The sequence below is a fragment of the Streptomyces kronopolitis genome (assembly GCF_050953795.1).
Taxonomy (GTDB): Bacteria; Actinomycetota; Actinomycetes; order Streptomycetales; family Streptomycetaceae; genus Streptomyces; species Streptomyces kronopolitis_A.
Map to the genome: position 1 here is coordinate 5,928,201 of NZ_CP191850.1, position 57,671 is coordinate 5,985,871.

The window sequence follows — 57,671 nt, forward strand, 5'->3', positions numbered from 1 at the left end:
CCGCCCCCTCGCCCCGCTCCGGGGAGATCCGGCCGGGTCCCTCAGTGCACCAGGGGAAGCGTGGCCATCTCCGCGACCGTCCACGTCAGGGGCGCCAGCACGACCACCAGGGCCAGGCCGCGCAGGGCCGCCGCGCGGTGCAGGACGGAGGCCGAGGCCCCCAGCCGGCGGAGTGCGGCCGTGGTGTGGGCGCGGGCCGTGCGGGACTCCAGCGCGGCGGTGAGCGCGCTGGCGGTCACACAGGCGAGGACCACCGCGGCGCCGACCGCGGTGAGCGGTCCGAACGGCCGCGCGGGCGAGGCCTCGTAGACCTTCACGGCGGCGAACGCGGCGGAGGCCACCGCGCACAGCACACCCAGCGGGCGGCCCAGGCGGTGCGACTCCTCCTGGAGCACCCGCCCGGACAGCAGACGCAGCGCGCCCGGCCGCCCGGCACACAGCAGCCGGCCGCACAGATGCACCAGCCCGGGACCGGCCAGCACCAGCCCGAACGCGGACAGCGCCCAGCCGGCCAGCACGGCGGGCGGGCTGCCGATCAGCCGGCCGGGCAGCGGCAGCAGTGCGCCGGTGGCGTGCCGGCCGGGGCCGGCGTACGCCTCGACGGCCAGGCCGGCCGCGGCCATCGCGATGCCCCAGGGCAGACCCGAGGGCGGCGCGGTCCGCAGGCGGGCCGCGCGCTCGCGGGAGCCGTTCTCGTCGCGGGGCCGCAGGGCGACGGCGGTGGCGACCGCGGCGGTCAGCGGCACCGTCGCCAGCAGCAGCAGGGCACCGCCGAGCGGCACCGGGTGGCCGGCGCCGAGCAGATCGGAGTCGATGCCGAGGGAGGCGCCGCCGCCCGCACCGCCCAGGTCGCCGCGCAGCCGCAGGAAGGCCAGCAGCGCGAGCAGGACACCGAGCAGGCAGGTCAGCGCGGTGGAGGCGGTGGCCAGCAGGGTCAGGCGCAGCGGGCCCAGCCCGGCCGCGGCCATCCCGCGCTGGAGACGGGCGGCGGGGTCCGTACGGGCGGTGGAGACCGCGAACTGGGCCGTGGCCGCCAGCGGCGCCGCGCACCACAGCAGGCGCACCAGCGACTCCTCGGCCGCGGACGGGTGGCCGGCGGCGTGGCCCACGGTGGACAGCAGCAGGAACCCGGTGCCGGCCGCGGCGGCGGCCACGGACAGGCGGCGCAGCAGGACGAGGGGGTGCGAGCCGCGGGCTAGACGGAGAGCGAGCACGCTGCCCTGCTTTCCTCATCGGAGGAACCGGAGGTGTCCGGGGCGGCGTTCGACCGGCGGCCGTCGAGCAGCGCCACCGTCCGGTCGGCGAGCGTGGCGACGTCCGGGTCGTGGGTGGCCAGGACCACGGTGATCTGGTGCGAGCGGGCCGCGGTGGTCAGGGTGCGCAGCACCTGGGTGCCGTCGGTGCGGTGCAGCGGGGCGGTCGGCTCGTCGGCGAACAGCACCTGGGGGGTGGTCGCGAGGGCCCGGGCGATGGCGACGCGCTGGCGCTGGGACTGGTCGAGCTTGGCGGGGCGGCGCCCGGCGCACATGCCGACGTCGAGGCGGTCGAGCCATTCGAGGGCGGTGTGCTTGGCCGAGCGGGTGCCGGTGCCGCGGAGCAGGAGCGGGAGGGCGGCGTTCTCCCAGGCGGTCAGCTCGTGCACGAGGTGCGGTTCGGTGTCGATCCAGCCGAACCGGTCCAGCCGCAGCCGCTCGCGGCTGGGGGAGGACAGGGTGTGCACGGGGGAGCTGTTGAACCAGACCTCGCCCTCGGTCGGGACGAGCTGGCCGGAGAGACATTTCAGGAGGGTGGTCTTGCCACTGCCGCGCGGGCCGGTGACGGCGAGGATCTCGCCTTCGCGGACGCCGACGGAGACTCCGGCGAGGGCGGAGGTGCCGCCGTGTGTGTGGTGCAGGCCGCGGGCCCAGAGAACGTCGTTGTCAGGCGGGGCCACCATCTGCGCACCTCTTGTTGTAGGCGTCGAATCGTTCCCCCGACCGGGTGAACGACCATGGAGGGTATCGGTCCCTAGCACGGTAAGTACTGGTGACCCCCGGTATTCGTCGCTTGGCAGCACAACGGCCCAGATTCACTCGTATGGCTTGAAGTGAGCGAATCCGGGCCGTTCTTGGCTGTTCAGTTGACCGCGCGCGCGGTGCGCGGTGCCGCGGGGATCAGAGCGTCAGAGCTTGGTCCAGGCCTCGGTCAGGACCGTGCGCAGGATCTGCTCGATCTCGTCGAACACCGGCTGGTCGGCGATCAGCGGCGGGGCGAGCTGGATGACCGGGTCGCCGCGGTCGTCGGCGCGGCAGTAGAGGCCGTTGTCGTACAGCGCCTTGGAGAGGAAGCCGTACAGGACGCGCTCGGTCTCCTCCTCGTTGAAGGACTCCTTGGTGACCTTGTCCTTGACGAGCTCGATGCCGTAGAAGAAGCCGTTGCCGCGGACGTCGCCGACGATCGGCAGGTCGTGCAGCTTCTCCAGGGTGTTGAGGAAGTTGGCCTCGTTGTCGAGGACGTGCTGGTTGAGGCCCTCGCGCTCGAAGATGTCGAGGTTGGCGACGCCGACGGCCGCGGAGACCGGGTGGCCGCCGAAGGTGTAGCCGTGCAGGAAGGTGTTGTCGCCCTTGTAGAACGGCTCGGCCAGGCGGTCGGAGATGATGCAGGCGCCGATCGGGGAGTAGCCCGAGGTCATGCCCTTGGCGCAGGTGATCATGTCCGGGACGTAGCCGAACTTGTCACAGGCGAACGTGGTGCCCAGGCGGCCGAAGGCGCAGATGACCTCGTCGGAGACGAGCAGCACGTCGTACTGGTCGCAGATCTCGCGGACCCGCCGGAAGTAGCCGGGCGGCGGCGGGAAGCAGCCGCCGGCGTTCTGCACCGGCTCCAGGAAGACCGCGGCGACGGTCTCGGGGCCCTCGAAGAGGATCTGCTGCTCGATCTGGTCGGCGGCCCAGCGGCCGAAGGCCTCGGGGTCGTCGCCGTGGATCGGGGCGCGGTAGATGTTGGTGTTCGGGACCTTGTGCGCGCCGGGGACCAGCGGCTCGAAGGGGGCCTTCAGGCCGGGCAGACCGGTGATCGACAGGGCGCCCTGCGGGGTGCCGTGGTAGGCGACCGCACGGGATATGACCTTGTGCTTCATCGGCTTGCCGACGAGCTTGAAGTACTGCTTGGCCAGCTTCCAGGCGGTCTCGACGGCCTCGCCGCCGCCGGTGGTGAAGAAGACCTTGTTGAGGTCGCCGGGGGCCTCGTGGGCGAGGCGCTCGGCCAGCTCCACGGCCTTGGGGTGGGCGTAGGACCACACGGGGAAGAAGGCCAGCTCCTGCGCCTGCTTGTAGGCGGTCTCGGCGAGCTCGACCCGGCCGTGGCCGGCGTTGACCACGAAGAGGCCGGCGAGGCCGTCGATGTAGCGCTTGCCCTTGTCGTCGTAGATGTTGGTGCCCTCGCCGCGCACGATCGTGGGCACGGGGGCGTTCTCGTACGACGACATGCGGGTGAAGTGCATCCACAGGTGGTCGTAGGCCGTCTTGGAGAGGTCGCCGCTCATCGTTATCTCGTTCCCCAGGTGTAGGTCTGCTTCCGGAGCTTGAGGTACACGAAGCTCTCGGTGGTCCGGACGCCGGGAAGCGTGCGGATCCGCTTGTTGATCATTTCCAGCAGGTGGTCGTCGTCCTCGCAGACGATCTCGATGAGGAGATCGAAGGAGCCCGCGGTCATGACGACGTATTCGACCTCTTCCATGGCCGTCAGCGCGTCCGCCACGGGGTCGAGGTCGCCCTCGACGTTGATGCCGACCATTGCCTGCCGGCGGAAACCGACCGTGAGGGGGTCGGTGACCGCGACGATCTGCATCACGCCTTGGTCGAGCAGCTTCTGCACGCGCTGGCGTACCGCCGCCTCGGACAGGCCCACGGCCTTGCCGATCGCGGCGTACGGACGGCGCCCGTCCTCCTGGAGCTGCTCGATGATCGCCAGGGAGACGGAGTCGATCGACGGAGTGCCGGTTCTGTCAGGACTGTTACGAGTAGGCGCCACGACTTTCACTGTGCACGAGCCTCGTCTGTCTTGCAACCCTCAACCGATGAAATTAGTCGTGTCGCGATCGAAATTTCACTGATTCCGTTGTTCATGAGTGGCGGGTGTGTCGAAAACGTGGGTTCCATGACTAGGCTGGAGCCACATCACCGGATATCTGACTGAAGGGGGCGCACAGTGACCACCGCACTGCGTCGTCTGCGCAACTACATCGACGGGGAGTTCCGGGACGCCGCCGACGGGCGGACCACGGAGGTGGTCAACCCCGCGACGGGCGAGGCGTACGCCACCGCCCCGCTCTCGGGCGCCGCCGACGTGGACGCGGCGATGGCCGCCGCCGAGGCCGCTTTCCCCGCGTGGCGCGACCTGATCCCCGCCGAGCGCCAGAAGGTCCTGCTCAAGATCGCCGACCGCTTCGAGGAGCGCGCCGAGGAGCTGATCGCCGCCGAGTCCGAGAACTGCGGCAAGCCGATCGCGCTCGTCCGCTCCGAGGAAATCCCGCCGATGGTGGACCAGATCCGCTTCTTCGCGGGTGCCGCCCGGATGCTGGAGGGCCGCTCGGCCGGCGAGTACATGGACGGCTTCACCTCCATCATCCGCCGCGAGCCGGTCGGCGTCTGCGCCCAGGTCGCGCCGTGGAACTACCCGATGATGATGGCCGTGTGGAAGTTCGCCCCGGCGCTCGCCGCGGGCAACACCGTCGTCATCAAGCCGTCCGACACCACCCCCGCCTCGACGGTGCTGATCGCCGACATCATCGGCGGCGTGCTGGACGAACTCGGCCACTCCCGCGGCGTGTTCAACGTCATCTGCGGTGACCGCGAGACCGGCCGGCTGATGGTCGAGCACAAGGTCCCGGCGATGGCCTCGATCACCGGCTCGGTGCGGGCCGGCATGCAGGTCGCCGAGTCCGCCTCGAAGGACCTCAAGCGGGTCCACCTGGAGCTGGGCGGCAAGGCCCCGGTCGTCGTCTTCGAGGACACCGACATCCCCAAGGCCGTCGAGGACATCTCCGTCGCCGGTTACTTCAACGCCGGTCAGGACTGTACGGCCGCGACCCGGGTGCTGGTCCACGAGTCCATCCACGACGAGTTCGTCGCCGCGCTGGCCAAGGCCGCCTCGGAGACCAGGACCGGCGCGGTCGACGACGAGGACGTGCTCTACGGCCCGCTGAACAACGCCAACCAGCTGAAGCAGGTCAAGGGCTTCATCGAGCGGCTGCCCGCGCACGCGAAGATCGAGGCGGGCGGCGAACAGGTCGGCGACAAGGGCTACTTCTTCGCCCCGACCGTCGTCTCGGGCCTCAAGCAGGACGACGAGATCGTCCAGCACGAGGTCTTCGGCCCGGTCATCACCGTCCAGTCCTTCTCCGACGAGAAGCAGGCGGTCGAGTGGGCCAACGGCGTCGAGTACGCCCTGGCCTCCTCGGTGTGGACCAAGGACCACGCCCGCGCGATGCGGATGTCCCGGACCCTCGACTTCGGCTGCGTGTGGATCAACACCCACATCCCGCTGGTTGCCGAGATGCCGCACGGCGGATTCAAGAAGTCCGGCTACGGCAAGGACCTCTCGTCCTACGGCTTCGACGACTACACCCGCATCAAGCACGTGATGACCTCGCTGGACTGAACCACCGGACACTTCCGGGGGATTCACGCCGTCCGGCGTCCCGGAACGCTCGACACACCGTCGCGGGCGGAGGCCCGGCAGTGGACGCTCTGTCTCTTGCCGCCTCCGCCCGCGGCGCGTGAGAGTGCTCGCCATGGCTGATCTTTCGCGGCGTGCGCTGCTCCGGGGTGTGGGCGGAATCGGGATGACCGGGGCGCTGGCCGCCGCGGCCGGATGCGGGGTGCCGCCCGCGTACGTCAAGGCGGCGGACCGCACCGGCCCGGACCGCTCGGCGGCGGACCGCCGGCTGGTCTTCGCGAACTGGCCGCTGTACATCGACGTCGACGACCACGACAAGCAGCGCCGCCCCACCCTGGACGCCTTTCAGCGCCGCACCGGGATCTCCGTGACGTACACCGAGGAGATCAACGACAACGACGAGTTCTTCGGCAAGATCGGCCCGGCGCTGATGAACCACCAGAGCACCGGCCGCGATCTGATCGTCATGAGCGACTGGATGTGCGCCCGCCTCGTCCGGCTGGGATGGGTGCAGGAGATGGACCGCGCGGCCCAGCCGCAGGTGGCCGAGCACCTCGATCCGCTGCTGCGCACCCCGCACTTCGACCCCGGCCGCCGGCACTCCGTTCCCTGGCAGTCCGGGATCACCGGCATCGCCTACAACCGCCGCAAGCTCGGCCGGGAGATCAGGCACACCTCGGACCTGTGGAAGGACGACCTGCGCGGCCGGGTCACGCTGCTGTCCGGGCTCGACGAGTCGTTCGCGATGCTGATGCAGGGCGACGGCGTGGACATCACCCGCTGGACGGCCGCCGACTTCCACCGGATGACCGACCGGGTGCGCCGCCTGGTGCGCCGCGGTCACATCCGGCGGTTCACCGGCAACGACTACATCAAGGACCTCGACTCCGGCGATGTGCTCGCCGCGCAGGCCTACTCGGGCGATGTGATCCAGCTGCGGGCCGACAACCCGGACATCGAGTTCGTGGTGCCGCAGGAGGGCGCCGAACTCTGGGCGGAGAGCCTGCTGATCCCCAACCTCGCCGCCCACAAGCGCTCCGCCGAGCGGCTGATCGACTACTACTACGAGCCGGCGGTGGCCGCGGAACTGGCCGCCTGGGTCAACTACGTCTGCCCCGTGCCGGCCGCGCGCGAGGTCCTCGCCTCCTCCAAGGACAAGGACCGGGCCGCCCTCGCCGAGGATCCGCTGATCTTCCCCGACGACTCGATGCGCAAGCGGCTGGCCATCGCCCGCGACATCACGTCCGCCGAGCGCACCGGGTTCGCCAAGGAGTGGAACGGGATCGTGGGGCTGTAGCGGGACGCCGCCGGGGCCTCGCGCGGGGCCGGCCCCGGCGCCGTCCCCGCGGACACGGCCCGCGGGGACGGCGGCCCGGGCGCCGCCGGATCCGCTCTAGGCGCGCCAGGACGCCGTGTACGCGTCGATCTCGGCCGTCAGACGGGACTTGGCGGCGGTGTCCATGAAGGAGGCCTCGACGGCGTTCTTGGCCAGGCCCGCGACACCGGTCGCGTCCAGCCCCAGCAGCCGGGCGGCGACGCCGTATTCGGTGTTGAGGTCGGTGCCGAACATCGGGGGGTCGTCACTGTTGATGGTGACCAGCACGCCCGCGTCGACCATCTCCTCGAGCGGGTGCTCCTCCAGGGTGCGTACCGCGCGGGTGGCGATGTTGGAGGTGGGGCAGACCTCCAGGGGGATGCGGTGCTCGGCGAGATGGGCCAGCAGCGCGGGGTCCTGGGGGGCGCTGGTGCCGTGGCCGATGCGCTCGGCGCCCAGCTCGCGCAGCGCGTCCCAGATCGTGCCGGGGCCGGTGGTCTCGCCGGCGTGCGGCACGGAGTGCAGGCCGACCGCGCGGGCACGGTCGAAGTACGGCTTGAACTGCGGACGCGGCACCCCGATCTCCGGGCCGCCGAGACCGAACGAGACCAGGCCCTCGGGCTGCAGGTCGCAGGCGATCCGGGCGGTCTCCTCCGCGGACTCCAGGCCCGCCTCGCCGGGGATGTCGAAGCACCAGCGCAGCACCACGCCCAGCTCCGACTCGGCCGCCTTGCGGGCGTCCTCGATGGCCTCGACGAACGCGGCGTCGGGGATGCCGCGCCGCGTCGAGCTGAAGGGCGTGACGGTCAGCTCGGCGTAGCGGATCTGCTGCCGGGCCATGTCCCGGGCGACCTCGTACGTCAGCAGCCGCACGTCGTCGGCGTCGCGGATCAGGTCCACGACGGAGAGGTAGACCTCGATGAAGTGCGCGAAGTCGCGGAAGGTGAAGTAGTCCGCCAGCGCGTCCGGGTCGGTGGGGACGGCGGAGTCGGGGTGGCGGGCCGCCAGCTCGGAGACGATCCGCGGGGACGCCGATCCGACGTGGTGGACGTGCAGCTCCGCCTTGGGCAGGCCCGTGATGAAGGCCTCGAGATCGGACAACGGTTCCTCCTGGTCAAAGGGTGCGCCGCGGTGCGCGGAACGGCCCGGCCATGCTATGCGGGACCCGACTGGCATGGCGCCGGAGTGCGCGGACCCGGCCCGGGACCGGCCGGTGTCACGACGGCCGGACCGGCCCGTCCGGCCCGTCCACCTCGTCCCGCAGCCGCTGCCGGGCCGCCATCAGCGCGAAGCCCAGCAGATTCAGGCCTCGCCAGCGCGCGGGGTCGGCGGCCCGCTCGTCGTCGGCGGCCAGGCCGATGCCCCATATCCGGTCCACCGGACTGGCCTCGACCAGCACCCGGTCCCCGGTGTCCAGCAGGTACGCGCGCAGGGCGGGGTCCTGCCCGAATTTGTGCACACTGCCGTCGGTGACCAGGGCGAAGCGGTGGCGCTGCCAGGTCTCCTCGTCGAAGCCGGCGACCGTACGCCCGGCGGCCTTGGCCTCCCGGGGGCGGCGCGCCGCTCGGCCCGGGCATCGCCGAACAGCCGGGCCTTGCCGGCCATCATCCAGTGCTCGGCGGTGGCGTGGTGGACCCCGTCGACGGTGAAGGGGGAGGGCCACCACTGGCTGAAACAGCTCGGGCCGAGGCGGCCGTCGCGCCGCGGGGCGTGGCCCCGGAAGAACAGGTAGGCCGGGGGCTTCCCGGCGGCCGCCGTCCGGCGCGGCGCGTCGAGCGAGCGCGGCCCGTCCGCGGCGTGCCCGGCCGTTTCCCCCGGGGGCGGTGCGTGTGGTCGTGCATCATGCCGGGATTCTGTCGGCAGGCACTGACAACGTGTCGGGGTCGCTACCTCGCAAAGAACAGAATTCGTCGTGTAACCAAAAGGCAACAACGGAATCACTTGTTGAGGTCGCGTTCCTCTGTCAGGATCGGCCATCGATTCCGGAAATAGCTACGCCAGGCAGTGCCGCTGAGCGGCCCCGGCGCCCGGCGGAGGAGAGCACCATGGATCAGCGATTCGATGCCACCGAGCGCTTCGCGGAAGGCGCGCAATTCATCGCGGGACGTCTCCGGAGCGGCAGTTCCGGCCGCACCCAGGACGTCGTGGACCCGGCGACCGGCGAGACGGTGTACTCCTACGAACTCGCCGGTGCGGCGGATGTGGACGCGGCCGTCGACGCCGCCCGGCAGGCCTTCGCGGACTGGGGCGGCGCCACGCCCGGCGAGCGCTCCGACACCCTGCACCGCTTCGCCGCCGCGCTCGCCGAGGACGCCGGTGACCTCGCCCGCGCCGAGTCGCTGAACTGCGGAAAGCCGATCAAGCTCAGCGAGGAGTTCGACGTACCGGGCTCGATCGACAACGCCGCGTTCTTCGCGGGCGCCGCCCGCCACCTGGAGGGCAAGGCGGCCGGGGAGTACAGCCCCGACCACACCTCCGTGATCCGCCGCGAGCCGATCGGCGTCGTCGGCTCCATCGCCCCCTGGAACTACCCGCTCCAGATGGCTGCCTGGAAGGTGCTGCCGGCCATCGCCGCGGGCAACACCATCGTCCTCAAGCCGGCCGAGATCACCCCCTTCACCTCGCTGCTGTTCGCGCAGGCCGCCCAGCGCGCCGGGCTGCCCGACGGCGTGCTCAACATCGTCTCCGGCGCCGGCCGGGACGCCGGTGAGCGGCTCGTGGGCCACCCCTCCGTCGCGATGACCTCCTTCACCGGCTCGACCGCCGTCGGCAAGCGGGTCGCCGAGATCGCCACCGGCACCGTCAAGCGGCTGCACCTCGAACTCGGCGGCAAGGCCCCCTTCGTCGTCTTCGACGACGCCGACCTGGAGGCCGCCGTGCACGGCGCGGTCGCCGGCGCCCTGATCAACACCGGCCAGGACTGCACCGCCGCCACCCGCGCCTATGTCCAGCGCCCCCTCTACGACGCCTTCGTCAAGGGCGTCGCCGACCTGATGGCGACGGTGCGGCTCGGCGACCCCTTCGACCCGTCCACCGATCTGGGCCCGCTGATCTCGCACGCCCAGCGCGACCGGGTGGCGGGCTTCGTCGACCGGGCCCGCGCGTACGCCACCGTCGTCACCGGTGGCGAGGCCCCGGCCGGCGCGAACGGGGAGCTGGCCCGGGGCGCGTACTACCGGCCCACGCTGGTCGCCGGCGCCGCGCAGGACAGCGAGATCGTGCAGTCCGAGCTCTTCGGCCCGGTGCTGGTCGTGCTGCCCTTCGACAGCGACGACGAGGGCATCGCACTCGCCAACGCCACCCCCTACGGGCTGGCCGCCTCCGCCTGGAGCCGGGACGTCTACCGCACCGGCCGCGCCACCCGTGAGATCAACGCGGGCTGCGTCTGGGTCAACGACCACATCCCGATCATCAGCGAGATGCCGCACGGCGGTGCCAAGGCATCCGGCTTCGGCAAGGACATGTCGGCCTACTCCTTCGAGGAGTACACCCAGGTCAAGCACGTGATGTACGACAACACCGCGGTGGCCCGCAAGGACTGGCACCGCACGGTCTTCGGGGACCGCCCGTAAGGGACCTCCCCCCGGGGCCCCCGGGCCCTTCCTGCGGCCAGCGCCGCGCGGCACCGTCACCACCGGCCGAACGCCGGGTCCACCCCTGAAAGGGCACCGCGCATGGAGCACCACGAGCAGCCCGAACCCCTGTCCCCGGCCGAACTCAGCGCCGTGCGCCGCAGCATGACCGACGGCCGGCTGGCCATGACCCGGCGCTCCCTGCTGCGCGCCGGCGGCGGCCTGGCGGCCGCGGTCGGCGGGCTCGGCGCCCTGTCGGCCTGCGGGATCCCGCCCGCGGGCCGCACGGACGCAGGCAAAAGCACGGACCACTCGGCGGCGGAGAAGCGCCTCAACTTCTCCAACTGGACCGAGTACATGGACGTCAGCAAGGACGGCAAGCGCCACCCGACGCTCGACCGCTTCACCGGGCGCACCGGCATCGCCGTCAACTACACCGAGGACATCAACGACAACGACGAGTTCTTCGGCAAGATCCAGGCGCAGCTGGCGGCCGGCCAGGACACCGGCCGCGACCTGATCGTGCTCACCGACTGGATGTGCGCCCGGATGATCTCCTTGGGCTGGATCCAGCAGCTGGACCCGGCCAACCTGCCGCACGCCTACGCCAATCTCTCGGCGCAGTACCGCGACCCGGCCTGGGACCCGGGCCGCGCGCACTCCTATGTCTGGCAGGGCATCCCGGCGATCATCGCGTACAACAAGAAGGCCACCGGCGGGAAGAAGGTCGACTCGATCAGCCAGCTGCTGGAGGACCCGCAGCTCAAGGGCCGGGTCGGCTTCCTCTCCGAGATGCGCGACAGCGTCGGGCTGACCCTGCTGGACATGGGCAAGCGGCCCGAGGACGTCACCGCCGACGACTACGACGCGGCCCTCGCCCGGCTCCAGAAGGGCGTCGACTCCAAGCAGATCCGCCGCTTCACCGGCAACGACTACACCAACGACCTGGACAAGGGCGACCTGGCCGCCTGTGTGGCCTGGGCCGGCGACGTCGTCCAGCTCCAGAACGACAACCCCGACATCGCCTACGCCGTCCCGAAGTCCGGCTACATGGTGTCCACCGACAACCTCATGGTGCCGAACAAGGCCCGCCACAAGCAGAACGCCGAACGGCTCATCGACTACTTCTACGAGCCGAAGGCGGCGGCCCGGCTCGCGGCGTACATCAACTACGCCTGCCCCGTCGACGGGGTGCGCGAGGAACTCGCCAAGATCGACAAGAAGGCGGCGGCCAACCCGCTGATCCTGCCGGACAAGGAGATGGCCGCCCGCTCCCACTCCTTCCGGGCGCTGTCCGCCAAGGAGAACAAGGAGTTCGCCCAGAAGTTCTCCGACCTCACCGGCGCCTGACACCCCGCCTCCGGGCCCGCCCGAGCCCCCTCGCCCTCCGACCCACGGGACGACCGACATGACGAAGACCGAGACCCCCCAGAGCAGCGGAGGCGATGTCCGCCTCCACGGGATCAGCAAGACCTACGGCTCCTTCACCGCCGTCCAACCGCTCGACCTGACCGTCCCCGCGGGCTCCTTCTTCGCGCTGCTGGGCGCCTCGGGCTGCGGCAAGACCACCACCCTGCGCATGATCGCCGGGCTGGAGGAGCCGACCACCGGGACCGTCGAGCTGTCGGGCCGGGACGTCACCGCCCTGCCGCCCTACAAGCGCCAGGTCAACACCGTCTTCCAGAACTACGCCCTCTTCCCGCACCTGGACATCTACGAGAACGTCGCCTTCGGCCTGCGCCGCCGCGGCATCAAGTCCGTCAAGAAGCAGGTCGAGGAGATGCTCGACCTCGTCCAGCTCGGCCCGATGGCCCGCCGCAAGCCGCAGCAGCTCTCCGGCGGCCAGCAGCAGCGGGTCGCGGTCGCCCGGGCGCTGATCAACCACCCGCAGGTGCTGCTCCTCGACGAGCCGTTGGGCGCCCTCGACCTCAAGCTGCGCCGCCAGATGCAGTTGGAGCTCAAGCGCATCCAGACCGAGGTCGGCATCACCTTCGTGCACGTCACCCACGACCAGGAGGAGGCCATGACGATGGCCGACACCGTGGCCGTGATGAACGGCGGCCGGGTCGAGCAGCTCGGCGCCCCCGCCGACCTCTACGAGAACCCGGGCACCACCTTCGTCGCCAACTTCCTGGGCACCTCCAACCTGATCGAGGCCGAGGTCGTCGAGGCCGGCGGCGAGGAACTGCTCCTGCGGGCCGCGGACACCACCCTGCACCTGCCCGCCGCCCGGTGCAGCGCCTCGGCCCGCAAGGGCGAGAAGGTGCTGGCCGGCGTCCGGCCCGAGAAGGTCGCCCTGACCCACGCCGACGACGCCGGCGACATCGCCGCCGACCACAACCGGCTCCCCGGCCGCATCAAGGACGCCAGCTTCATCGGGGTCTCCACCCAGTACGTCGTCGACGTCCCCGGCCTGGGCGAACTCGCCGTCTACGAGCAGAACATCGAGCGCGACGGCCGCCTCGTGCCCGGCGCCGGCATCGTGCTGCACTGGAGCCGGGCGCACACCTTCGGACTGGATGCCACCCAGGACATCCAGGCCGGCGCGGACCTCGACGAGGAGGCCGCGTGACCACCACCGCCACCCCCGCGCCGCCGGCCGGACAGAGCGAGGCCGCGCCGCCGGCCCTGCGCAAGACCCCGGTCCGCAAGCGCCTGGTCCCCTACTGGCTGCTGCTGCCCGGCATCCTGTGGCTGATCGTCTTCTTCGCCGCACCGCTCGTCTACCAGGCGTCGACCTCGATCCAGACCGGCTCCCTCGAAGAGGGCTTCAAGGTCACCTGGCACGTCGCCACCTACTGGGACGCCCTCGGCGAATACTGGCCGCAGTTCCTCCGCTCGATGGGCTACGCCGCCGTCGCCACCGTGCTCTGCCTGACCCTGGGCTACCCGCTGGCCTACCTCATCGCCTTCAAGGCGGGCCGCTGGCGCAACATCGTGATGATCCTGGTCATCGCCCCGTTCTTCACCAGCTTCCTGATCCGCACACTCGCCTGGAAGACGATCCTGGCCGACGGCGGACCGGTCGTCGCGCTGCTGAACTCGCTGCACGTCCTGGACGTCACCAGCTGGCTGGGCGTCACCGAGGGGCACCGGGTGCTGGCCACCCCGCTCGCGGTGGTCTGCGGACTGACCTACAACTTCCTGCCGTTCATGGTCCTGCCGCTCTACACCTCGCTGGAGCGCATCGACCCGCGCCTGCACGAGGCCGCCGGCGACCTCTACGCCCGCCCCTCGACCACCTTCCGCCGGGTGACCTTCCCGCTGTCGATGCCCGGTGTCGTCGCCGGCACCCTGCTGACCTTCATCCCGGCCGCCGGTGACTACATCAACGCCGAACTGCTGGGCTCCACCGACCAGAAGATGATCGGCAACGTCATCCAGTCCCAGTTCCTGCGGGTCCTGGACTACCCGACCGCCGCCGCGCTCTCCTTCATCCTCATGGCGGCCATCCTCGCCATGGTCACGTTCTACATCCGCAAGTCCGGGACGGAGGACCTGGTCTGATGGCCGTCCACGAGACCACGAACGCACCCGGGACCGGCGCCGCCCGCACCCCGAACCGGGGCCTGCGCTGGCTGCGCCGCAACATCGTCGCGATGGCGGGCCTCGCCACGCTGGGCTATCTGATCCTGCCCAACATCGTGGTGATGGTCTTCTCCTTCAACAAGCCCAACGGCCGCTTCAACTACCAGTGGCAGCGCTTCTCCACGGACGCCTGGAGCGACCCGTGCGGCGTCGCCGACCTGTGCGGATCGCTCGGCCTGAGCCTGCAGCTGGCGCTGTGGGCCACCATCGGCGCGACCGTCCTCGGCACCATGATCGCGTTCGCGCTGGCCCGCTACCGCTTCCGCGCCCGGGCCGGCGTCAACACCCTGATCTTCCTGCCGATGGCGATGCCCGAGGTCGTCATGGCCGCGTCGCTGGCGACCCTCTTCCTCAACATGGGCATCCAGTTCGGCTTCTGGACGATCCTGATCGCCCACATCATGTTCTGCCTGAGCTTCGTGGTCACCGCGGTCAAGGCCCGGGTGATGAGCATGGACCCGCGCCTGGAACAGGCCGCCCAGGACCTCTACGCCTCACCCGTCCAGACCTTCCTGCGGGTGACGCTGCCGATCGCCGCCCCCGGCATCGCGGCCGGCGCGCTGCTGTCCTTCGCCCTGTCCTTCGACGACTTCATCATCACCAACTTCAACGCCGGCTCCACCGTGACCTTCCCGATGTTCGTCTGGGGATCGGCACAGCGGGGCACGCCCGTACAGATCAACGTCATCGGCACGGCGATGTTCCTGGTCGCCGTGTTGTGCGTACTCGCCGGCCAACTGGCCGGGAACCGCCGCAAGAGGAGCAAGAGGAGCTGAGAACCATGGCACGAGCTGCCATGCCGCATCCGTCCGGGGCGTCCCCCGTCCATGCGCTCGCGGACGCCGCCCCCACCCCCTTCTGGCTCGACGACCCCGCCCGCCCCGCCGCCCTGCCGGCCCTCGTCGGCGACGAGACCTGCGATCTGCTGGTCGTCGGCGGTGGTTACTCGGGACTGTGGACCGCGCTGATCGCCAAGGAACGCGACCCCGAGCGCGACGTCGTCCTCGTGGAGGGCGCCGAGATCGGCTGGGCCGCCTCCGGGCGCAACGGCGGCTTCTGTGCCGCCTCCCTCACCCACGGCCTGGGCAACGGACTGGCCCGCTGGCCCGGCGAGCTCGCCACGCTCGAAAAGCTCGGCATCCGCAACCTCGACGCCATCGGGGAGGCCGTCGCCCGCTACGGCATCGACTGCGACTTCGAGCGCACCGGCGAGATCGACATCGCCACCGAGCCGCACCAGGTCGCCGAACTCCAGGAGGCCGCCGAGGACGCCGCCGACCTGGGCCTCAACCGGCACACCTTCCTCGACGAGGACGCCCTGCGCGCCGAGGTCGACTCACCGACCTTCCGCGCCGGGCTGTGGGACCGCGACGGCGTCGCCATGCTCCACCCGGCCCGCCTCGCCTGGGGCCTGAAGCAGGCCTGCCTCGACCTCGGCGTCCGCATCCACGAACGCACCCCCGCCACCGCGCTCGCCGGGGACGGCACCGGCATGGCCGTCCGCACCCCCTACGGCCGGGTCTTCGCCCGCCATGTCGCGCTGGGCACCAACGCCTTCCCGTCCCTGGTCAAGCGGGTCCGCCCGTACGTCGTCCCGGTCTACGACCACGCCCTGATGACCGAGCCGCTGACCGGCGAACAGCTCGCCGCGATCGGCTGGAAGAACCGCCAGGGCCTCTCGGACTCCAACAACCACTTCCACTACTTCCGACTCACCGCCGACCACCGCATCCTGTGGGGCGGCTACGACATCGTCTACCGCTACGGCGGCGGCGTACGCGCCGAGTACGACCACCACCCGGCCACCTACGAGAAGCTCGCCCGGCACTTCTTCCGCTGCTTCCCGCAGCTGGAGGGGCTGCGCTTCACCCACTCCTGGGGCGGCGCCATCGACACCTGCTCGCGCTTCTCCGCCTTCTTCGGCACCGCGCACGCCGGCCGGGTCGCCTACGCCACCGGGTACACCGGCCTCGGCGTGGGCGCCACCCGCTTCGGCGCCGAGGTGATGCTCGACCTGCTCGCGGGCGAGCGCACCGAGCGCACGGAGCTGGAGATGGTGCGCAGCAAGCCGCTGCCGTTCCCGCCCGAGCCGCTGCGCTGGGCCGGCATCGGCATCACCCAGTGGTCGATGACCCGCGCCGACACCCGTGCCGGACGCCGCAATCTGTGGCTGAAGGCCATGGACAAGGTGGGCCTGGGCTTCGACAGCTGACGCCGGGACAGGGGGCGGCCGGCCGCGCGCCGTCCGCTCCCTGGTGGGTCTACGGGAGCCCCGCCGGCCGCTCCCGCGGGTCCACCGCGCGGCGTTCGCCCGCCCACCGGTCGCACACCGCGCACCACAGCGCGAGCAGCACCCCCGCCAGGCACCAGCTGCCGAGCACGTCCAGCGGCCAGTGATAGCCGCGGCGGACCAGGCCGGTGCCGACACCCGCGTTGAGCAGCACCAGCCCGGCGGCGAGCGCCGGCCCGACCTGGCGGCGGGCCGGTGTCCGCCGCCCCCCGCGGCACAGCAGCAGCGCGCTCAGGCCGTAGAGCACCGCCGCCGTGGCGGCGTGGCCCGACGGGTAGAAGCCGTCGTGCGCGGCCCCCGCCATCGCCGCCGGGCCCGGCCGGGCGAGCCACAGTTTGAGCGGGACCACGAGTGCCGGCACCGCGGCGGCCGTGAGCCCGGCCGCGAGCGGGGGCAGCCACCAACGCGGGGGAGCGGCGTCGTCGTCCGCCGGCTCCCGGGCCTCGCGCCGGCCCCGCCACAGGGCCCACGCCACGGCCGCCGCCAGCACCGGCAGCGCCACCGCCGTGTTTCCCAGGTCGGCGAAGAACTCCGCGGGCCCGGCGGGAAGACCTCCGGAGGCCACGGCGCGGCCGAGTCGCTCGTCGAGCGCGCGCAGCGGGCCGTGGGCCGCCACCTGCCAGGTGAGCACCGCGAACAGCAGCGCGCCGACCGGGCAGAGCGACAGCGGGCCCGGAGGGCGGGAGCCGGGGCCGGACGGTGCCGCGGGGCCGGACGATCCCGGAGACGTCGGAGACCTGCGCGCACCGGAACGGCGCGGAAAAGAAGTCGGCCGCCTCGGAACAGGGGGGGTGGTTCCGAGGCGGCCGCGGTGACCGGTGTCCCGCGCGCCCCGGGGGGTATGGGGCGGGCGGACATCCGATCGGTGAGGATTCCCGGAGTTCCCTGTGCCAGGGGTTCCGGTGTTGTGCGCGAGGGCACGGCCTGGCCGGAGCTGGGGAAGCGCCAACCGGGCGTCGCCCGCAGTCCCCTGCGAGCGGGGTGTTTCTCTCATCTGCAGAAACCGTACGGCACCGGAACCGCGCCGGACAGCCGCATCACCCGCCCGCCATCGGCCCCGCACATCTTCTTCACGCCGTGCCTCCACCTCCGCACTTTCGCACAGAAATGAGCACAGAAATCAGCACAGAAGTGGTCACGAAGCGGGCGCGCAAGGGGGCGGCCGAGGGGGCGCGGCGCGACGGCGGCGGTCGGCCGATCGGGCGGCCGTACGGTCGGGGGACAAAACGGGACGCGGCCCGGGGCCCGGCATCGTCTGCCGTGCCCCGGGCCGCGCCGGGTTACTGCCGCGGAAGCGGAACCGCCCGCGTGCGGGCCGCCGCTCGGACCCCTGGGTCCGTTCGGTCCGTTCGGTCCGCTCGGACCGCTCAGATCGTGGCGAAGGCGCCTTCGAGGATGTCCAGGCCCTCGCCCAGCAGGTCCTCGCCGATGACCAGCGGCGGCAGGAAGCGCAGCACGTTGCCGTAGGTGCCGGTGGTCAGCACCAGCAGGCCCTCCTGGTGGCAGGCCTTGGCCAGCGCGGCGGTGGCCTCCGGGTTCGGCTCCTTGGAACCGGACTTGACCAGCTCGATCGCGATCATCGCGCCGCGGCCGCGGACCTCGCCGACGATGTCGTACTTCTCCGCGATCGCGTTCAGCCGCGGCTTCATGATCTCGCCGATCCGGCGGGCCTTGGCGTTCAGGTCCTGCTCGCGCATGGTCTCGATCGAGCCCAGCGCCGCGGCGCAGGCCACGGGGTTGCCGCCGTAGGTGCCGCCCAGGCCGCCGGCGTGCGCGGCGTCCATGATCTCGGCGCGGCCGGTCACCGCGGCCAGCGGCAGACCGCCCGCGATGCCCTTGGCGGTGGTGATCAGGTCCGGGACGATCCCCTCGTCCTCGCACGCGAACCACTGACCGGTACGGCAGAAGCCGGACTGGATCTCGTCCGCGACGAAGACGATGCCGTTCTCCTTCGCGAAGGCGGCGATCGCGGGCAGGAAGCCCTTGGCCGGCTCGATGAAGCCGCCCTCACCGAGCACCGGCTCGATGATGATCGCCGCGACGTTCTCCGCGCCGATCTGCTTGGTGATCTGCGAGATGGCCTGGTCCGCGGCCTCCTGCGCACAGTTCTCCGGGCCGGTCAGCCAGCGGTAGGGGTAGGCCACCGGGACGCGGTAGACCTCGGGCGCGAACGGGCCGAAGCCCTGCTTGTACGGCATGTTCTTGGACGTGAGCGCCATGGTGAGGTTCGTACGCCCGTGGTAGCCGTGGTCGAAGACGACGACGGCCTGGCGCTTGGTGTGCACCCGGGCGATCTTGACGGCGTTCTCGACGGCCTCCGCGCCGGAGTTGAACAGCGCCGACTTCTTCGCGTGGTCGCCCGGCGTCAGCTCGGCCAACTGCTCACAGACCTCGATGTACGGCTCGTACGGCGCCACCATCGCGCAGGTGTGGGTGAAGGCCTGGAGCTGCGCGGTGGCCCGGCGGACGACCGCCTCCGCGCTGTTGCCGACCGAGGTCACCGCGATGCCGGAGCCGAAGTCGATCAGCGAGTTCCCGTCCACGTCCTCCAGGACACCGCCGCCCGCCCGCGTGACGAACACGGGCAGCACGGCGCCGACCCCGCCGGCCACCGTGGCCTGCTTGCGCGCCCACAGCTCCTGCGACTTCGGGCCGGGGATCGCGGTGACGACGCGACGCTCCTGGGGGAGGGCGGGGCCTCCGGACAGTTCGGTCATGGCAGTCTCCTGGGGTGGAACGGGGACGTACAAAGGTCTTGTTCTCGCAGGCTAGGGGCGGCCGGGCGGCTCCGGCATGTTCCGTTCGGGAGAAGTGCGCGTGTTGCGTTGTCCGCACCGGACATAGCGGCGGCCCCCGGCCAGTAGATTGAGCGGCGGCGCGCCCGGCAACGGCACACACCGTCCCGGGCATGACAATGGCAGCGCGGCCCGGCGACGCGGCCGCGGGTACCAGGACGCAGCAGGCCACGGCTCAAGGGGGACAAAGGCACCGGATGGACACCGAGGGCACGCACGACGCACAGGACACCCGTTCCGACCAGGTTCCGCGCCCGGCGGCAGGCCCGGATGTGCCACCCCGGCCCACCACGCCCCCGGACTTCGTCCCGCCGCCGGCGGCCATCCCGCAGCCATCCGCCGCCCCGGCGGCCCCCGCGCCCGGCGCCCCGGCCGCGGACCCGCCGCTGCTCGGCTGGCTGCGCGCCCCCCGCCCCTCCGCCGCGCCCGGCGTGTGGACCCTCGGGCACCGGCCCCGGCCCGCGGTGGAACCCGACCGGATCCCCGCGCGCCAGCTGATCGGCGGGGCGGTCATCTCGTTCCTGTGCGGATGGCTGCTGTGGTCGCTGCTGTGGAACCAGTACCTCGGCAGCTACTGGCTCTGGCCGCTGCTGCTGCTGACACCGGACTCCTGGCGGACGGCCGGCGGCGACAAGATGGTCTACGTGGTGGCCACCTACGCCTACTACGGCCTGGTGCTGGCGATTCTGGCCGTCGTCTTCGGCCGGCTCGGCCGCTGGCCCGAACTCGCCCGCCGCTTCCTGGGCCCGGTCCTCGGCCGGCTGCGCACGCGCGCTCCGGCGCCCAGGACACAGCCCGCCGCCGACCGGGCCCAGTGGCCCGAACTGCGGGCGCACGGTGCCGCCGACGCGGCCGACACCCTCGTCGCCGAGGCCCTGGCCGGCCGGATGAACGATGTGGACGTCGCCCGGATCGAGCGCGCCTGGCACTCGGTGCGGTCCGGCAAGAACTCCCTGGCCTCCTTCACCGACACCGTGCTCCGGTCCGGCGCGGCGGCCTGTGCGCACCCCTCGGGCCGGCGCGATCTGCCCCGCCGGACCGCCCACCACGACCTGCTCGCCCGTCAGGTCCGCATCGGCACCGCCGCCGACCACCCCCGCAACCCCTATCAGCACCGCCTCGCCGGCAGCGCCCTGGAGCCCGCCCTGCTGGGGACCTCGCTGCTGGCCGTCGGGCCGGCCGGCAGCGGCAAGACCACCCGGGTCGTCAAACCCGTCGTGGAGTCGATGTGTCTGCAGGCGCTGGCCGGGCAGTGCGCGGTGGTCGCGGTCGGTCCGGCCGGCTCGGACCTCGGCGGGGACGACGCGTTCGACGTGGTGGTCCGGATCGGCCGCCCCGACCCGGAGTGCGATCTCGACCTGTACGGCGGGACCACGGACCCCGACGAGGCGGCCGGCATCCTCGCCGAGGCGCTGGTCGGTGACCTCGCCGAGCAGCTGCCCGGCGGCGACAGCCGGCGCGCCGCGACCGCGCTGGCCCAGCTGCTCGGCCCCTTCGCGGCCGCCCATGACCGCTTCCCCACCGTCCCCGAGCTGCGCGAACTGCTGGACGGCGCGCCCGGGGCGATGGCCGCGCTGCGCACCGCCCTGGCGGACGCGCAGGCCCACACCCTGCTGCGCGAACTCGACGCCCGGGCGCGCCAGTCGGAGCGCCACGGCGACCTCGGCGTACTCCTCGCCGATCGCATCGCTCTCCTGGACCGGCCCGCCTTCGCCGGGTTCTTCGACCCGACCGGCGCCACCCGGCAGGTCTCGCTGCGCGCTCTCGACCATCCGCTGCGGGTCCGTATCGAGCTGCCCGAACGCGGTCACGCGGAAGCCTCCCGCATCCTCGCCCGGCTGGTGCTGGCGCAGTTCACGGAGTGTGCGGTGGCGCGGGCGGACCGGTCGGTGTTCGCCTGTCTGGTGTTGGACGAGGCGGCGCACACCGTGACCGCCGAGGCGCTGCGCGGGCTGCAGCGGCTGCGGTCGGCGAATGCCGGGGCGGTGCTGACGCTGCGTTCGCTGGACGAGGTGCCGGACGCGCTGCGGGGCACGCTGCTCGGGTCGGTGGGCTGCCGGATGGCGTTCGCGGGCGTGACGACCTGGGACGGGGCCCGGTTCGCGGAGGTGTGGGGCAAGGAGTGGGTGGAGACCCGCGATGTGACGGACCGTCAGATCATTGCGGAGGGTGCCGCGATGAAGGCGCTGCACCTGTTCCGCCACCTGGTCACCGGCAAGGCGCCCACCGCCAAGGCCGTCACCGTCCGCACCGTCGAGCGGGAGCGCTGGTCCGCCTCCGATCTGGCCAATTCGCTGCCGCCGGGGCACGCCGTGCTGTCCGTGACGTCGGTGGCCGGGGAGCACGCCCCGCCCGTGCTGGTGGACCTGCGGGCTTAGGGGACCGGCGGAGGGCGGATGCCGGGCCGGGCGGGAGCGAACCCGCCCCGGGGCCGGTGTGCGGGCGGGCTCCCCGGTGGTGGCGGGAATGTCCGGAGCGCGGGTGCCCCGGATTCCTCCGCTGAGGCAGAATCGACACCAGTCGTTCATACAGGGCGGCGAAAAGGAAGGGGACAGCGGCTGGTCCTCCCGGGCCGGCCGGTGACCGGCTGCCGGCCGGTCGTCCCCCGCAGTCGTCGAGGTCACGAAGGTCCCATGCCGCACACGCTCGCATCCCTGGTCAACCACACCGCGCTCAAGCTGACCGTGCTCGCCGGCGAGGAGCAGCTGGACGCGCCGGTGCGCTGGGCGCACGCGAGCGAGCTGATCGACCCGGTGCCCTACATGGAGGGCGGCGAGCTGCTGCTGATCACCGCGCTGAAGCTGGACGCGGAGGACGCCGAGGCGACCCGCAGCTATGTGCGGCGCATCGCCCGGGCCGGGGTGGTCGGGCTGGGCTTCGCGGCCGGGGTGAACTACGAGGGGGTGCCGCAGGCACTGGTCGAGGCGGCGAGGGAGGAGGGGCTGCCGCTGCTCGGGGTGCCCCGCCGGACCCCGTTCATCGCGATCAGCAAGGCGGTCTCGGCCGCCGTCGCCGCCGACCAGTACCGGGCGGTGACCGCGGGCTTCGAGGCGCAGCGGGAGCTGACCCGGGCGGCGCTCGGCACCGAGGGCCCGGCCGAGCTGCTGGCCCGGCTCGCGGCCCATCTGGACGGCTGGGCCGCGCTCTACGACGCCTCGGGCGCGGTGGTGGCCGCTGCCCCCGACTGGGCGGCCCGCCGCGCGGCCCGGCTCGCCGAGGACGTCGGGCGGCTGCGCGAGCGGCCCGCGCCGGCCAGCTCCGTGGTCAGCGACACCGACGGCGACGACCGGGTCGAGCTGCAGTCGCTGGGCACCGGGCGGCGGGCCCGCGGGGTGCTCGCGGTCGGCACCGCCGCGCCGCTCGGCACCGCCGAACGCTTCGCCGTGCACTCCGCGGTCGCGCTGCTCACCCTGACCACCGAGCGTTCCAGGGCGCTGCAGGACGCCGAGGCACGGCTGGGGGCCGCGGTGCTGAAGATGCTGCTGGCGGCGGAGCCGGACCACGCCCGGGCGGTGGCCGGGCGGCTCTACGGCGGGCTGCTGGACGCGCCGTTCCGGGTGGTGGTCGCCGAGCCGGTGCCCGCAGAGGAACAGGCGCCGGGGGCGGCCGGGGGCGCCGCCGTCCCCGGGGGCCTGGACGCGCTGGCCGACGCGATGGACTCCGCGGCCGCCCGGACCGGCGAGGCGCTGCTGGCCGTGCCGGACGGCGGCCGGCTGATCGTGCTGGTCGCGGACGGCGGCGCGGCCGCGGCCGCCTGCGCCGCGCACGCCGCCGAGGCCGAGACCCGGGCCGGTGCGCGGCCGCGGGGGCGCGGCCGCTCCGGGCGGGGAGCGGGCGGCCACGGCGGGACGGTCGCCATCGGGCTGTCCGCGCCGACCGGGCCGATGGCCGCCGCCCACGCCTACCGCCAGGCCGAGCAGGCGCTGTCGGTGGCCCGCCGCCGCGGCCGGGCGCTGGTCGAGCACGAGGACGTGGCGGCCGGCTCCGTGCTGCCGCTGCTCGCCGACGACGCGGTCCGCGCCTTCGCGGACGGGCTGCTGCGGGCGCTGCGCGAACACGACGCGACCGGCCGCGGCGACCTGGTGGCCTCGCTGCGGGCCTGGCTCGCCCGGCACGGCCAGTGGGACGCGGCCGCCGCCGACCTGGGCGTGCACCGCCACACCCTGCGTTACCGGATGCGGCGCGTGGAGGAGATCCTGGGGCGCTCGCTGGACGACGCGGACGTGCGGATGGAGCTCTGGCTGGCGCTGAAGGCGACCTCGTCGCCCGAGACCGGATCCGGCCCGCCGCCCGCCCCGTGACGGCCCGCCCGCCCGCGCGGTGAGCCCTTCGGCCGCGTGAAGGGGACCGCTGGCACGCGCCAGGGACCGCCCTCGTACGTCCCGCCGGCCACGCCCCCGCGCCCGCCCCGTACGCCCCCTCCACCGCGGAGAGACCGGCCCGCCGATTACTACGCTACGGACAAACGCCACGGCGCCGCCGTCCCCCTACCGTGGGTGCTGAGTCAAAACCGCAGAGGCGCTCGCTGAGCCATGCGCACCACCCACCACGTCTGAAGGGCCGGGTTCCACTGTGCCGATCTCCACTGATGCAGCCCCCACCGCCTTCTGGCTCGCCGGCCGCGAGGCCACCGGCGAGGCCACCTTCGATGTCACCTCCCCCTGGGACGGGCGTCTCGTCGGCACCGTGAGCGTCCCCACCGAGGAGCAGGTCGAGGAGGCGGTCGCCGCCTCCGTCGCCGTGCAGGACGAGCTGGCCGCGACCCCCGCGCACGTGCGCGCCGCCGCCCTGGACCATGTGCACCGCCGGCTGGTGGAGCGTACGGAGGAGATCGCCCGGCTGATCTCCGCGGAGAACGGCAAGCCCATGAAGTGGGCGCGCGGCGAGGTCGGCCGGGCCGTCTCGGTGTTCCGCTTCGCCGCCGAGGAGGCCCGCCGCTTCAACGGCGGCGAGGCACAGCGGCTGGACACCGACGCGGGCGGCGCCGGCCGGCTCGCGCTGACCCGCCGCTTCCCGCGCGGCACGGTCCTGGGCATCGCCCCGTTCAACTTCCCGCTGAACCTCTGCGCGCACAAGATCGCCCCGGCCATCGCCGCCGGCGCCCCGATCATCCTCAAGCCGGCCCCCGCCACCCCGCTCTCCGGTCTGATCCTCGGCGAGCTGCTGTCGGAGACCGACCTGCCGGCCGGCTCCTGGTCGATCCTCCCGGTGCCCAACGAGCGGATGACGGCGCTGGTCCAGGACGAGCGGCTGCCGGTCGTCTCCTTCACCGGCTCGGAGAAGGTCGGCTACGCGATCCTGGACTCGGTGCCGCGCAAGCACTGCACCCTGGAGCTGGGCGGCAACGGCGCCGCCGTCGTGCTGCCGGACTACTCCTCCGAGGCGGACCTGGACTGGGCGGCGCAGCGCATCGCCACCTTCTCCAACTACCAGGGCGGCCAGTCCTGCATCTCCGTGCAGCGGGTGATCGCCGACGCCTCCGTCTACGACCGGCTGGTGCCGAAGATCGTGGCGGCCGTCGAGGCGCAGATCACCGGTGACCCCTCCGACGACGCGACCGAGGTCGGCCCGCTGGTGAGCGAGGACGCCGCCAAGCGCGTCGAGTCCTGGGTGGAGGAGGCCGTGGAGCGCGGCGCCAAGCTGCTCGCCGGCGGCAAGCGCGACGGCGCCTCCTACGCGCCGACCGTGCTGGCCGAGGTGCCCGCCGACGCGACGCTGTCCTGCGAGGAGGTCTTCGGGCCGGTGCTCACCGTCACGAAGGCCGACGGCGTCGACGCGGCGTTCGCGGCCGTCAACGACTCCAAGTTCGGCCTCCAGGCGGGCGTGTTCACACACGATGTGCAGACCGCGTTCCGCGCCCACCGGGCGCTGGAGGTCGGCGGCGTGATCATCGGCGATGTGCCGTCCTACCGCGCCGACCAGATGCCCTACGGCGGCGTCAAGCAGTCCGGCGTGGGCCGCGAGGGCGTGCGCTTCGCGATGGACGACTACACCTACGAGCGGGTCATGGTCCTCACCGGACTCGCCCTGTAGTACCCGGCGCGGCGCGCTCCCGGCACCTCGTGCCCGGAGCGCGCCGCGGCCGTTTCCGGGGTCCGCGGCGGTGTCCCGCACCCCCCCCGAAGGGCCGAGAGCCGCGGGCCGTGCCCGACCGGCGGCGCGGCGCAGGCCCCCCATGGCGCGCGGGCGCCCTTGCGCCCGTCATCTCCTCGTACCTCCAGTGGTGCAACCCGTGCGGATCGGGTAACTCTCACAAGTAGCGCTGTCCAGCGGCCGACCGGCCCGCCGGCGCTGAACTCCCGAACCCGCGGCGAGGTGAGCTCCTGATGACCGCTCCATCCATCCGCAACGTTTCCGAGCGCGAAGCACGCCAGGTCGCCGAGGCGGCCCGTGAGCAGGACTGGCGCAAGCCCAGCTTCGCCAAGGAACTGTTCCTGGGGCGCTTTAGGCTCGACCTCATCCATCCGCATCCCACCCCCGCGGTCGACGACGTGCGCCGCGGCGAGAAGTTCCTCGCCACGCTGCGCGAGTTCTGCGAGACGAAGATCGACAGCGCCCGGATCGAGCGCGAGGGAAAGATTCCGGACGAGACCGTCAACGGGCTCAAGGAGCTCGGCGCGCTCGGCATGAAGATCGACGCGAAGTACGGCGGCCTCGGACTGACCCAGGTCTACTACAACCGGGCGCTGTCCCTGGTCGGCACCGCCAGCCCCGCCATCGGCGCGCTGCTCTCGGCGCACCAGTCCATCGGCGTACCGCAGCCGCTGAAGCTGTTCGGCACCAAGGAGCAGAAGGAGACCTTCCTGCCGCGCCTGGCGCGCACGGACATCTCCGCGTTCCTGCTGACCGAGCCCGACGTCGGCTCGGACCCGGCCCGGCTCGCGACCACGGCCGTCCCGGACGGCGACGACTACGTCCTCGACGGCGTGAAGCTGTGGACCACCAACGGCGTGGTCGCCGACCTGCTGGTGGTCATGGCGCGGGTGCCCGCCTCCGAGGGCCACAAGGGCGGCATCACGGCCTTCGTCGTCGAGGCCGATTCGCCCGGCGTCACCGTCGAGCACCGCAACGCCTTCATGGGCCTGCGCGGCCTGGAGAACGGCGTCACCCGCTTCCACCAGGTGCGGGTCCCCGCCTCCCACCGCATCGGCCCCGAGGGCGCCGGCCTGAAGATCGCGCTGACCACCCTCAACACCGGGCGGCTGTCGCTGCCCGCGATGTGCGTCGGCTCCGGCAAGTGGTGCCTGAAGATCGCCCGTGAGTGGTCCGGGGCCCGCGAGCAGTGGGGCCGCCCGGTCGCCGAGCACGAGGCCGTCGGCGCCAAGATCTCCTTCATCGCCGCCACGACCTTCGCCCTGGAGGCGGTCGTCGACCTCTCCTCGCAGATGGCCGACGAGAACCGCAACGACATCCGCATCGAGGCCGCCCTCGCCAAGCTCTACGGCTCCGAGATGGGCTGGCTGATCGCCGACGAGCTCGTCCAGATCCGCGGCGGACGCGGCTTCGAGACCGCCGACTCGCTCGCCGCCCGCGGCGAACGCGCCGTCCCCGCCGAGCAGCTGCTGCGCGACATGCGGATCAACCGGATCTTCGAGGGCTCCACGGAGATCATGCATCTGCTGATCGCCCGCGAGGCGGTGGACGCCCACCTGTCCGTCGCCGGCGACCTCATCGACCCCGACAAGACCCTCGCCGACAAGGGCCGGGCGGCGGCCAAGGCCGGCGGGTTCTACGCCCGCTGGCTGCCCAAGCTCGTCGCCGGACCGGGCCAGCTCCCGCGCACGTACCAGGAGTTCGGGATGCTCGCCGGGCACCTGCGGTACGTCGAGCGGACCTCCCGCAAGCTCGCCCGGTCCACTTTCTACGCGATGTCCCGCTGGCAGGGCCGGATGGAGACCAAGCAGGGCTTCCTCGGCCGGATCGTCGACATCGGCGCGGAGCTGTTCGCGATGAGCGCCGCCTGTGTCCGCGCCGAGTACCTCCGGGAGACCGACGACCACGGCCGCGAGGCGCAGCAGCTGGCCGACGTCTTCTGCCGGCAGGCGCGGATCCGGATCGAGGAGCTGTTCGGCCGGCTGTGGACCAACACCGACGACCTCGACCGCAAGGTCGTCTCCGGGGTCCTCGGCGGCAACTACACCTGGCTGGAGGACGGCATCGTCGACCCCAGCGGCGACGGCCCCTGGATCGGCGACGCCACCCCGGGCCCGAGCATGACGGACAACGTCCGGCGGCCCATCCGCTGACCCTTGCGCGGTGCGCGCTCCGGGGCCGCTGCGGCAGTCGACCGCCGCAGCGGCCCCGTGGCGTGCCGGGTGGCCCCGGGCCCGCGTGATCGCCGGGAGGCGCCCTTGGTGTCGGGGGCACCGCGGCGACCGGCCACAATGGACCCCATGACGGACTCCCTCGCCCATCCGCACCTGCGCTTCGAGCCGGCCGCAGGCGACCCGGACGGCCCCCACGGGCCCCGTTCCCTGGTGATCCTCGGCTCGACCGGTTCGATCGGCACCCAGGCGATCGACATCGTGCTGCGCAACCCGGACCGCTTCCGGGTCACCGCGCTCTCCGCGGCCGGCGGCCGGGTCGAGCTGCTCGCCGAGCAGGCGCACCAGCTGCGGGTGACCGCCGTCGCGGTGGCCCGCGAGGACGCCGTGCCGGCGCTGCGCGCGGCCCTGGCGGACCGCTACGGCGCGGGTGAGCCGCTGCCCGAGATCCTGGCCGGCCCCGACGCGGCCACCGACCTGGCCGCCTCGCCCTGCCACACCGTCCTCAACGGCATCACCGGCTCCATCGGCCTCGCCCCGACCCTGGCGGCCCTGAAGGCCGGCCGGGTGCTGGCCCTCGCCAACAAGGAGTCGCTGATCGTCGGCGGCCCGCTGGTCAAGGCCGTCGCCGCGCCCGGCCAGATCATCCCCGTCGACTCCGAGCACTCCGCGCTCTTCCAGGCGCTGGCCGGCGGCGCGCGCGCCGAGGTCCGCAAGCTCGTGGTCACCGCCTCCGGCGGCCCGTTCCGCGGCCGGACGAAGCGGGAGCTGGCCGGGGTCACCCCCGAGCAGGCGCTGGCCCACCCCACCTGGTCGATGGGCCCGGTCGTCACGATCAACTCCGCGACCCTCGTCAACAAGGGGCTGGAGGTCATCGAGGCACATCTGCTGTTCGACGTCCCCTTCGAGCGCATCGAGGTCGTCGTCCATCCGCAGTCCTACATCCACTCGATGGTGGAGTTCACCGACGGCTCCACGCTCGCCCAGGCCAGCCCGCCCGACATGCGGATGCCGATCGCGCTGGGCATCGGCTGGCCCGAGCGGGTCCCCGACGCCGCACCGGGTGTGGACTGGAGGAACGCCCAGAACTGGGAGTTCTTCCCGCTCGACGGGTCGGCCTTCCCGTCCGTCCCGCTGGCCTGCCACGTCGGCGAGCTGGGCGGCACCGCACCGGCCGTCTTCAACGCGGCGAACGAGGAATGCGTGGAGGCATTCCTCAAGGGCGGGCTGCCGTTCACAGGGATTGTGGATACCGTCGCCGATGTGGTCGCCGCACACGGCACGCCCGCCAGGGGAACTTCCCTGACGGTCGCGGACGTCCTGGAAGCGGAGACCTGGGCGCGCGCCCGCGCCCGCGAACTGGCCGCCCGTGCGGCACGGACACCTTCGGAGGCTCGCGCATGACGACCTGGATGACCATCCTCGGCATAGTCGTCTTCGTCGTCGGCCTGCTGTTCTCCATCGCCTGGCACGAACTCGGCCACCTCTCCACGGCCAAGCTGTTCGGTATCCGCGTGCCGCAGTACATGGTGGGCTTCGGGCCGACGCTCTTCTCCCGCAAGAAGGGCGACACCGAGTACGGCATCAAGGCCGTCCCGCTCGGCGGCTACATCCGAATGATCGGGATGTTCCCGCCCGGGGACGACGGAAAGCTCCAGGCCCGCTCCACCTCGCCGTTCCGCGGCATGATCGAGGACGCCCGCTCGGCGGCCTTCGAGGAGATGCAGCCCGGCGACGAGAAGCGGCTCTTCTACACCCGCAAGCCCTGGAAGCGCGTCATCGTGATGTTCGCCGGGCCGTTCATGAACCTGATCCTGGCGGTCGTGATCTTCATGAGCGTGCTGATGGGCTTCGGCATCAACACCCAGACGACCTCGGTCGGCTCCGTCTCGGACTGCGTCATCTCGGCGGCCGCCAAGACCGACAAGTGCCCGGCCGGCGCCAAGGACTCCCCGGCCAAGGCAGCGGGCCTGCGGGCCGGCGACAAGATCGTCTCGTTCAACGGCCGGGCCGTCCCCGACTGGGCCGCCCTCCAGCAGCAGATCCGCGACACCACCGGGCCCGCCACCCTCGTCGTCGAGCGGCACGGCGCCCGGACGACCCTGCACGCCGATCTGATCGAGAACAAGGTCGCCAAGACCGACGGCCACGGCGGCTATGTGCCCGGCCGGTTCGTCAGCGCCGGATTCCTGGGCTTCACCCCGGCCAGCGGCGTGGTCCCGCAGACCTTCGGCCAGTCCGTCGACCGCATGGGCAACATGGTCGAGCAGGGCGTCTCCTCGCTGATAAACCTCCCCGCCAAGGTCCCGGACCTGTGGAACGCGGCCTTCAACGGCGGCGAGCGCAAGCAGGACTCCCCGATGGGCGTGGTCGGCGCGGCCCGGGTCGGCGGCGAGGTCTTCTCGCTGCACATCCCGCCGGAGCAGCGGGTGGCGACCATGCTCTTCCTGGTCGCCGGCTTCAACCTCTCGCTGTTCCTGTTCAACATGCTGCCGCTGCTGCCGCTGGACGGCGGGCACATCGCCGGGGCCCTGTGGGAGTCGATCCGGCGGGCCTTCGCCAAGATCGTCCGGCGGCCCGACCCCGGCCCCTTCGACGTCGCCAAGCTGATGCCGATCGCCTACGTCGTCGCCGGGATCTTCATCTGCTTCACGCTGCTGGTGCTCGTCGCCGACGTGGTGAACCCGGTGAAGCTCACCTGACGGCGCCGGCGGGCGGGACGGCCGGGCACCTCTGTGGCGTTTGGAGGTGCCCGGCCGTCCCCTTTCGTGGTGCCCCGGGGAGCGGATGTGCCTCCTGCAAGCCCGGTGCCGTAACCTCGAAGGCCGGAGCCCGCCGATGCGGGGCCTTGATCCACACCTTGGGGTTGCTCGCCAGATGACTGCCATTTCACTGGGAATGCCGGACGTACCGACCAAGCTTGCCGACCGCCGGGTCAGCCGCAAGATCCAGGTCGGTACGGTCGCCGTGGGCGGAGACGCACCGGTCTCGGTGCAGTCGATGACGACCACACGCACGTCCGACATCGGCGCGACGCTGCAGCAGATCGCCGAGCTGACGGCCTCCGGCTGCCAGATCGTCCGGGTCGCCTGCCCGACGCAGGACGACGCCGACGCGCTGCCGGTGATCGCCCGGAAGTCCCAGATTCCGGTCATCGCGGACATTCATTTCCAGCCGAAGTACGTCTTCGCCGCGATCGACGCCGGCTGTGCCGCGGTCCGTGTCAACCCCGGCAACATCAAGCAGTTCGACGACAAGGTCAAGGAGATCGCCAAGGCGGCCTCCGACGCCGGCACCCCGATCCGGATCGGCGTCAACGCCGGCTCCCTGGACCGCCGCCTGCTCCAGAAGTACGGCAAGGCCACCCCCGAGGCGCTCGTCGAGTCCGCGCTGTGGGAGGCCTCCCTCTTCGAGGAGCACGGCTTCCGCGACATCAAGATCTCGGTCAAGCACAACGACCCGGTCGTGATGGTCAACGCCTACCGCCAGCTCGCCGCCCAGAGCGACTACCCCCTCCACCTCGGCGTCACCGAGGCCGGCCCCGCCTTCCAGGGCACCATCAAGTCCGCGGTCGCCTTCGGCGCGCTGCTCAGCGAGGGCATCGGCGACACCATCCGCGTCTCGCTGTCCGCGCCGCCCGCCGAAGAGGTCAAGGTCGGCATCTCCATCCTGGAGTCGCTCAACCTCCGCCAGCGCCGGCTGGAGATCGTCTCCTGCCCGTCCTGCGGCCGCGCCCAGGTCGACGTCTACAAGCTCGCCGACGAGGTCACCGCGGGCCTGGAGGGCATGGAGGTGCCGCTGCGCGTCGCCGTCATGGGCTGCGTCGTCAACGGCCCCGGCGAGGCCCGCGAGGCCGACCTCGGGGTCGCCTCCGGCAACGGCAAGGGCCAGATCTTCGTCAAGGGCGAGGTCATCAAGACCGTCCCCGAGTCGAAGATCGTCGAGACCCTCATCGAAGAGGCACTGAAGATCGCCGCGCAGATGGAGGCGGACGGCGTCGCCTCCGGCGCCCCGGTCGTCTCCGCCGCGGGCTGAGCGCCGCCCTCCCGCAGCCGCCGAGCCCCGCCGCCCGCACCGGGCCGCGGGGCTCGCGGCCGCCCGGGACGATCCGTCCCGCCGGGGCCGGGTGCTCCCCGCGGGCGCGAGGTAAAGTGCCAGGACCTGCTATCGCCTGGCCTCCCAGGCCCGTAACGGTGAGGCTGTCCGACGTGCTGACGACCACTGCCATCAAGGTCCTCGAGCCCGGGGAGCTCGACGACGCCCTCGCGGTCCTGGACCGTGATCCGGTCGCCAATGCCTTCGTCGCCGCCCGGGTCCAGATCGCCGGCCTCGACCCCTGGCGGCTCGGCGGCGAGATGTGGGGCTGGTACGTCGGCGGCCGCCTGGAGTCTCTCTGCTACGCCGGCGCCAACCTCGTCCCGGTCTGCGCCACCTCCGAGGCCGTCCGCGGCTTCGCCGAGCGCGCCCGCCGCCAGGGCCGCCGCTGCTCGTCCATCGTCGGCCCCGCGGCCCCCACGACCGAACTGTGGTCGCTCCTGGAGCCGTACTGGGGGCCGGCCCGTGAGATCCGCACCCGCCAGCCGCTGATGGTCACCACCGCGCCGTCCGCCGAGATCGCCCCCGACCCGGACGTCCGGCGGATCCGCAAGAACGAGATGGACCTGATCATGCCCGCCTGCGTGGCCATGTTCACCGAAGAGGTCGGCATCTCCCCGATGGCCGGCGACGGCGGCCTCCTCTACCAGGCCCGGGTCGCCGAACTCGTCGGCGCCGGGCGCTCGTTCGCCCGCATCGAGGACGGCAAGGTCATCTTCAAGGCCGAGATCGGCGCCGCCACCCAGCGGGCCTGCCAGATCCAGGGCGTCTGGGTCGACCCCGCCCACCGCGGCAAGGGCCTGTCCGAGACCGGCATGGCGGCCGTGCTGCGCTACGCCCTGCGTGACGTCGCCCCCGTCGTCAGCCTCTACGTCAACGACTTCAACACCGCCGCCCGCGCCTCCTACCGCCGGGTGGGCTTCGAAGAGGTCGGCGCGTTCATGAGCGTTCTGTTCTGATCGCGGCGTACTGTTCGGGCCCGCCGCCTTGTACGCTCCGGGCATGAATGACGTCGCGGTCGGCCCGCTTGATCTCGCTGCCCGCGTCGATGACGCGCTGGCCGTCCAGGCGCTCGCCTTCGGCCTGAGCGACGAGGAGATCGCCGTCCGCCGGCACATCGTGCTGCGCCACCTCGGCTGCACCGGCGCCCGCGCACTCGGCGCCACCGCACCCGACGGCCGGCTGCTCGGCTTCGTCTACGGCATGCCCAACGACCGCGCCCACTGGTGGTCCACGGTCGTCGAGCCCTACCTGCGCAGCGCGGCCCTCGACCACTGGCTCGACGACTCCTTCACCATCACCGAGCTGCACGTCCACCCCGCCCACCAGCACCGCGGCATCGGCCGCGCCCTGATCACCCGCATCACCGACGAGGCCCGCGAACCCCGCTCCATCCTCTCCGCCATCGACACCGAGAGCCCCGCCCGCCACCTCTACCGCTCCCTCGGCTACCAGGACCTGGCCCGCCGCGTCCTCTTCCCCAGCGCCCCCACGCCTTACGCCGTCATGGGCGCGCGTCTGCCGCTGACGCGGCTCCTTCCCACGTAGCCGGCTGACCCGCCGCGGGTGTTCTCCGCCGTTGCGCTGCGCGCGGCGGGCCGCACGATTTCGGCTTTCCCGCCGTGTTGGTTGTCTCGCCGTTGCGCCTGCGGCGGGCTGTTGTCGCTGCGCTGGCTGTTCGGCTGCGGGATCGGCCCTCCGGACTCCGTCCTGCGGTCCGCCCCCTCCCGTTGGGGGTGGAGGAAGACCGGTGGGGGCGGGCCTCGTTCCCCGACTGCCCGCAGTCGAGGGCCGGGGTCGTCGACCGCCACGGCATCCGCACGGGCATCGCCCGACTGCTCGCAGTCGAGGGCCGGTGCCTGCCCCCACCGGCCTCTTCCCACCCACTCACGGGAGGGGCCGCGCCGCAGGACGGAGTCCGGAGGAGCGGCACCGCACCCGACACACAACGCCCGCCGCAGGCGCAACGGCGAGAAGCCACCGCGGCGGGTCAGCCGAATTCGTGGGGCGCGCCGCGCGCGGCGCAACCCCCACGGCGGGAACGCCGACAGCGTGGGAAGAAGCCGAGCGCAGCGACAACGCATTTTCGCGGGGGCGACCCCTACGGCTAACCTCCAGGGAGTCATCTTTCTTACGCAGGAGAATCTCCCATGGCCCACGCCGCACAGGTCCAGCGCATGTCCCGCTTGATGGTCAAGACACTGCGCGACGACCCGGCCGACGCCGAGACCGCCAGCCACAAGCTGCTCGTCCGCGCCGGGTACGTCCGCCGCTCCTCCGCCGGCATCTGGACGTGGCTGCCGCTGGGCAAGAAGGTCCTGGAGAACGTCTCCCGCATCGTGCGCGAGGAGATGGACGCCATCGGCGGCCAGGAGGTCCTGCTGCCGGCGCTGCTGCCCAAGGAGCCGTACCAGACCAGCGGCCGCTGGGAGGAGTACGGCGACCTGCTCTTCCGCCTCCAGGACCGCAAGGGCGCCGACTACCTCCTCGGCCCCACCCACGAGGAGATCTTCACCCTCACGGTCAAGGACCAGTGCACGTCCTACAAGGACCTGCCGGTGATCCTCTACCAGATCCAGACCAAGTACCGCGACGAGGCCCGCCCCCGCTCCGGTGTGCTGCGCGGCCGCGAGTTCCAGATGAAGGACTCGTACAGCTTCGACACCACCGACGAGGGCCTGGAGCAGTCCTACGCCCTGCACCGCGCGGCCTACCGGAAGATCTTCGAGCGGCTGGGCCTGGACTACCGCATCGTCTCCGCCGTCTCGGGTGCGATGGGCGGCTCCGCCTCCGAGGAGTTCCTGGCCCCGGCCGCGGCCGGCGAGGACACCTTCGTGGACTGCCCCTCGTGCGACTACGCCGCCAACACCGAGGCCGTCACCGTCAAGGTCGCCCCGGCCGACGGCGCCGCGCACGGCTCCGTCGAGGAGCTGGACACCCCCGACACCCCGACCATCGAGTCCCTCGCCGAGTTCCTCGGCGTACCGGCCTCCGCGACCCTGAAGAACCTCCTGGTCAAGGTCGACGGCGAGATCGTCGCCGTGGGCGTCCCCGGTGACCGCGAGGTCGACCTCGGCAAGCTCGGCGAGCACCTCGCGCCGGCCACCGTCGAGCTGGTCACCGCCGAGGACTTCACCGGCCGGCCCGACCTGGTCCGCGGCTACGTCGGCCCGCAGGAGCTGGCCGGCAAGGCGTTCCGCTACCTCGCCGACCCACGGGTGGCTCCCGGCACGGCCTGGGTGACCGGCGCCAACAAGGACGGCAAGCACGCCCGCAACGTCGTCGCCGGCCGGGACTTCGAGGTCGACGAGTACCTCGACGTGGTCGTCGTCGAGCCCGGCGACCCCTGCCCGCAGTGCGGTGCCGGCCTGCGCATCGACCGCGCCATCGAGATCGGCCACATCTTCCAGCTCGGCCGCAAGTACGCGGACGCCTTCGAGCTCGACGTGCTCGGCCAGAACGGCAAGCCCGCCCGGGTCACCATGGGCTCGTACGGCATCGGTGTCTCCCGCGCGGTGGCCGCGCTCGCCGAGCAGACGCACGACGAGAAGGGCCTGTGCTGGCCGCGTGAGGTCGCGCCGGCCGATGTGCACGTGGTCGCGGCCGGCAAGGCCAAGCAGACCGAGCTCGCGCTGGAGGTCGGCGAGCAGCTCGGCGCCGCGGGCCTGCGGGTCCTGGTCGACGACCGGGCCGGGGTCTCGCCGGGCGTGAAGTTCACCGACGCCGAGCTGCTGGGCGTGCCGGTCATCGTGGTCGCCGGCCGCCGCGCCGCCGAGGGCGTCGTCGAGGTCAAGGACCGCCGCACCGGCGAGCGCGAGGAGCTGACGGTCGAGGAGGCCGTCGCCCGCCTCGGCGCGTAAGGACCGTACGGCGGCGGGCCGGCCGGGGTACCCACCCGGCCGGCCCGTCCGTGCGTCCGCTACAGCCAGGCCGCGAACTCCAGCAGCAGCTCGCCCTGCTGACGGGCGCCCGCGGCCACCTCCCGCACGCCGGTGTCCACCGCCCGGTACAGCGTCCAGTCGCGCAGCCGGTCGCGCTCGACCTCCAGGGAGTCGGCCAGCCGGGCCACCCGGCGGCGGGCCGCCGCGGCCGCGCCCGAGCCGGCCATCAGGTCCTCGAAGCGGTCCAGCACCAGGGCCGCGAGGTCGTAGGCCCGCTCGCCGACCACCGGCGCCGGGCCCACCGCCAGCCAGGGCGCCCGCTCACCGGCCAGCACCTTGCCCTGCCGGAAGGCGCCGTGCAGCAGGAACTGCTCGTCGCAGCCCTCCGCCAGGGCGCGCCGCAGCTCGGTGGCCTGTTCCACCAGCGGCCCGGCGGCCCGGGTCAGGGTCCCGGCGGTACGCAGCGCCCGCACGGCCTCGTCGGTGCGCCCGGCCAGCGTCTCGAAGGGGTGCCCCGGCGCGGCCGGCACCCACAGCCGCCGCACCGTCCCGGCCGCCTCCAGCAGCGCCTTCGCCTCCGGCAGCGACCGCAGCGACACCGCGCCCTGCAGCCGCTCCAGCAGCAGCGCACCGCTCGCCTCGTCGGCGCGCAGCAGCCGGGCCGCGCCGAAGCCGTCCCACACCTCCAGCGCCGCGCCCTCCTGCGCCGGCACCCGCCCCGGCACGGGCAGCTTCAGCGCCGCGGGCGTCCCGTCCTGCTGCCGTACGAGGGCGAGCAGACTGCTGCGGCCCCCGGGGACCTGTACCCGTTCCAGCGTCAGCTGCCAGGCGTCCAGCCGCTGCTGAACCAGCGTCGGCAGGGCCGTGAGCCATGCGCGCACCGGCCCGCTGGGATCGCCGCTCAGCGAACTCACCAACCGCTGCGGCGGTTCGATGGGTGCCGTTGTCATGCTGGAGCTGTCCCTTTCCTGGGCAAGGACCGCGCGGCGGCCGTCGTTCAGAGTGCGCCCGCGGCGGCGCTCGCCGAGCCGGACGGAGCGGCTGGCGCGGCCCGTTCCGCAAGCCCAGGGAAGGCTACGCCGCTGCCGCGCCAGCGCACCGCCCGCACTGCCGCCTCCCGCAGGGCGGCCGCCGCCTCCTTGCGCCGGACGCTGCCGCCGGCCCGTACGAGATCGGCGTAGACGGCGGCCAGCCGGTCCTCCAGCTCCGCCGCCAGCCGGACCGCGGCGGCCGCGTCCGGGACCGGGAAGGGCAGCTCATAGGCGGCGGCCGAGGCCTGCGGGGTACCGCCCAGGTCGCGCACCACCCGGCGCAGGGAATCGCGGCGCGCGCGATGTCCGTCGTACGCCTCCTGTGCTTCCTTGCGCCGGTCGTCGGCGATCCGCCCGCCGACCACGCCGTAGCCGTACACCGCCGCGTGCTCGGCGGCCAGCGCCGCCTGCACCGCCGTCAGCTCGGCGTGCCCGTCGTCGCTTCGCCGTCCGCTTCTGCCGTCCACCGCCGTGGCCCTCATCCGCACACCCCTTCGCCGGTCCTCGCTGCGCCGCTCCGTCCGGTGCCCCTCACCGGGCCGGCTCCGCCAGCAGATACGCGTGTGCCGCCCCGGCCGCCGCGACCGAGGCGAGCAGCCGGGCCAACTCCGGCGGCGCCGCGGCCAGCGCCTCGGTACGGGTGCCGGCGAGGCGGCGCTCGGCGTCGGCGAGCGCGGCGCGGGCGGCCCGCTCGTCTTGGGGGACCGCGGGAGCGGACGGCCGGGCGCCGCGCGGCGACGGCGCGGACGAGGCCGCGCCGGCCTCGTGCGCGGGCCCGCCGGACGCGGTGCGGTCCGCGCCGAACGCCTCGGCGTGCCGGGCGACTTCGGCGCGCAGCGGACGCAGTCGCGGCTCCAGCGACGGATGCGTGTGCAGCGTCGCGTCATAGCGCGCCAGCAGGGTGGCGCTGTCGCGGGCGGAGTTCCGGCGCAGCCGGTCGGCGGCGGAGGAATGCTCGGCTCCGCCGGGGCCGTCGTCCTGGGAGCAGCCGGTGAGCAGCGCCACGCCCCCGAGGGCGGCGCCGGCCAGCAGGGTCCTTCTGCGTGTGAGCGCCACTTTCGGCACGTTGCACTTCCCGGGGTCTTTCGTAGTGATCACCGCAGGCGAGAGTATCCGTGACCACCCACCGAATCGTCAGTACCCCGCCGGAACCGATAGGCTTTGATCCGACACACGACCCACCCACAACAGCACACGCGGCCGAGGAGTCACCCGGATGAGCACCACCCAGAGCGAGAGGCTGCGCGGACTGCTTGAACCGCTCGTCGCCGCGCGAGACCTGGATCTGGAAGAGATCGAGGTGACACCGGCGGGAAAACGGCGGGTGCTGAGGATCGTGGTCGATTCCGACGAGGGCGTTCAGCTGGACGAGTGTGCCGAGCTCAGCCGCGAGGCCTCCCAGGTCCTGGACGACTCCGACGCGATGGGCGGCACCCCGTACACCCTTGAGGTGACCTCTCCGGGCGCCGACCGGCCGCTGACCGAGCTGCGGCACTACCGCCGCGCCGTCGGCCGCCTCATCAAGGCCCAACTGACCGAAGCGGCAGGGGGCGGCGAGCTGGTCGCACGGATCACCGCCCTCGACGAGTCCGGGCTGGACCTCGAGGTGCCGGGCGTCAAGGGCCGCAAGCCGACCGCCCGCCGGCTCGCCTTCGACGAGATCGCCAAGGCGCGCGTCGAGCTGGAGTTCAACCGCAAGTCCGGCAAGCGCGGCGAGAAGGCCGACGAGACCGAAGCGGTCGATGAGATCGATGAGATCGACGACGACGTGAACGACAAGAACGACGAGAACGACGAGAACAAGGAGGAGGCGTAGCCGTGGATATCGACATGAGTGCCCTGCGGGGTCTGGTGCGGGAGAAGGAGATCTCGTTCGACCTGCTGGTCGAGGCGATCGAGTCGGCCCTCCTCATCGCGTACCACCGCACCGACGGCAGCCGCCGCCGGGCGCGGGTGGAGCTGGACCGCAACACCGGTCATGTGACGGTGTGGGCGAAGGAGGATCCGGAGGACCTGGAAGAGGGTGCCGAGCCCCGCGATTTCGACGACACCCCCTCCGGTTTCGGCCGGATCGCGGCGACCACCGCCAAGCAGGTCATCCTGCAGCGGCTGCGGGACGCCGAGGAGGAGATCACCTTCGGCGAGTTCGCCGGGCGCGAGGGCGATGTGATCACCGGCGTCGTCCAGCAGGGCAAGGACCCCAAGAACGTGCTGGTGGACATCGGCCCGATGGAGGCCATGCTGCCGGTGCAGGAGCAGGTCCCCGGTGAGGACTACGCGCACGGCACCCGGCTGCGCTCGTACGTCGTACGGGTGGCCAAGGGCGTCCGCGGCCCGTCGGTGACGCTCTCGCGGACCCACCCCAATCTGGTGAAGAAGCTCTTCGCCATGGAGGTCCCGGAGATCGCGGACGGCTCGGTGGAGATCTCCGCCATCGCCCGCGAGGCCGGCCACCGCACCAAGATCGCCGTCCGGTCCACCCGCTCCGGCCTGAACGCCAAGGGCGCCTGCATCGGCCCGATGGGCGGCCGGGTGCGCGCCGTGATGGCCGAGCTGCACGGCGAGAAGATCGACATCGTGGACTGGTCGGACGACCCGGCCGAGCTGGTGGCGCACGCGCTGTCGCCGGCCCGGGTCAGCAAGGTCGAGGTCGTGGACCTGGCGGCACGCTCCGCCCGGGTCACCGTCCCCGACTACCAGCTGTCGCTGGCCATCGGCAAGGAAGGGCAGAACGCCCGGCTCGCCGCCCGCCTCACGGGCTGGCGGATCGACATCCGCCCCGACACCGAGCACGCAGCGCAGGACTGAGCACACGCGGTGTAGCCGGCGGCCGCCGCGGCCCCCGAAAATCGGTGGTGCCGCGGCGGCCCGCAGGGAATTCTGAGCAGCCGTTCGGCCATTACCCCAGCGGGGTCGGGCCGGCACGGGGAGGTAGACTTAAGCAGTGTCTGGCCGGACGCATGCCCGCGCATGCCCTGAGCGCACGTGTCTGGGATGCCGGGAGCGAGCGGCCAAGGGCGATCTGCTGCGCATTGTGGAGATCGAGGGTCAGTGTGCCCCCGATCCTCGCGGTACGCTGCCCGGCCGGGGTGCGTACGTGCACCCGACACCGGTCTGCCTCGACCTGGCGGTTCGCCGCCGGGCGTTCAACCGGGCCTACCGGGCCCGGGGACCGTTCGACACCACGGAGCTTCGTCGGTTCATCGAGCGGGCGCCCGTCGAGCAGCCGCCGTTGCACTAAGGCACAGCAGCAAGAAACGCACAGCGCACGGAAAACCGTGCGGTCAGGTACCTCGCGAGTCGGAAGTAGGTCGAGATTGCGATGAGCACTCGATGAGTACGCGATGAGTACGCCCATGAAGTAGCGACGGTCCGGTGGACAACCCGGACCTAGAAGGAGCGAAGTGGCTAAGGTCCGGGTATACGAACTCGCCAAGGAGTTCGGCGTTGAGAGCAAGGTCGTCATGGCCAAGCTCCAAGAGCTTGGTGAATTCGTCCGTTCGGCGTCCTCGACGATCGAGGCGCCGGTTGTTCGTAAGCTGACCGACGCTTTCCAGGCAGGCAGCGGCAACGGCCGCGCCGCCGGCAAGCCCGCGGCGCCGCGCAAGGCGGCCCCCGCGAAGCCGTCCGCGCCGTCCCCGGCGCAGGCGGCGCGTCCCGCTGCCCCGAAGCCGGGTGGCGCCCCCAAGCCGGGCCCCGCGGCTCCGGCTCCCGCCCCGGCGGCCGCCGCCGAGGCGCCGCAGGCCCCCGCGGAACCCAAGAGCACTCCCGCCGCCGGCCCCACCCCGGGCCCGCGCCCCGCACCGGCGCGCCCCGCGGCACCCAAGCCCGCTCCGGCCGCCCCCGCGCAGCCCGAGTTCCAGGCTCCGCCGTCCGCGCCGGCCGCTCCCGCCGCCGGCCAGTCGGCTCCCCGCCCCGGTGCCACCCCCGGCCCGCGTCCGGCCCGTCCGGCGCCCGGTCAGGGTGGTCAGGGTCAGGGCGGCCAGGGCGGTCAGGGCGGTCAGGGCCGCGGTAACGCTCCGCGTCCCGGTGGCGAGCGTCCGGGCCCGCGTCCCGGCGCCCGTCCGTCCGGCCCCCGTCCGGGCAACAACCCCTTCACCTCCGGTGGCTCCACGGGCATGGCCCGTCCGCAGGCCCCCCGTCCCGGTGGCGCCCCGCGCCCCGGTGGCCAGGGTGGTCCCGGCGGCCCGCGTCCGCAGGGCGGCGGCCAGGGCGGCCCCCGTCCCCAGGGCCAGGGCGGCGCGCGTCCGACCCCCGGTGGCATGCCCCGTCCGCAGGGTGCGGCTCCCGGCGCCGGCGCCGGTGGCCCGCGTCCCGGTGGCGGCGGTAACCGTCCGAACCCGGGCATGATGCCGCAGCGTCCCGCGGCCGGCCCGCGTCCGGGCCCCGGTGGCGGCGGCGGTCGCGGTCCCGGCGGTGCCGGTCGTCCCGGTGGCGGCGGCGGTCGTCCCGGTGGCGGCGGCGGCTTCGCCGGTCGTCCCGGTGGTGGCGGCGGCGGTCGTCCGGGTGGCGGCGGCGGTTTCGCCGGTCGTCCCGGTGGCGGTGGCCCCGGTGGTGGCGGCGGCTTCGGCGGTCGTCCCGGCTTCGGCGGTCGTCCCGGTGGTCCCGGTGGCCGTGGTGGCACGCAGGGTGCGTTCGGCCGTCCCGGCGGTCCGGCGCGTCGTGGCCGCAAGTCGAAGCGGCAGAGGCGTCAGGAGTACGAGGCCATGCAGGCCCCGTCGGTCGGCGGCATCATGCTGCCGCGCGGCAACGGCGCGACGGTTCGCCTGTCGCGTGGTGCCTCGCTGACGGACTTCGCGGAGAAGATCAACGCCAACCCGGCGTCGCTGGTCCAGGTCATGCTGAACCTCGGCGAGATGGTCACCGCGACCCAGTCGGTCTCCGACGAGACCCTCCAGCTGCTCGCCGACGAGATGAACTACGTCGTCGAGATCGTCAGCCCGGAGGAGGAGGACCGCGAGCTGCTCGAGTCCTTCGACATCGACTTCGGTGAGAACGAGGGCGGCGAGGACATGCTCGTCGCGCGTCCGCCGGTGGTGACCGTCATGGGTCACGTCGACCACGGTAAGACCCGACTGCTCGACGCGATCCGCAAGACGAACGTCATCGCGGGCGAGGCCGGCGGCATCACCCAGCACATCGGTGCCTACCAGGTCGCGACCGAGGTCAACGAAGAAGAGCGGCGCATCACCTTCATCGACACCCCCGGTCACGAGGCGTTCACCGCCATGCGTGCCCGTGGTGCCAAGTCGACCGACATCGCGATCCTCGTGGTGGCGGCCAACGACGGTGTCATGCCGCAGACCATCGAGGCCCTCAACCACGCCAAGGCGGCCGAGGTCCCGATCGTGGTCGCGGTCAACAAGATCGACGTCGAGGGTGCCGACCCGACCAAGGTGCGCGGTCAGCTGACCGAGTACGGCCTGGTGGCCGAGGAGTACGGCGGCGACACCATGTTCGTCGACATCTCCGCCAAGCAGGGCGAGAACATCGAGTCCCTGCTGGAGGCCGTGGTCCTCACCGCGGACGCGGCGCTGGACCTGCGGGCCAACGCCGAGCAGGACGCCCAGGGTCTCGCGATCGAGGCCCACCTCGACCGCGGCCGCGGCGCCGTGGCGACCGTCCTGGTCCAGCGCGGTACCCTCCGCGTCGGTGACACGATGGTGGCCGGCGACGCGTACGGCCGTGTGCGTGCGATGTTCGACGACAAGGGCAACAACGTCGAGGAAGCGGGTCCGTCGACCCCCGTCCTGGTCCTGGGTCTGACCAACGTCCCGGGCGCCGGCGACAACTTCCTGGTCGTCGACGAGGACCGTACGGCCCGTCAGATCGCCGAGAAGCGCGCGGCGCGCGAGCGCAACGCCGCCTTCGCCAAGCGCACCCGCCGGGTGTCCCTCGAGGACCTGGACAAGGTGCTCAAGGCCGGCGAGGTCCAGCAGCTCAACCTCATCATCAAGGGTGACGCTTCCGGTTCCGTCGAAGCCCTGGAGTCCTCGCTGCTCCAGCTCGACGTCGGCGAAGAGGTCGACATCCGGGTGCTGCACCGCGGCGTCGGTGCGGTCACGGAGACCGACATCAACCTGGCGTCCGGCTCCGACGCGATCGTCATCGGCTTCAACGTGCGCGCCGAAGGCCGTGCCACGCAGATGGCCGAGCGCGAGGGCGTCGACGTCCGGTACTACTCGGTCATCTACCAGGCGATCGAGGAGATCGAGGCGGCCCTCAAGGGCATGCTCAAGCCGGAGTACGAGGAGGTCGAGCTCGGTACGGCCGAGATCCGCGAGATCTTCCGCTCGTCCAAGCTCGGCAACATCGCCGGTGTGCTCATCCGCTCCGGCGAGGTCAAGCGCAACACCAAGGCGCGCCTCATCCGCGACGGCAAGGTGGTCGCGGAGGACCTCAACATCCAGGGTCTGCGCCGCTTCAAGGACGACGTCACCGAGATCCGCGAAGGCTTCGAGGGCGGTATCAACCTCGGAAACTTCAACGACATCAAGATCGACGACGTCATCGCGACGTACGAGATGCGGGAGAAGCCGCGCGGCTGATCACGCACCTCCCGGGGCCGGTCCGGCGGAGTTCTGCTCCGCCGGCCGGCCCCGGCCGTTTGCGGGGTGCGCCCCCGTGGAACGGGCGGCGGCGCTCACCCAGCGGCCCCGCCCGTTCCACGGAACGTCATCACGTCGAACGGTGTCCGATGTTGCGTGTACCGTTCTTGTGTTCTTGCCAAATATCGGCAGGGCTCACCGAATACGAGGCCTCACGGGTCGGCTTGACCCGCATCGCATGTACGTAGGGACGCTGTCCTTCGACCTGCTTCTCGGCGACGTACGGTCGCTGAAGGAGAAGCGCTCCGTCGTCCGCCCGATCGTCGCCGAGCTGCACCGCAAATTCGCGGTGAGCGTCGCGGAGGTCGGGGACCAGGATCTGCACCGCAGGGCCGTCATCGGCCTGGCGGTGGTCTCGGGGGACGCGGGGCATCTCACCGATGTCATGGACCGCTGCGAGCGCATGGTCGCCGCACGGCCCGAAGTGGAGCTGCTGTCGGTACACCGGCGGCTGCACGGCGACGACGACTGACCTGCAGGGCCGGGCAGCTCGCCGCCGGTGGAAGCACAATTGTGGAAGAAAGAAGGAGACGGACCAGTGGCCGACAATGCGCGGGCGAAGAAGCTGGCGGACCTCATCCGGGAGGTGGTCGCCCAGAAGCTGCAGCGCGGCATCAAGGACCCGCGGCTCGGTTCGCACGTGACCATCACGGACACCCGGGTCACCGGCGACCTGCGGGAGGCTACGGTCTTCTACACGGTCTACGGGGACGACGAGGAGCGGGCCAGCGCCGCCGCCGGACTGGAGAGCGCCAAGGGCATCCTGCGCTCCGCGGTCGGCGCCGCGGCCGGCACGAAGTTCACGCCGACCCTGGCGTTCGTGGCGGATGCCCTGCCCGAGAACGCCAAGACGATCGAGGACCTGCTCGACAAGGCACGGGCCTCGGACGCCAAGGTGCGCGAGGTGTCCTCGGGCGCCGAGTACGCCGGCGAGGCGGACCCGTACCGCAAGCCGGGCGAGGACGAGGACGACGAGGGCACCGCGGCAGAATGAAGCGTGAGAGCAACAGGCCCCGCGGGAAGGGCGAGCGCGTCGCGTCGGCGGGGCGGGGCGGCGAGCGGCCGGCGGGCCTGGTCATCGTCGACAAGCCGGCCGGTTTCACCTCGCACGACGTGGTGGCGAAGATGCGCGGCATGGCACGCACCCGCCGTGTCGGGCACGCCGGCACCCTCGACCCGATGGCGACCGGCGTGCTCGTCCTGGGCATCGAGCGGGCCACCAAGCTGCTGGGCCATCTCGCGCTGACGGAGAAGGAATACGTCGGCACGATCCGGCTCGGCCAGACGACGGTCACCGATGACGCCGAGGGCGAGATCACCGCGTCCGAGGCGGCGCACGGCCTCGCCCGGGAGGACATCGACGCCGGGGTCGCCGCGCTGTCCGGCGCGATCATGCAGGTGCCGTCGAAGGTCAGCGCCATCAAGATCGACGGCAAGCGCTCGTACTCGCGGGTCCGCGACGGCGAGGAGGTGGAGATCCCGGCCCGGCCGGTGACCGTCTCCTCGTTCGTGGTGCACTCCGCGCACGAGTCCGAGGCCGACGACGGCACCCCGGTGACCGATCTGCTGGTCTCCGTCGAGTGCTCGTCGGGCACCTACATCCGCGCCCTGGCCCGCGACCTGGGGGCCGGGCTCGGGGTCGGCGGCCATCTGACCGCGCTGCGCCGTACCCGCGTCGGCCCGTACAAACTGGACCGGGCGCGCACCCTCGAACAGCTCCAGGCCGCCGTGGACGACACCGAGGGGGAGGGCCTGCCGGTCATGCCGCTCGGTGACGCGGCCGCCGCGGCGTTCACCCGCTGGGACGTCCCCGAGGCGCAGGCGCGGCTGCTGCTGAACGGCGCGCGCATCCCCATGCCGCGGTTCGAGGGCGACGGCCCGGTCGCGGCGTTCGGGCCGGACGGCCAGTTCCTGGCGCTGGTGGAGAACCAGGGCGGGAAGGCCAAGAGCCTGGCGGTGTTCGCGGTCTGAGACGGGCCGGGGCCGGACCCCGGACACCGTGCACCGAGGCCGGGTCCGCAGCGTGAGAGACGCCGCGGACCCGGCCTTCGTGTGGGCGTACACGGGCCCGGGCCCTTCACTCATTCGGTGAGGCGCTCGAAGTGAATCAAGGAGTGCAGGGGGGCGCGTTGGAACGGCTCCCTGTCACGACGATCATCGCCTGCCTACCGTGCGGAGGACCGGACGGGCGAGAGGATCGGCAATGGCACTGCTGGACGCCGATGTGGGCGCGGCACTGGTGCGCATCCGCGATCTGGCAGGTCGCACGCGTGGCACGGGGTTCCTCGCGGACCCCGACGGCACGGTGATCACCAGCCATGAAGCGGTGGACGGGGCGGCGCAGCTGGTGCTGCAGCCCATGGCGGACGGGGCGGGCGGCGGCGCGGCCGGCGGCGGCGGATGGACCTGCCTGGTGGCCGCCGACGCCGTGACGGCGCTGCCGGAGGACGGCCTCGCCCTCGTCCGCACCGACGGCTTCGGGCCGCACCGGCTGCTGCCGCTGCCCATCGCCGCGGCCCGGCCCGCGGCGGGCACCGGCGCCCGGCTCTGGGCGGGCGGCTGGCTGGACGGCACGGTCGTCGGACCGGGTTCGGGGGTGATGTACACGGCCGCCACCCGCGTCCACCTCCTCGACGAGACGCTGGAACTCCACCTCTGCGCGGGCGGCCGGGAGGCGCTGCGGCTGGGCGGCCCCGCGGTCGGCGGACCGGTGCTGGACGCGCGGACCGGCGCGGTGCTCGGCGTGCTCGGCACGGCGCTGCACTCCGGCCGCCGGGCCGGCGGCTACGCGATCCCGCTGCGCGCCGTCGCCGAGGCCGCGCCCGGCGGCGTGCTGGCCGCGCTGCTGGCGCGCAACGCCGCCACCGTCCCCGCCTACGGCAGCGAGCTGAACCCGGCCGGCGCCCGGCAGCTGACGGAGGTGTCGGCTGGCCCCGCCGAACGGCCGCGGCGGTGGCAGGACCCCGTCGAACGGCCGGAGGTGGCCGCGGAGTTCGCCCGCTTCGAGGACGCCGGGGCGAGCGCGCGGGTGCTGGGCCTGGTGGGGGAGGCGGGGACCGGGCGGAGCACGGAGCTGGCCGCGCTGGCCGCCCGCCGGGCGCGGGGCCCGGTCCCGGCGCCGACCGTGCGGCTGCGCGGGGCGGAGCTGCGGGCCGGCGACGACGGGGTGCGCACGGCCGTGGAGCGCGCGCTGCGCTCGGCCGGCCGGATCGTCGCCGCCTCGGGCCGCACGGCCGGCGATCCCACCGACACCACCTCCCAGGGCGTGGCCCGGGCGGCGGCCGCGACCGGGCGCGGGCTGCTGGTGCTCCTCGACGGCCCGGAGGAGATGCCGGTGACCCTGGAGCGGCGGCTGGCCGACTGGAACCGGGCGACGGCCGACTGGCTGGGCACGGCGGACGTGCGGCTGGTGATCGCCTGCCGCCCCGAGTTCTGGGAGCGGGCCGGCGCGCTCTTCCCGCCCGGGCTGCTGCACGCGCCGCGCCGTCCGCTGCCCGCGCTGCCCGCCTGCACGGGGCTCGGCGACCTTCCGGAGGAGGCCGCCGAGCGGGCCCGCGGCCGCTACCGCCTGCCACCGGGCCTGCCGGCCGCCGCCGACGCCCGCCATCCGCTGGCGCTGCGGCTGCTGGCGGAGATCCTGGCCGCGCTCCCCAAGGACGAGGCGGCCGACCTGGGCACCCCCGACCGCCCTCAGATCTTCGGGGCGTATCTGGACCTGGTGTGTCTGCGGATCGCCGGCCGCCTGGCCGCCGCCCGCCGGCCCGCCCCGCGCGGCACCGCGGTGCGCCGCCTGGCCGCCCGGGTCGCCGGACAGGTGCACGAGGCGGCCCGCCGCTGTCTGCGCCCCGGGCCGGGCGGGCTGGACCCGGTGACCTTCGAGGAGCTCTTTCCGCCAAAGACCGGCTGGGCCGCCGCGGTGCTCGCCGAGGGGCTGCTGGTCACGGCCGGCGGCGGATACCGCTTCGCGCACGAGGAATTCGCGGAGTGGCTGCAGGGCGCGCACGCCGACCCCGGACTCCGGCCCGCCCCCGGCCGGCGCACCGGACCCGTCGTCCAGGCGCTGCTGCTGCTCGCCCGGCGCGAGGGCGGCGTACAACTGACCTTCCGGCTGGCGGAGTTGGTGCCGACGGCGACCGCGCCGGGCCCCGGGGAGGGGGCCGCACAGGCCGTGGACGGCCGCCGATGGGCCGCCCGGCTGCTGACCGGCGTCCTGCTCCGGGTGCCCGACGCGCGGCCCTACACGGGCGTGCTGCGGCTGCTCGCCGACCGGATCACCGAACGGTCCCTGCGGGCCGGCGGCTTCGCCCGCACCGGCCTGCCGGAATTCGGCCCGTGGTTCTGGGAGCGGCTGGCGCTGCCGGACGCGGACCGGATGGATCTGCTGCGCCGCCTGCTGCCGGCCGACGGGCCGCCGCCCGCCGCGGCCGGCCGGGCGCCCGGCGGGCTGCCGCGGGGCAGCGGGGCGGGTGAGTCCGGGCCGGCCACCGTGCCGCGCCCCGGCGGCCCCTTCGCCGCGCCCCCGCGGGTACGGGTCCACCCCGCCGACCACGCCGGGTCCGCCCGGGGCGGCGACGGCCGGGCGGACCCCGGGGGCGGCCCGCGCCCGCACCCCGCCGACGGCCCGGCCGCGGCGGCCAGGGCCGGCGACCGCACGCGGTTCCTCGACGCCGCGGCCGCCCTGCTGCGGGCGGATCCGCGGCGGATCCAGCCGCTGCTGTGCGCCTGGTTCGACGACACCCGCCCGCTCCGCCGCCCCGCCGCCGACGGCGCCGACCGGGCCCCTCGCGCGCTGCCCCGGGAGATCACCGTCGCCGCCGCCGCGCAGGCCCTGCTGCACACCCACCGCCGCCAGGCGCTCGACGCGCTCCTGGAGGCCCTGGTGGCCGCCGCGCACCCCCGGGGCGACGAGCTGATGGACGCCCTCGCCGAGGACGAGCCGGCGGCGGTGTGCCGGGCCGTGGACCGCTGGGCGCACGACGAACGCCCCGAGCGCCGGGCCGCGGCCGCCTCGTACGGCCTGCGGGCCGCCCCGCACGCCACCGCCCCGGCCGACCGCGCCCTGCTGCGCTACGCCGCGCTGTGCCTCCTCGCCCGCCGCGCCGACGCCGCCCATCACGGCTCCGCGCTCGCCCTCCTGGTGGGCGATCCGGCCACCCGCGCCCGGTTCCTGGACCGGGCCCTGACCCGCTTCGTCGCGGGCGACCCGCAGCTGCCGCCCGCCACGTTCACGGCCGCCCTCCCCGAGCACCCCAAGGTGGTGCTGGACGCCTTCCGGGCCCGGCTGGTCGGCGGCGACGGCCCGCCGGTGGCCGACGCGCTGCTGCGCCTGCTCGCCCGCATCGACGCACCCGACCTCGTCGCGCGCATCGCCGACCTCGTCCTCGACTGCGCCCGGCACTGCCCGGAGCGCGTGGCACGGCCGGTCGCGGAGTTCCTCGACCACCGCCTCGAACGCGGAGCGGCCGCCCGCGCCGTGCTGCGCCCGCTCGCCGTGGAACTGCTGACCGGAGGTCCCGTGACGGTCCGCTGCGCGCTCGCGGCGGTGGCGGCCGGGCCCGGCTCCGGCGCCTCGGCCCCGCTGCGCCGCGAGCTGCTCGACGTACTGCTGGCACAGGAGGCGGCCCTCCCCGCGGTCCCCGCGGCGCGCGGCGGACACGGCGGGACGGCGCCGGACACCCGGGTGCTGGAGGCGCTGCTCCGGGCGGCCGCCGAAGGCGCGGAGCAGCGGCCGGCGGACCGCACCCGGGACCTGGTGCACCGCACCGGAACGCTGCTGGCGCGCACCCCGCAGGGGGCGGCCCGCCTGGACCGGCGGCTGGTGGAACTGGGCGGGCGGGTGCCCGGCTTCGCCCGGCGGATGCAGGACTGGGTGGCGGACGAGCCGGGGGAGTGGGCGGCTGTCGTGGGCCCCGCCGCCCGTGCCACGCTCACCGGATGCCAGAGCTGACGCGGCGGCCCGGCCCGGGCGGAGCGGCGTGCTCGCCACGGCCGGTGAGGCCCGGTGGCCTGCGGCGGATCCGGTCCGCGGGGCCGCCCGGAACCCCCCTTCGCACGGAGCATCACCCACGGCATGGCAGTCTTAGACCTGCGCCATGCCGAATTGGCGCACGGGACGGACAGGGTTCGGGCGAGGAGCGGGCAGAGTGCAGCGCTGGCGTGGCTTGGAGGACATCCCCGAGGGCTGGGGGCGCAGCGTCGTCACCATCGGCTCGTACGACGGAGTGCACCGCGGCCACCAATTGATCATCGGCAAGGCCGTCGCGCGCGCCCGCGAGCTGGGGATTCCCGCGGTGGTCGTGACCTTCGACCCGCACCCCAGCGAGGTCGTGCGCCCCGGTACCCACCCGCCGCTGCTGGCGCCGCACCACCGGCGCGCGGAGCTGATGGCGGGTCTCGGGGTGGACGCGGTGCTGGTCCTGCCGTTCACCAAGGAGTTCTCGACGCTGGAGCCGGCCGACTTCGTGGCCAAGGTGCTGGTCGACAAGCTGCACGCCCGGGTCGTCGTCGAGGGCCCCAACTTCCGCTTCGGGCACAAGGCGAAGGGCACTGTCGCCACCCTGACCGAGCTGGGCACCACCTACGACTACTCCGTCGAGGTCATCGACCTCTACGAGCGCGGCACGGCGGGCGGCGGCGAGGCCTTCTCCTCCACCCTCACCCGCCGCCTGGTCGCCGACGGCGACGTGGCCGGCGCGCAGGAGGTCCTGGGGCGGCCGCACCGCGTCGAGGGCATCGTCGTGCGCGGCGCCCAGCGCGGTCGCGAACTGGGCTTCCCGACCGCCAACGTGGAGACCCTGCCGCACACCGCGATCCCCGCCGACGGCGTCTACGCGGGCCTGCTGCAGGTCGAGGGCGAGGCCATGCCGGCCGCCGTCTCGGTCGGCACCAACCCGCAGTTCGACGGCAAGACGCGCACCGTCGAGGCGTACGCCATCGACCGCGTCGGCCTGGACCTCTACGGCCTGCACGTCGCCGTGGACTTCCTCGCCTATCTCCGAGGCCAGGAGAAGTTCGACACCCTCGACGCCCTGCTGGACCGGATGGCCGTGGACGTGAAGCTGGCACGGGGGCTGATCGCGGAGGCGGAGTAGCTCCGGAGCGGGAGCGGGGTTCGCCGCCCCGCCGCTGTGGAGGTGCTCCGACGCCTTCCCCTGTGGGCCGGCTCCGACGCTTCGTCTGTGGCTCTTCTCCGCGGCCTTGCCCTCGTGGCTTTTCTGCGCCGGTTTTTTCCCCGCCGCCCACCCCCCTTCGGGGGGTGGGCGGGTGTAGAGCTGCGGAAGCGGCAACTCGGCCGGATCCGGGCGGAGTTAGGCTGGGAGTCGGTCACTCGTACGGGGGTTGACGTGATACGGGGCGGGGCCCGACACCTCTCAGGTGTCGGGCCCCGCCCCGTTCATGCGTGCTGCCCGCGCCTCACTGCGGAGGCGGCTGCTGTTGCCACCCGGGGCCCAGTCCGCCCTGCTGCTCGGGCTGGGGGGCGTCGGGGGCGGGCTGTTGCTGTTGCCAGTGCGCCGGCGGCTGGGCGGGCTGTTGGGTCCAGCCGCCCTGCTGCGGCGGGTAGCCGGCCGGCGGCTGACCCTGCTGGGGCTGTTGGGGTTGCTGCGGCTGGCCCTGCGGGGGCTGACCCTGCTGGCCGTACTGCTGCTGGGCGTACGGGTCGTTGCCCATCTGCTGCGCGGCGTACGGGTCGCCCATCTGCTGCTGCGGGTACATCCCCTGGGCCTGCTGTGCCCGTGCGAAGTCCTCGGCCACCAAGGCGGAGAGGTGGAAATACGCCTCGCGGGTCTTGGGCCGCATCATGTCGAGGTCGACCTCCGCGCCGGCGGCGAGATGCTCGTCGAAGGGGACGACCACCACCCCGCGGCAACGGGTCTCGAAGTGCGACACGATGTCATCGATCTTGATCATCTTGCCGGTCTCGCGGACCCCGGAGATGACCGTGATGCCGCGCTGCACCAGGTCGGCGTAGCCGTGCGCGGACAGCCAGTCCAGGGTGGTGCTCGCACTGCTCGCACCGTCCACGGACGGCGTGGAGATGATGATCAACTGGTCGGCGAGGTCGAGCACTCCGCGCATCGCGCTGTAGAGCAGACCGGTACCCGAGTCCGTGAGGATGATCGGGTACTGCCGGCCGAGGATGTCGATCGCCCGCCGGTAGTCCTCGTCGTTGAACGTCGTCGAGACCGCGGGGTCCACGTCGTTGGCGAGGATCTCCAGGCCCGACGGGGCCTGCGAGGTGAACCGGCGGATGTCCATGTAGCTGTGCAGATGCGGGATCGCGTGCACCAGGTCACGGATGGTCGCACCGGTCTCGCGCCGCACCCGGCGGCCGAGCGTGCCGGCGTCCGGGTTGGCGTCGATCGCCAGGATCTTGTCCTGCCGTTCGGAGGCCAGGGTGGAGCCGAGGGCCGTGGTGGTCGTGGTCTTGCCGACACCGCCCTTGAGGCTGATCACCGCGATCCGGTAGCAGGACATCACCGGCGTACGGATCAGCTCCAGCTTGCGCTGCCGCTCCGCCTCTTCCTTCTTCGCGCCCAGCTTGAACTTGGACGGCTGGGCGTTGGCACCCGGCTTGCGCTTCTTGGGCTGGTTGCGCAGCAGCCGGTCGGAGGTCAGCTCCACCGCGGCGCTGTAGCCGAGCGGCGCGCCGGGGGCGGCCCGCTGCTGCGGCTGCTGCTGACCCGGCTGCGAGTACGACGCGTAGTTCGCCGCCGCGTTCGGGTCGCCGGCCTGCTGCCCGGGGAGTGGCTGGTACGGGGTCTGCTGGCTCTGTGGTGCCTGCTGGCCCTGCTGTGCCTGGGCTGCTTGCTGGGCCTGCGCGGCCTGTTGGGCTTGCGCGGCCTGGTGGGCCTGCTGTGCCTGTTGGGCCTGGGCAGCCTGGTGGGCCTGCTGTGCCTGGGCGGCCTGCGCCTGCGCCTGCGCCTGAGCGGCCTGCGCCTGCTGGGCGGCCTGCTGCTGGGCGTAGGCCTGCTGTGTCTGCTGGCCCTGCTGCGGGTAGCCCTGCGCGCCGGTCTGCGGATAGCCGTACGCGGGCTGCTGCGCGGCCGCCTGGGGGTGCTGCTGCGGCTGCTGGCCCTGCTGGGGGTAGCCGTAGGCGGGCTGCGGGTAGCCGTATCCGCCCTGCTGCTGTTGCGGGTAGCCGCCGTACTGCGCGTGCTGGCCCTGCGGGTGGCCGGCCTGCGGGTGCTGCGGTGCCTGCTGCGGCTGCTGCTGCACGGGGGCCTGCGGCTGTGACTGCTGAGCCTGCTGGGCGGCCTGGGCCTGCGCCTGGGCGTGCGGGTCGGCGGGCTGGAACTCCGGCGGCAGCGGCGGCAGTGCGCCCTGCCCGGGGACGCCCTGCTGACCGCCGCCGGCGGCGGCGCCCCACGGCGCGCCCTGCGGGGGAACTCCCTGCTGGGGCACGGCCTGCGGGGGCATCTGCGGCGGGGCCTGCTGCGGCACATCCTGTTGCGGAACGGCGTGCGGGGGCATGCCCTGCGGAGGAACTCCCTGGGGCGGCAGGCCCTGCTCCGGCTGCTGCCCCTGCTCCGGCTGCTGCCCCTGCTCCGGCTGCTGGCGCTGCTCGGGCTGGTGGCCCGTGGTGGGCCGGGCGCCCTGTGCGGCGGCCTCGGGGCCGGGCAGGTCGGGCGCGGGCTGCACGGGTGCGGGCTGCGGCACGGCGGTGGCCTCGGGGGCCGGGGAGCCGTCCTCGGCGGGAGCGGCGGAGGCGGCGGAGGCGGTCGCGGCCTCGGCGTGCGGTGCCGGGTCGGCGGGCGCGGGCTCCGGCGCGGACCCGTCGGCGGTCAGGGGCGTGGTGTCGTCCGCCGCGTCGTCCTCCTCGTCGTCCCAGAGCGAGGCCGACGGGTCGCCGCCGGTGCCGGCGCGCCGATTTCCGGTGCCGGCACCGGCGTCGGCGGACGGGGCGGGATCCGCGGGGACCTCCGGCGCGGCCGGGGGAGCGGTGGCGGCCGGCTCGGTGCCCGCGTCCTGCGGGCGCAGCGTCGGGAAGCCGGGCGGCGCGGCCTGAGCGGGCCCGGGCAGCGGCTGCCCCGTCGGCGGCCCGGGGGGCGCGGGGGTGGACGAAGACGCAGGAGGAGCCGCGGGGGAGGGCGCAGCACCCGCGCCGCCACCACTGGTGTCGTTGCTCGCGTACCAGGCCGGCGCGGCGAAGTCGATCTTGAACTCACCGGTCAGGTCGAACTCGGACTGGTCGTCGTCAGGATCGTTTCCGTCCGGACGGAAAGCCTCCTGCTCGTTCACTGTGCCTCCTGGTGTACTGCAACGCACCTGAACGGCAGGACCGGATACAGGCGGATCGATCGGATGTAGCGGAAGTCGGAACACACCACCCGGGGTTGCGCCCAGACTAGCTGTCCATCCCCGTATCGACTGCCGTCGGGCTGTGCTCCTGCGGCTCTCCCGCACAGCCTAATCAAGAGTCGGCGCACAGTGGCAGTCGATGCCATGTCGTCTTCGTGCGCTTTCGGCACGACTGACGGGCGCACCCAGGATGCGCCCGTCTTCGTCTCCGCGGACGGCCCTGGCCGTGCCGCACCGACCGGCGCCGCGGGCAACACGCCCGAGGCGCCGGTCAGTTGCTCAGTCCATCCGGCGCGGACCGCCGAGCAGGTTGGTCTCCGCCTCCGTGGGCTGGGTCATGACGAACTGGTGGCCGTCGCGCGAGCACCACAGCATGGCGTTGTCGCTGAGCGTCGGCAGCACCGCGCCGACCTGCTCCGGAAGCCGCATGATTCGCGTCACAACCTCCGCCTCCTCGGGCGAAAGCCGCTGCAGACCGACCAGATCGGCGCGGCCGAGCATCTGCGGCGAGCGCGGCCCGAGGAACGGCAGCACGGTCAGCACCGACTGCCAGGGGCCCGGGGCGAGCTGATTGCGCGGCGGCCGCGCACCCATGTCCCGGATGACCAGAACGGGGCTTGACACCGACGGGCCCTGGGGTGCGATCTGGCGTACGTCGTGGACCGACACACACTGCTGCCCGCCGCCCGCGGCCTGCGCCATCTGCCCCCAGGCCGGGGGCCGCGCCGTCTCGACCGCGACCCGGGCACCGGTGGCGACCGTGCGCAGCGCCAGCACCTGCGCCATCCACACGCTGCCGACCAGGACGATCTCCAGCGGCGCCGGCCGCAGCAGGCTCAGCACGGCGGGCTGGTTCTGCGGGTCGATGCCGATGATCACGCCGTCGTCGCCGACCGGCAGGGTCAGCGAGGCGAGCGATTCGGGCGTCAGGACGTGCGGGCTGCGCCGCGGACCGCGCAGGCCGTAGCCGGGCAGCAGCTTCGGGCCGTCCGGGCCCGCCTGCTCCTCCTCCTGGCGCGGCTGGTGCGAGGGCCGGCGGCTGCCGTCGGTGCCCCCGACCGGATTGCGCCAGCCGTTGCCGTTGGTGTTGACGCGGGGCTGATAGGTGGGAGAGGCCATCAGCGGGTACCTCCGAGGGGAAGCGTGGCCAGCAGGCCGGGCAACTGTTCCCGGTCGAGCCGGACGAGCCCGACCTTCACGGAACCGGAACGACGCTCCAACTCGCTCTGGGCGGCGGTGAGTTCGTCCTCGCTACGGGTGGAAAGACGGACGTAGCCCGAAATGGCCGGGGCGCGGCCGCCGCCGTGCGTGGCGGTCAGCGCGAAGGTGCTGGCCATCGCCCGGGTGCTGGTCAGCAGCTGGGTGACGGCAGCCAACGGGGCCCCGCCCGCACCCAGTTGGGGCCAGCGGCCGATCCAGTACGTGGAGTGCCAGCGGTCGTCGCAGCGCATCGCCCGGACCGTCTCCTGGGTGCGGCGGGCCGCCCGGCCCTCGCGGCCCATCGCGCCGTTGGCCGCCCGCGGGCTGACGCACACCGCGGTGCCGATCGCGGCCACGACCTCGCGCTCGTCGAGCACCCGCGCGCGCACCCCGTGCGCGGTCAGCCGGCTGACGAGCTGGTCGGCGGCGCGCAGCAGCGAACGCTTGGCGCCCTCCATCCCGCCGCCGCGGGCCTCGATCGCCTCCGCGCACAGCTCGGGGTCGAGCTTGAGCGCGATCCAGGTCAGCTGCAGGGCCGGGGTCTGCGTCTGCGCCTGGAGGGGCGCGTACGAGCGGGCCGCGACGGCCTGTTCGGGCAGATGCGGGGCCGGCGCGGGCTGGGTGTACTGGACGAACTGCACCGACTCCAGGTGGATGTCCTCGATGTCGAGCGCGGTGTGCAATACATCGAGCGGCAGCATGTGGCTGCCGCGCTGCGGCCGCAGCGGCTCGTCGCGGGCGTCCACCTGCACCAGGGCCGTCAGGAACGTACCGTCGCCGACGAAGCCGATGGCCCGCTGGTCGGACTCGGTCGTGAACTCGTAGGTCTGCAGCGCCGGTTCGCACTCGACGACCGGGGCGAAGGCCGGGTCGGCGCCCTGGGTGGCCGCGAGCGCGGCGGCGCCGTTCTTGCCGCGGCGCTTCATCGCGCGCACGGTGGTGATCCATTCCGGCAGCGGAATGCGCCGCCGGCGGCCGAGCGCGAAGACGACGAGCACGGCCGCGATCACGATCGCCACGGTCAGCGCGGCCGGATGGATCGTCCAGCCCACCAGCACCAGTGCCACGGCGAGTTCGATGATGGCCAGCTGCTGTACGCGGACGCCGCCGATGGTTCCGGCCTGTTGGCGCAGCCGCGGTGCCACCGGACCGGCCGGGCGGGCCGCGGAACCCGGGCCGCCATTTTCTCTGTTGCCCTGAGCTGTACCGTTTTGGTCAGCATTTCCCGCGTATTGCGGCGCAGCAGAAGGCTGTTGCTGCTGTTGCCGCCCATTGCGGCGTCGAGCCCTGGTGGCGCTGGACATCCCCCGGCCTGCTCCTCTACTGGTGGTGTGGCTCTAGGCCTATCGGTCGCCACTGTGACTGGTGCGTCGGAAGGTGGCACCCGTACCGTACGGGTCGATCGACACACGGCATAGTAGAGGGCGCTACGGCGTGAGTGCCGGGGGCGGTCGCGGTGGATCCAACAGGCGGGGAGAGAAAGCAACAATGGCATCACGTCGGGACGAGCTGAATGCGTATTCGTTTGCTCGAAAGCGCACGAATGCGGCATTTCTGAAGCCGCTGCCGAACGGTTCGATCGAGAGTGCCCCCAAGCCGCTGAAGGCGGTGGTGCCGAGCATCGTGATGGGCGTCGTGGTGCTGGTGGGATTCGGTGCCTGCGGCATTCTCCGGCCTGTTGCCCCGCAGGGTTGGGACACCGTGGGGTCCAATGTCATTGTCGGCTCCGACTCCACCACGCGTTATGTCGTGCTGCCGAACACGGACTCCAGCGGAAAGAGCCATAAGCTTCTGCACCCCGTCCTGAACCTCGCCTCGGCCCGACTTCTTCTCGACCCCGATAAGTTCCAGGTCGTTCAGGTCAAGGATTCCGAACTCGACGGAAAGCTTCCGCACGGCCCGGCCGTCGGAATTCCCTATGCGCCCGACCGCCTTCCCGGCAAGGACGAGGTGGACAAGCCCAAGGCCTGGGCGGTGTGCGACCGTCCGGGAAGTGGCGAGAACAGCAAGCCCCAGCAGACGGTGTTCGTCCTCGGCGGCAAGGACAAGGACCTCGTCGAGGGCAAGGGCAAGCTCGACAACGACCAGGCGCTCTACATCGAGGATCCCAAGGGGAAGCGCTGGCTGGTCGACGAGAAGGGCATGGCCTTCGAGTTCGACGCCACGCTCGGCGGAAAGGTGGCGCCGGAGCAGGGCCCGGCGAAGGCCAACAGCGACCTCCAGCGCATCATCTTCGGGGACTCCGCCGAACCGCAGAAGGTCTCCCAGCAGTTCATGGACACGCTGATCAAGAGCCCGGTCCCGATCGCCATGCCGCGCATCTCCGGCGCGGGGCACAAGTCCGCCGCCCTGGGCGTCCCGGACGGCACCCGCACCATCGGCACGGTGCTGCAGGCGCGCGACAGCCGGCAGAAGTACGTGGTCCAGGCCGACGGCGTCTACAAGGTGTCCGACTTCGTGGCCAACCTCCTCCTGGAGGGCCAGAACGCCAAGGACGTGCACCCGGACGGCACGGCGCTCAAGCCCGTGGAGGTCTCCACCACGAGCATGACCCTCAAGCAGGACGACGAGGGCCGCGCGGAGACCTACCTGGGCAAGATCCAGGGCACCGACATCGACATGCCCTGGCCCACCGAGGCCGTCTCCGCAGCGAACAACTTCAAGGAGGGTTCGCAGACCGGCGGCCTGATCAACCCCACGGACAACGGGGTCTCCTGCAGCGTCTACAAGGGCACCAGCACCAAGCTCCCCGGTGAGGCGAACAAGCGGCTGGGATTCCCGAACGGCGTGCCCGACATGCAGACCTGGGTCGGCAAGGACTACCCCGCCAAAATCGCTCCCGGCGCGAGTTCGTATGTCACCCCCGGCAGCGGACTGCTGTACCGCCAGGCCGCCACGCCCTCCGCGAAGTTCGGCAGTCTCTTCCTGGTCACCGACACCGGTCTGCGCTACTCCGTTCCGGAGAACAACGACGGTCAGAAAGCCGGCAAGGCCACCCAGGAGGGCGGCCAGTCGCAACTCCGTCTCGGTTACAAGGACGCGCACCCCCCGCTCATCCTGAAGACGTGGTCCGAA

At 72.9% G+C, this 57,671-nt stretch carries 41 protein-coding genes and 1 pseudogene (1 of these 42 only partly in view); 28 read left to right on the forward strand and 14 right to left on the reverse strand.

The window, feature by feature from the left end; genetic code table 11:
* Positions 1 to 41: 41 nt before the first annotated feature.
* From ACQP17_RS26355 to ACQP17_RS26370, 4 genes are all read right to left on the reverse strand, one after another.
* Positions 42 to 1,214 (reverse strand): hypothetical protein, encoded by a 1,173-nt coding sequence (locus tag ACQP17_RS26355; RefSeq protein WP_433858485.1) that lies wholly within the window; start codon positions 1,212 to 1,214, stop codon positions 42 to 44.
* The gene (locus ACQP17_RS26360) at positions 1,196 to 1,936 is read right to left on the reverse strand and encodes an ABC transporter ATP-binding protein (RefSeq protein ID WP_249636867.1); all 741 of its coding nucleotides are present in this window, start codon (positions 1,934 to 1,936) and stop codon (positions 1,196 to 1,198) included. Before ACQP17_RS26360 ends, ACQP17_RS26355 begins: the two co-directional genes overlap by 19 nt.
* A 225-nt stretch (positions 1,937 to 2,161) precedes the next feature.
* On the reverse strand, positions 2,162 to 3,541 hold the full coding sequence (locus ACQP17_RS26365) for an aspartate aminotransferase family protein (protein WP_433860010.1): 1,380 nt from the start codon (positions 3,539 to 3,541) through the stop codon (positions 2,162 to 2,164).
* The gene (locus ACQP17_RS26370) at positions 3,526 to 4,011 is read right to left on the reverse strand and encodes an Lrp/AsnC family transcriptional regulator (protein ID WP_372509135.1); all 486 of its coding nucleotides are present in this window, start codon (positions 4,009 to 4,011) and stop codon (positions 3,526 to 3,528) included. The genes ACQP17_RS26365 and ACQP17_RS26370 overlap by 16 nt, the downstream gene beginning before the upstream one ends.
* Positions 4,012 to 4,188: 177 nt before the next feature.
* On the opposite strand from ACQP17_RS26370, the gene ACQP17_RS26375 reads away from it, so the two are divergent.
* On the forward strand, positions 4,189 to 5,640 hold the full coding sequence (locus ACQP17_RS26375; RefSeq protein WP_433858486.1) for a gamma-aminobutyraldehyde dehydrogenase: 1,452 nt from the start codon (positions 4,189 to 4,191) through the stop codon (positions 5,638 to 5,640).
* 133 nt (positions 5,641 to 5,773) lie between these two features.
* The gene (locus ACQP17_RS26380; protein ID WP_433858487.1) at positions 5,774 to 6,955 is read left to right on the forward strand and encodes a polyamine ABC transporter substrate-binding protein; all 1,182 of its coding nucleotides are present in this window, start codon (positions 5,774 to 5,776) and stop codon (positions 6,953 to 6,955) included.
* Between the two features lie 96 nt (positions 6,956 to 7,051).
* On the opposite strand, the gene ACQP17_RS26385 is transcribed toward ACQP17_RS26380, so the two are convergent.
* Positions 7,052 to 8,074, reverse strand: a complete 1,023-nt coding sequence (locus ACQP17_RS26385; RefSeq protein WP_433858488.1) for an adenosine deaminase — start codon at positions 8,072 to 8,074, stop codon at positions 7,052 to 7,054.
* Positions 8,075 to 8,189: 115 nt separating this feature from the next.
* A pseudogene (locus tag ACQP17_RS26390) lies at positions 8,190 to 8,701 on the reverse strand (NADAR family protein).
* Positions 8,702 to 9,018: 317 nt separating this feature from the next.
* Between ACQP17_RS26390 and ACQP17_RS26395 the strand changes: the two are divergent.
* The 6 genes from ACQP17_RS26395 (at position 9,019) to ACQP17_RS26420 (ending at position 16,345) form a co-directional block, all read left to right on the forward strand.
* Positions 9,019 to 10,545 carry a gamma-aminobutyraldehyde dehydrogenase gene (locus tag ACQP17_RS26395; protein WP_433858489.1) on the forward strand — a complete coding sequence of 509 codons (1,527 nt, stop codon included), beginning with the start codon at positions 9,019 to 9,021 and terminating at the stop codon, positions 10,543 to 10,545.
* Positions 10,546 to 10,647: 102 nt separating this feature from the next.
* Entirely contained in the window at positions 10,648 to 11,895 is a 1,248-nt protein-coding gene (locus ACQP17_RS26400; protein WP_433858490.1) for a polyamine ABC transporter substrate-binding protein, read from the forward strand.
* 58 nt (positions 11,896 to 11,953) lie between these two features.
* Positions 11,954 to 13,117 (forward strand): ABC transporter ATP-binding protein, encoded by a 1,164-nt coding sequence (locus ACQP17_RS26405; protein WP_364878898.1) that lies wholly within the window; start codon positions 11,954 to 11,956, stop codon positions 13,115 to 13,117.
* Positions 13,114 to 14,052, forward strand: a complete 939-nt coding sequence (locus tag ACQP17_RS26410) for an ABC transporter permease (RefSeq protein ID WP_433858491.1) — start codon at positions 13,114 to 13,116, stop codon at positions 14,050 to 14,052. Before ACQP17_RS26405 ends, ACQP17_RS26410 begins: the two co-directional genes overlap by 4 nt.
* A complete protein-coding gene (locus ACQP17_RS26415) occupies positions 14,052 to 14,909 on the forward strand; it encodes an ABC transporter permease (protein ID WP_373294194.1) in 858 nt (285 codons plus the stop codon). Before ACQP17_RS26410 ends, ACQP17_RS26415 begins: the two co-directional genes overlap by 1 nt.
* 20 nt (positions 14,910 to 14,929) lie before the next feature.
* Positions 14,930 to 16,345 carry an NAD(P)/FAD-dependent oxidoreductase gene (locus ACQP17_RS26420; RefSeq protein ID WP_433860011.1) on the forward strand — a complete coding sequence of 472 codons (1,416 nt, stop codon included), beginning with the start codon at positions 14,930 to 14,932 and terminating at the stop codon, positions 16,343 to 16,345.
* A 49-nt stretch (positions 16,346 to 16,394) separates the two neighbouring features.
* Here ACQP17_RS26420 and ACQP17_RS26425 read toward each other — a convergent pair whose 3' ends face one another.
* Complete coding sequence (locus tag ACQP17_RS26425) at positions 16,395 to 17,054, reverse strand: phosphatase PAP2 family protein (RefSeq protein WP_433858492.1); 660 nt, start codon at positions 17,052 to 17,054, stop codon at positions 16,395 to 16,397.
* Between the two features lie 736 nt (positions 17,055 to 17,790).
* Entirely contained in the window at positions 17,791 to 19,140 is a 1,350-nt protein-coding gene (gabT, locus tag ACQP17_RS26430) for a 4-aminobutyrate--2-oxoglutarate transaminase (RefSeq protein WP_433858493.1), read from the reverse strand.
* A gap of 275 nt (positions 19,141 to 19,415) precedes the next feature.
* Here gabT and ACQP17_RS26435 point away from each other — a divergent pair, with 275 nt between their 5' ends.
* From ACQP17_RS26435 to ACQP17_RS26480, 10 genes are all read left to right on the forward strand, one after another.
* Positions 19,416 to 21,596 carry an ATP-binding protein gene (locus ACQP17_RS26435; RefSeq protein ID WP_433860012.1) on the forward strand — a complete coding sequence of 727 codons (2,181 nt, stop codon included), beginning with the start codon at positions 19,416 to 19,418 and terminating at the stop codon, positions 21,594 to 21,596.
* Positions 21,597 to 21,851: 255 nt separating this feature from the next.
* Positions 21,852 to 23,519: a PucR family transcriptional regulator gene (locus ACQP17_RS26440; RefSeq protein WP_433858494.1), complete on the forward strand. Its 1,668-nt coding sequence runs from the start codon at positions 21,852 to 21,854 to the stop codon at positions 23,517 to 23,519.
* Between the two features lie 271 nt (positions 23,520 to 23,790).
* Entirely contained in the window at positions 23,791 to 25,251 is a 1,461-nt protein-coding gene (locus tag ACQP17_RS26445; protein WP_433858495.1) for an aldehyde dehydrogenase family protein, read from the forward strand.
* Positions 25,252 to 25,544: 293 nt separating this feature from the next.
* Complete coding sequence (locus ACQP17_RS26450; protein ID WP_433858496.1) at positions 25,545 to 27,464, forward strand: acyl-CoA dehydrogenase family protein; 1,920 nt, start codon at positions 25,545 to 25,547, stop codon at positions 27,462 to 27,464.
* Between the two features lie 147 nt (positions 27,465 to 27,611).
* Positions 27,612 to 28,886, forward strand: a complete 1,275-nt coding sequence (gene dxr, locus ACQP17_RS26455) for a 1-deoxy-D-xylulose-5-phosphate reductoisomerase (RefSeq protein ID WP_433858497.1) — start codon at positions 27,612 to 27,614, stop codon at positions 28,884 to 28,886.
* Positions 28,883 to 30,184: a M50 family metallopeptidase gene (locus tag ACQP17_RS26460; RefSeq protein ID WP_433858498.1), complete on the forward strand. Its 1,302-nt coding sequence runs from the start codon at positions 28,883 to 28,885 to the stop codon at positions 30,182 to 30,184. The genes dxr and ACQP17_RS26460 overlap by 4 nt, the downstream gene beginning before the upstream one ends.
* A 175-nt stretch (positions 30,185 to 30,359) precedes the next feature.
* On the forward strand, positions 30,360 to 31,517 hold the full coding sequence (ispG, locus tag ACQP17_RS26465; RefSeq protein ID WP_129249747.1) for a flavodoxin-dependent (E)-4-hydroxy-3-methylbut-2-enyl-diphosphate synthase: 1,158 nt from the start codon (positions 30,360 to 30,362) through the stop codon (positions 31,515 to 31,517).
* A gap of 173 nt (positions 31,518 to 31,690) precedes the next feature.
* A complete protein-coding gene (locus tag ACQP17_RS26470; protein WP_433858499.1) occupies positions 31,691 to 32,536 on the forward strand; it encodes a GNAT family N-acetyltransferase in 846 nt (281 codons plus the stop codon).
* Positions 32,537 to 32,579: 43 nt separating this feature from the next.
* On the forward strand, positions 32,580 to 33,125 hold the full coding sequence (locus ACQP17_RS26475) for a GNAT family N-acetyltransferase (protein ID WP_433858500.1): 546 nt from the start codon (positions 32,580 to 32,582) through the stop codon (positions 33,123 to 33,125).
* Between the two features lie 602 nt (positions 33,126 to 33,727).
* Entirely contained in the window at positions 33,728 to 35,437 is a 1,710-nt protein-coding gene (locus ACQP17_RS26480) for a proline--tRNA ligase (RefSeq protein ID WP_433858501.1), read from the forward strand.
* A 59-nt stretch (positions 35,438 to 35,496) separates the two neighbouring features.
* Here ACQP17_RS26480 and ACQP17_RS26485 read toward each other — a convergent pair whose 3' ends face one another.
* From ACQP17_RS26485 to ACQP17_RS26495, 3 genes are read right to left on the reverse strand one after another with little or no spacing between them, the layout of a single operon-like run.
* Positions 35,497 to 36,408, reverse strand: a complete 912-nt coding sequence (locus tag ACQP17_RS26485; RefSeq protein WP_433858502.1) for an aminoglycoside phosphotransferase family protein — start codon at positions 36,406 to 36,408, stop codon at positions 35,497 to 35,499.
* 47 nt (positions 36,409 to 36,455) lie between these two features.
* Positions 36,456 to 36,971 (reverse strand): ferritin-like domain-containing protein, encoded by a 516-nt coding sequence (locus tag ACQP17_RS26490; protein WP_433858503.1) that lies wholly within the window; start codon positions 36,969 to 36,971, stop codon positions 36,456 to 36,458.
* A gap of 49 nt (positions 36,972 to 37,020) precedes the next feature.
* Positions 37,021 to 37,545: a hypothetical protein gene (locus ACQP17_RS26495; RefSeq protein WP_433858504.1), complete on the reverse strand. Its 525-nt coding sequence runs from the start codon at positions 37,543 to 37,545 to the stop codon at positions 37,021 to 37,023.
* A gap of 160 nt (positions 37,546 to 37,705) precedes the next feature.
* Here ACQP17_RS26495 and rimP point away from each other — a divergent pair, with 160 nt between their 5' ends.
* The 9 genes from rimP (at position 37,706) to ACQP17_RS26540 (ending at position 50,188) form a co-directional block, all read left to right on the forward strand.
* Positions 37,706 to 38,305 (forward strand): ribosome maturation factor RimP, encoded by a 600-nt coding sequence (gene rimP, locus ACQP17_RS26500; protein ID WP_433858505.1) that lies wholly within the window; start codon positions 37,706 to 37,708, stop codon positions 38,303 to 38,305.
* Positions 38,306 to 38,307: 2 nt separating this feature from the next.
* Entirely contained in the window at positions 38,308 to 39,297 is a 990-nt protein-coding gene (nusA, locus tag ACQP17_RS26505; RefSeq protein WP_433858506.1) for a transcription termination factor NusA, read from the forward strand.
* A 136-nt stretch (positions 39,298 to 39,433) separates the two neighbouring features.
* On the forward strand, positions 39,434 to 39,730 hold the full coding sequence (locus ACQP17_RS26510) for a YlxR family protein (protein WP_433858507.1): 297 nt from the start codon (positions 39,434 to 39,436) through the stop codon (positions 39,728 to 39,730).
* A 163-nt stretch (positions 39,731 to 39,893) separates the two neighbouring features.
* Positions 39,894 to 43,037: a translation initiation factor IF-2 gene (gene infB / locus ACQP17_RS26515; protein WP_433858508.1), complete on the forward strand. Its 3,144-nt coding sequence runs from the start codon at positions 39,894 to 39,896 to the stop codon at positions 43,035 to 43,037.
* A gap of 238 nt (positions 43,038 to 43,275) precedes the next feature.
* Positions 43,276 to 43,569, forward strand: coding sequence for a DUF503 domain-containing protein (locus tag ACQP17_RS26520; RefSeq protein WP_189104757.1), 294 nt, complete (start codon positions 43,276 to 43,278; stop codon positions 43,567 to 43,569).
* Between the two features lie 66 nt (positions 43,570 to 43,635).
* Positions 43,636 to 44,091, forward strand: coding sequence for a 30S ribosome-binding factor RbfA (rbfA, locus tag ACQP17_RS26525; RefSeq protein WP_364878941.1), 456 nt, complete (start codon positions 43,636 to 43,638; stop codon positions 44,089 to 44,091).
* Entirely contained in the window at positions 44,088 to 45,068 is a 981-nt protein-coding gene (gene truB / locus ACQP17_RS26530; protein ID WP_433858509.1) for a tRNA pseudouridine(55) synthase TruB, read from the forward strand. The genes rbfA and truB overlap by 4 nt, the downstream gene beginning before the upstream one ends.
* A gap of 232 nt (positions 45,069 to 45,300) precedes the next feature.
* Positions 45,301 to 49,044: a hypothetical protein gene (locus ACQP17_RS26535; protein WP_433858510.1), complete on the forward strand. Its 3,744-nt coding sequence runs from the start codon at positions 45,301 to 45,303 to the stop codon at positions 49,042 to 49,044.
* 196 nt (positions 49,045 to 49,240) lie between these two features.
* Complete coding sequence (locus tag ACQP17_RS26540) at positions 49,241 to 50,188, forward strand: bifunctional riboflavin kinase/FAD synthetase (protein ID WP_364878946.1); 948 nt, start codon at positions 49,241 to 49,243, stop codon at positions 50,186 to 50,188.
* A 322-nt stretch (positions 50,189 to 50,510) separates the two neighbouring features.
* On the opposite strand, the gene ACQP17_RS26545 is transcribed toward ACQP17_RS26540, so the two are convergent.
* The 3 genes from ACQP17_RS26545 to eccE form a co-directional block, all read right to left on the reverse strand.
* Positions 50,511 to 53,336 carry an SCO5717 family growth-regulating ATPase gene (locus ACQP17_RS26545; RefSeq protein WP_433858511.1) on the reverse strand — a complete coding sequence of 942 codons (2,826 nt, stop codon included), beginning with the start codon at positions 53,334 to 53,336 and terminating at the stop codon, positions 50,511 to 50,513.
* A gap of 339 nt (positions 53,337 to 53,675) precedes the next feature.
* Entirely contained in the window at positions 53,676 to 54,515 is an 840-nt protein-coding gene (locus ACQP17_RS26550) for a hypothetical protein (protein WP_433858512.1), read from the reverse strand.
* Positions 54,515 to 55,741 (reverse strand): type VII secretion protein EccE, encoded by a 1,227-nt coding sequence (gene eccE / locus ACQP17_RS26555; RefSeq protein WP_433858513.1) that lies wholly within the window; start codon positions 55,739 to 55,741, stop codon positions 54,515 to 54,517. The genes ACQP17_RS26550 and eccE overlap by 1 nt, the downstream gene beginning before the upstream one ends.
* A 343-nt stretch (positions 55,742 to 56,084) precedes the next feature.
* Here eccE and ACQP17_RS26560 point away from each other — a divergent pair, with 343 nt between their 5' ends.
* On the forward strand, positions 56,085 to 57,671 hold the 5' portion of the coding sequence (locus ACQP17_RS26560; RefSeq protein ID WP_433858514.1) for a type VII secretion protein EccB. Its footprint extends 60 nt past the window's final position; the window shows 1,587 of its 1,647 coding nt (coding positions 1-1,587); its start codon is at positions 56,085 to 56,087; its stop codon lies off the right edge, out of view.

Excerpts from the sequence above, each read along its gene's own strand:
- ACQP17_RS26360 (WP_249636867.1), bottom strand. The coding sequence starts at position 1,936 with ATGGTGGCCCCGCCTGACAACGACGTTCTCTGGGCCCGCGGCCTGCAC.
- ACQP17_RS26380 (WP_433858487.1), top strand. The coding sequence starts at position 5,774 with ATGGCTGATCTTTCGCGGCGTGCGCTGCTCCGGGGTGTGGGCGGAATC.
- ACQP17_RS26395 (WP_433858489.1), top strand. The coding sequence starts at position 9,019 with ATGGATCAGCGATTCGATGCCACCGAGCGCTTCGCGGAAGGCGCGCAA.
- ACQP17_RS26400 (WP_433858490.1), top strand. The coding sequence starts at position 10,648 with ATGGAGCACCACGAGCAGCCCGAACCCCTGTCCCCGGCCGAACTCAGC.
- ACQP17_RS26405 (WP_364878898.1), top strand. The coding sequence starts at position 11,954 with ATGACGAAGACCGAGACCCCCCAGAGCAGCGGAGGCGATGTCCGCCTC.
- ACQP17_RS26415 (WP_373294194.1), top strand. The coding sequence starts at position 14,052 with ATGGCCGTCCACGAGACCACGAACGCACCCGGGACCGGCGCCGCCCGC.
- ACQP17_RS26420 (WP_433860011.1), top strand. The coding sequence starts at position 14,930 with ATGCCGCATCCGTCCGGGGCGTCCCCCGTCCATGCGCTCGCGGACGCC.
- gabT (WP_433858493.1), bottom strand. The coding sequence starts at position 19,140 with ATGACCGAACTGTCCGGAGGCCCCGCCCTCCCCCAGGAGCGTCGCGTC.
- ACQP17_RS26435 (WP_433860012.1), top strand. The coding sequence starts at position 19,416 with ATGGACACCGAGGGCACGCACGACGCACAGGACACCCGTTCCGACCAG.
- ACQP17_RS26440 (WP_433858494.1), top strand. The coding sequence starts at position 21,852 with ATGCCGCACACGCTCGCATCCCTGGTCAACCACACCGCGCTCAAGCTG.
- ACQP17_RS26450 (WP_433858496.1), top strand. The coding sequence starts at position 25,545 with ATGACCGCTCCATCCATCCGCAACGTTTCCGAGCGCGAAGCACGCCAG.
- dxr (WP_433858497.1), top strand. The coding sequence starts at position 27,612 with ATGACGGACTCCCTCGCCCATCCGCACCTGCGCTTCGAGCCGGCCGCA.
- ACQP17_RS26460 (WP_433858498.1), top strand. The coding sequence starts at position 28,883 with ATGACGACCTGGATGACCATCCTCGGCATAGTCGTCTTCGTCGTCGGC.
- ispG (WP_129249747.1), top strand. The coding sequence starts at position 30,360 with ATGACTGCCATTTCACTGGGAATGCCGGACGTACCGACCAAGCTTGCC.
- ACQP17_RS26475 (WP_433858500.1), top strand. The coding sequence starts at position 32,580 with ATGAATGACGTCGCGGTCGGCCCGCTTGATCTCGCTGCCCGCGTCGAT.
- ACQP17_RS26480 (WP_433858501.1), top strand. The coding sequence starts at position 33,728 with ATGGCCCACGCCGCACAGGTCCAGCGCATGTCCCGCTTGATGGTCAAG.
- ACQP17_RS26485 (WP_433858502.1), bottom strand. The coding sequence starts at position 36,408 with ATGACAACGGCACCCATCGAACCGCCGCAGCGGTTGGTGAGTTCGCTG.
- ACQP17_RS26490 (WP_433858503.1), bottom strand. The coding sequence starts at position 36,971 with ATGAGGGCCACGGCGGTGGACGGCAGAAGCGGACGGCGAAGCGACGAC.
- rimP (WP_433858505.1), top strand. The coding sequence starts at position 37,706 with ATGAGCACCACCCAGAGCGAGAGGCTGCGCGGACTGCTTGAACCGCTC.
- ACQP17_RS26520 (WP_189104757.1), top strand. The coding sequence starts at position 43,276 with ATGTACGTAGGGACGCTGTCCTTCGACCTGCTTCTCGGCGACGTACGG.
- truB (WP_433858509.1), top strand. The coding sequence starts at position 44,088 with ATGAAGCGTGAGAGCAACAGGCCCCGCGGGAAGGGCGAGCGCGTCGCG.
- ACQP17_RS26535 (WP_433858510.1), top strand. The coding sequence starts at position 45,301 with ATGGCACTGCTGGACGCCGATGTGGGCGCGGCACTGGTGCGCATCCGC.
- ACQP17_RS26550 (WP_433858512.1), bottom strand. The coding sequence starts at position 54,515 with ATGGCCTCTCCCACCTATCAGCCCCGCGTCAACACCAACGGCAACGGC.